At 67.1% G+C, this 55,184-nt stretch carries 53 protein-coding genes, 1 tRNA gene and 1 pseudogene; 40 read left to right on the plus strand and 15 right to left on the minus strand.

Translation table 11 applies throughout. The features are described 5' to 3' along the window. The 8 genes and pseudogenes from K7W42_RS06165 to K7W42_RS06200 form a co-directional block, all read left to right on the plus strand. Positions 1-605 (plus strand): annotated as a pseudogene (locus K7W42_RS06165) (IS5 family transposase); the annotation flags it as partial. 70 nt (positions 606-675) lie between these two features. Further along, positions 676-1,734: a glucose-1-phosphate thymidylyltransferase gene (locus K7W42_RS06170; protein ID WP_224573170.1), complete on the plus strand. Its 1,059-nt coding sequence runs from the start codon at positions 676-678 to the stop codon at positions 1,732-1,734. A 339-nt stretch (positions 1,735-2,073) separates the two neighbouring features. After that, complete coding sequence (locus K7W42_RS06175) at positions 2,074-2,679, plus strand: DUF177 domain-containing protein (RefSeq protein ID WP_224573171.1); 606 nt, start codon at positions 2,074-2,076, stop codon at positions 2,677-2,679. After that, a complete protein-coding gene (gene moaC / locus K7W42_RS06180) occupies positions 2,676-3,152 on the plus strand; it encodes a cyclic pyranopterin monophosphate synthase MoaC (protein ID WP_224573172.1) in 477 nt (158 codons plus the stop codon). Before K7W42_RS06175 ends, moaC begins: the two co-directional genes overlap by 4 nt. Positions 3,153-3,217: 65 nt before the next feature. Continuing rightward, positions 3,218-4,861 carry a polymer-forming cytoskeletal protein gene (locus tag K7W42_RS06185; RefSeq protein ID WP_224573173.1) on the plus strand — a complete coding sequence of 548 codons (1,644 nt, stop codon included), beginning with the start codon at positions 3,218-3,220 and terminating at the stop codon, positions 4,859-4,861. Between the two features lie 171 nt (positions 4,862-5,032). Then, entirely contained in the window at positions 5,033-5,644 is a 612-nt protein-coding gene (locus K7W42_RS06190; protein WP_224573174.1) for a deoxynucleoside kinase, read from the plus strand. Between the two features lie 97 nt (positions 5,645-5,741). Further along, a complete protein-coding gene (locus K7W42_RS06195) occupies positions 5,742-6,365 on the plus strand; it encodes a deoxynucleoside kinase (RefSeq protein WP_157460046.1) in 624 nt (207 codons plus the stop codon). A gap of 59 nt (positions 6,366-6,424) precedes the next feature. Further along, on the plus strand, positions 6,425-7,042 hold the full coding sequence (locus K7W42_RS06200) for a hypothetical protein (RefSeq protein ID WP_224573175.1): 618 nt from the start codon (positions 6,425-6,427) through the stop codon (positions 7,040-7,042). A 686-nt stretch (positions 7,043-7,728) separates the two neighbouring features. On the opposite strand, the gene K7W42_RS06205 is transcribed toward K7W42_RS06200, so the two are convergent. After that, positions 7,729-11,052, minus strand: a complete 3,324-nt coding sequence (locus K7W42_RS06205) for an AAA family ATPase (protein WP_224573176.1) — start codon at positions 11,050-11,052, stop codon at positions 7,729-7,731. Positions 11,053-11,093: 41 nt separating this feature from the next. Here K7W42_RS06205 and K7W42_RS06210 point away from each other — a divergent pair, with 41 nt between their 5' ends. Then, positions 11,094-12,560 carry a UDP-N-acetylmuramoyl-L-alanyl-D-glutamate--2,6-diaminopimelate ligase gene (locus K7W42_RS06210; RefSeq protein ID WP_224573177.1) on the plus strand — a complete coding sequence of 489 codons (1,467 nt, stop codon included), beginning with the start codon at positions 11,094-11,096 and terminating at the stop codon, positions 12,558-12,560. Between the two features lie 11 nt (positions 12,561-12,571). On the opposite strand, the gene K7W42_RS06215 is transcribed toward K7W42_RS06210, so the two are convergent. After that, positions 12,572-13,927: a phosphotransferase gene (locus tag K7W42_RS06215; protein WP_224573178.1), complete on the minus strand. Its 1,356-nt coding sequence runs from the start codon at positions 13,925-13,927 to the stop codon at positions 12,572-12,574. Between the two features lie 266 nt (positions 13,928-14,193). Between K7W42_RS06215 and K7W42_RS06220 the strand changes: the two genes are divergently transcribed. The 8 genes from K7W42_RS06220 (at position 14,194) to K7W42_RS06255 (ending at position 22,582) form a co-directional block, all read left to right on the plus strand. Further along, positions 14,194-16,230, plus strand: a complete 2,037-nt coding sequence (locus K7W42_RS06220) for a DUF3160 domain-containing protein (RefSeq protein WP_224573180.1) — start codon at positions 14,194-14,196, stop codon at positions 16,228-16,230. Between the two features lie 8 nt (positions 16,231-16,238). Continuing rightward, positions 16,239-17,111: a CapA family protein gene (locus tag K7W42_RS06225; RefSeq protein WP_224573183.1), complete on the plus strand. Its 873-nt coding sequence runs from the start codon at positions 16,239-16,241 to the stop codon at positions 17,109-17,111. After that, positions 17,108-17,692, plus strand: coding sequence for a hypothetical protein (locus K7W42_RS06230; RefSeq protein WP_224573184.1), 585 nt, complete (start codon positions 17,108-17,110; stop codon positions 17,690-17,692). The genes K7W42_RS06225 and K7W42_RS06230 overlap by 4 nt, the downstream gene beginning before the upstream one ends. An 11-nt stretch (positions 17,693-17,703) precedes the next feature. After that, complete coding sequence (locus K7W42_RS06235; protein WP_224573186.1) at positions 17,704-18,372, plus strand: hypothetical protein; 669 nt, start codon at positions 17,704-17,706, stop codon at positions 18,370-18,372. 67 nt (positions 18,373-18,439) lie between these two features. Next, positions 18,440-18,706 (plus strand): hypothetical protein, encoded by a 267-nt coding sequence (locus K7W42_RS06240; RefSeq protein ID WP_224573188.1) that lies wholly within the window; start codon positions 18,440-18,442, stop codon positions 18,704-18,706. Positions 18,707-19,282: 576 nt separating this feature from the next. Further along, positions 19,283-20,686 carry an RtcB family protein gene (locus K7W42_RS06245; RefSeq protein ID WP_224573190.1) on the plus strand — a complete coding sequence of 468 codons (1,404 nt, stop codon included), beginning with the start codon at positions 19,283-19,285 and terminating at the stop codon, positions 20,684-20,686. Positions 20,687-21,113: 427 nt separating this feature from the next. Continuing rightward, entirely contained in the window at positions 21,114-22,046 is a 933-nt protein-coding gene (locus K7W42_RS06250; protein WP_224573191.1) for a carbon-nitrogen hydrolase family protein, read from the plus strand. After that, positions 22,043-22,582: a GNAT family N-acetyltransferase gene (locus K7W42_RS06255; RefSeq protein WP_224573193.1), complete on the plus strand. Its 540-nt coding sequence runs from the start codon at positions 22,043-22,045 to the stop codon at positions 22,580-22,582. The genes K7W42_RS06250 and K7W42_RS06255 overlap by 4 nt, the downstream gene beginning before the upstream one ends. On the opposite strand, the gene K7W42_RS06260 is transcribed toward K7W42_RS06255, so the two are convergent. Then, positions 22,551-22,964: a WapI family immunity protein gene (locus tag K7W42_RS06260; protein ID WP_224573195.1), complete on the minus strand. Its 414-nt coding sequence runs from the start codon at positions 22,962-22,964 to the stop codon at positions 22,551-22,553. The two genes, K7W42_RS06255 and K7W42_RS06260, sit on opposite strands and share 32 nt — an antisense overlap. A 176-nt stretch (positions 22,965-23,140) precedes the next feature. Here K7W42_RS06260 and K7W42_RS06265 point away from each other — a divergent pair, with 176 nt between their 5' ends. From K7W42_RS06265 to ubiE, 4 genes are all read left to right on the plus strand, one after another. Continuing rightward, positions 23,141-24,331: a BioF/Kbl family PLP-dependent acyltransferase gene (locus K7W42_RS06265; RefSeq protein ID WP_224573197.1), complete on the plus strand. Its 1,191-nt coding sequence runs from the start codon at positions 23,141-23,143 to the stop codon at positions 24,329-24,331. Then, positions 24,328-24,726, plus strand: coding sequence for a hypothetical protein (locus K7W42_RS06270; protein WP_224573199.1), 399 nt, complete (start codon positions 24,328-24,330; stop codon positions 24,724-24,726). Before K7W42_RS06265 ends, K7W42_RS06270 begins: the two co-directional genes overlap by 4 nt. Next, positions 24,723-25,112, plus strand: coding sequence for a GNAT family N-acetyltransferase (locus tag K7W42_RS06275; RefSeq protein WP_224573201.1), 390 nt, complete (start codon positions 24,723-24,725; stop codon positions 25,110-25,112). Before K7W42_RS06270 ends, K7W42_RS06275 begins: the two co-directional genes overlap by 4 nt. Before the next feature lie 161 nt (positions 25,113-25,273). Then, the gene (gene ubiE, locus K7W42_RS06280) at positions 25,274-25,993 is read left to right on the plus strand and encodes a bifunctional demethylmenaquinone methyltransferase/2-methoxy-6-polyprenyl-1,4-benzoquinol methylase UbiE (RefSeq protein ID WP_224573203.1); all 720 of its coding nucleotides are present in this window, start codon (positions 25,274-25,276) and stop codon (positions 25,991-25,993) included. 424 nt (positions 25,994-26,417) lie between these two features. Here ubiE and K7W42_RS06285 read toward each other — a convergent pair whose 3' ends face one another. Continuing rightward, positions 26,418-26,921, minus strand: a complete 504-nt coding sequence (locus K7W42_RS06285) for a hypothetical protein (RefSeq protein ID WP_224573205.1) — start codon at positions 26,919-26,921, stop codon at positions 26,418-26,420. A 159-nt stretch (positions 26,922-27,080) separates the two neighbouring features. Beyond that, positions 27,081-28,316, minus strand: coding sequence for an aminopeptidase (locus K7W42_RS06290; RefSeq protein WP_224573206.1), 1,236 nt, complete (start codon positions 28,314-28,316; stop codon positions 27,081-27,083). A gap of 96 nt (positions 28,317-28,412) precedes the next feature. Here K7W42_RS06290 and K7W42_RS06295 point away from each other — a divergent pair. Beyond that, positions 28,413-28,489, plus strand: a tRNA-Pro gene (locus K7W42_RS06295). A gap of 380 nt (positions 28,490-28,869) precedes the next feature. On the opposite strand, the gene K7W42_RS06300 is transcribed toward K7W42_RS06295, so the two are convergent. Beyond that, on the minus strand, positions 28,870-29,526 hold the full coding sequence (locus tag K7W42_RS06300; protein ID WP_224573207.1) for an HAD family hydrolase: 657 nt from the start codon (positions 29,524-29,526) through the stop codon (positions 28,870-28,872). A gap of 86 nt (positions 29,527-29,612) precedes the next feature. Between K7W42_RS06300 and K7W42_RS06305 the strand changes: the two genes are divergently transcribed. Then, positions 29,613-30,215 (plus strand): DedA family protein, encoded by a 603-nt coding sequence (locus K7W42_RS06305; RefSeq protein WP_224573208.1) that lies wholly within the window; start codon positions 29,613-29,615, stop codon positions 30,213-30,215. A 95-nt stretch (positions 30,216-30,310) separates the two neighbouring features. Here the strand turns inward: K7W42_RS06305 and K7W42_RS06310 are convergent, their stop codons facing one another. Continuing rightward, the gene (locus K7W42_RS06310; protein ID WP_224573209.1) at positions 30,311-32,533 is read right to left on the minus strand and encodes an MMPL family transporter; all 2,223 of its coding nucleotides are present in this window, start codon (positions 32,531-32,533) and stop codon (positions 30,311-30,313) included. A gap of 144 nt (positions 32,534-32,677) precedes the next feature. Here K7W42_RS06310 and K7W42_RS06315 point away from each other — a divergent pair, with 144 nt between their 5' ends. Then, positions 32,678-33,079 (plus strand): helix-turn-helix domain-containing protein, encoded by a 402-nt coding sequence (locus K7W42_RS06315; RefSeq protein ID WP_224573210.1) that lies wholly within the window; start codon positions 32,678-32,680, stop codon positions 33,077-33,079. A gap of 491 nt (positions 33,080-33,570) precedes the next feature. Here K7W42_RS06315 and K7W42_RS06320 read toward each other — a convergent pair whose 3' ends face one another. Next, entirely contained in the window at positions 33,571-34,359 is a 789-nt protein-coding gene (locus K7W42_RS06320) for an APH(3') family aminoglycoside O-phosphotransferase (RefSeq protein WP_224573211.1), read from the minus strand. Positions 34,360-34,439: 80 nt separating this feature from the next. On the opposite strand from K7W42_RS06320, the gene K7W42_RS06325 reads away from it, so the two are divergent. The 3 genes from K7W42_RS06325 (at position 34,440) to K7W42_RS06335 (ending at position 36,585) form a co-directional block, all read left to right on the plus strand. Then, positions 34,440-35,135, plus strand: coding sequence for a YqhA family protein (locus K7W42_RS06325; protein WP_224573212.1), 696 nt, complete (start codon positions 34,440-34,442; stop codon positions 35,133-35,135). A 200-nt stretch (positions 35,136-35,335) separates the two neighbouring features. Beyond that, entirely contained in the window at positions 35,336-36,217 is an 882-nt protein-coding gene (locus K7W42_RS06330; protein WP_224573213.1) for a hypothetical protein, read from the plus strand. Then, entirely contained in the window at positions 36,214-36,585 is a 372-nt protein-coding gene (locus K7W42_RS06335; RefSeq protein ID WP_224573214.1) for a hypothetical protein, read from the plus strand. Before K7W42_RS06330 ends, K7W42_RS06335 begins: the two co-directional genes overlap by 4 nt. Positions 36,586-36,648: 63 nt before the next feature. On the opposite strand, the gene K7W42_RS06340 is transcribed toward K7W42_RS06335, so the two are convergent. From K7W42_RS06340 to K7W42_RS06360, 5 genes are all read right to left on the minus strand, one after another. Continuing rightward, positions 36,649-37,320, minus strand: a complete 672-nt coding sequence (locus tag K7W42_RS06340; protein ID WP_157460079.1) for a DUF2270 domain-containing protein — start codon at positions 37,318-37,320, stop codon at positions 36,649-36,651. Between the two features lie 151 nt (positions 37,321-37,471). Next, on the minus strand, positions 37,472-38,122 hold the full coding sequence (locus K7W42_RS06345) for an MBL fold metallo-hydrolase (protein ID WP_224573216.1): 651 nt from the start codon (positions 38,120-38,122) through the stop codon (positions 37,472-37,474). A gap of 559 nt (positions 38,123-38,681) precedes the next feature. Then, the gene (locus K7W42_RS06350; protein ID WP_224573218.1) at positions 38,682-39,620 is read right to left on the minus strand and encodes a DNA polymerase III delta subunit-related protein; all 939 of its coding nucleotides are present in this window, start codon (positions 39,618-39,620) and stop codon (positions 38,682-38,684) included. Further along, positions 39,617-40,369 (minus strand): metallophosphoesterase family protein, encoded by a 753-nt coding sequence (locus K7W42_RS06355; protein ID WP_224573220.1) that lies wholly within the window; start codon positions 40,367-40,369, stop codon positions 39,617-39,619. The genes K7W42_RS06350 and K7W42_RS06355 overlap by 4 nt, the downstream gene beginning before the upstream one ends. A gap of 216 nt (positions 40,370-40,585) precedes the next feature. After that, positions 40,586-41,656, minus strand: a complete 1,071-nt coding sequence (locus K7W42_RS06360) for a S66 family peptidase (protein ID WP_224573221.1) — start codon at positions 41,654-41,656, stop codon at positions 40,586-40,588. A gap of 457 nt (positions 41,657-42,113) precedes the next feature. On the opposite strand from K7W42_RS06360, the gene K7W42_RS06365 reads away from it, so the two are divergent. The 8 genes from K7W42_RS06365 to K7W42_RS06400 all read left to right on the plus strand — a co-directional run bounded on the left by K7W42_RS06365 (position 42,114) and on the right by K7W42_RS06400 (position 47,394). Next, positions 42,114-43,016, plus strand: coding sequence for an SDR family oxidoreductase (locus K7W42_RS06365; RefSeq protein WP_224573222.1), 903 nt, complete (start codon positions 42,114-42,116; stop codon positions 43,014-43,016). Between the two features lie 33 nt (positions 43,017-43,049). After that, the gene (locus tag K7W42_RS06370) at positions 43,050-43,544 is read left to right on the plus strand and encodes a YciE/YciF ferroxidase family protein (protein WP_224573223.1); all 495 of its coding nucleotides are present in this window, start codon (positions 43,050-43,052) and stop codon (positions 43,542-43,544) included. 336 nt (positions 43,545-43,880) lie between these two features. After that, complete coding sequence (locus tag K7W42_RS06375; RefSeq protein WP_224573224.1) at positions 43,881-44,084, plus strand: DUF2171 domain-containing protein; 204 nt, start codon at positions 43,881-43,883, stop codon at positions 44,082-44,084. A 122-nt stretch (positions 44,085-44,206) separates the two neighbouring features. Continuing rightward, a complete protein-coding gene (locus K7W42_RS06380; protein WP_224573225.1) occupies positions 44,207-44,779 on the plus strand; it encodes a 5-formyltetrahydrofolate cyclo-ligase in 573 nt (190 codons plus the stop codon). A gap of 17 nt (positions 44,780-44,796) precedes the next feature. Beyond that, the gene (locus K7W42_RS06385; protein ID WP_224573226.1) at positions 44,797-45,399 is read left to right on the plus strand and encodes a DinB family protein; all 603 of its coding nucleotides are present in this window, start codon (positions 44,797-44,799) and stop codon (positions 45,397-45,399) included. A gap of 27 nt (positions 45,400-45,426) precedes the next feature. Beyond that, the gene (locus K7W42_RS06390; protein ID WP_157460473.1) at positions 45,427-46,503 is read left to right on the plus strand and encodes a PilT/PilU family type 4a pilus ATPase; all 1,077 of its coding nucleotides are present in this window, start codon (positions 45,427-45,429) and stop codon (positions 46,501-46,503) included. A 337-nt stretch (positions 46,504-46,840) separates the two neighbouring features. After that, the gene (locus K7W42_RS06395) at positions 46,841-47,032 is read left to right on the plus strand and encodes a hypothetical protein (protein WP_224573227.1); all 192 of its coding nucleotides are present in this window, start codon (positions 46,841-46,843) and stop codon (positions 47,030-47,032) included. A 68-nt stretch (positions 47,033-47,100) separates the two neighbouring features. Further along, positions 47,101-47,394, plus strand: coding sequence for a Rho termination factor N-terminal domain-containing protein (locus K7W42_RS06400; protein WP_224573228.1), 294 nt, complete (start codon positions 47,101-47,103; stop codon positions 47,392-47,394). A 14-nt stretch (positions 47,395-47,408) separates the two neighbouring features. Here the strand turns inward: K7W42_RS06400 and K7W42_RS06405 are convergent, their stop codons facing one another. Then, positions 47,409-48,293 (minus strand): SMP-30/gluconolactonase/LRE family protein, encoded by an 885-nt coding sequence (locus K7W42_RS06405; RefSeq protein ID WP_224573230.1) that lies wholly within the window; start codon positions 48,291-48,293, stop codon positions 47,409-47,411. Positions 48,294-48,433: 140 nt separating this feature from the next. On the opposite strand from K7W42_RS06405, the gene K7W42_RS06410 reads away from it, so the two are divergent. From K7W42_RS06410 to odhB, 3 genes are all read left to right on the plus strand, one after another. Next, complete coding sequence (locus K7W42_RS06410; protein ID WP_224573232.1) at positions 48,434-51,280, plus strand: 2-oxoglutarate dehydrogenase E1 component; 2,847 nt, start codon at positions 48,434-48,436, stop codon at positions 51,278-51,280. 271 nt (positions 51,281-51,551) lie between these two features. After that, complete coding sequence (locus tag K7W42_RS06415) at positions 51,552-52,022, plus strand: hypothetical protein (RefSeq protein WP_224573234.1); 471 nt, start codon at positions 51,552-51,554, stop codon at positions 52,020-52,022. A gap of 178 nt (positions 52,023-52,200) precedes the next feature. Further along, positions 52,201-53,484 (plus strand): 2-oxoglutarate dehydrogenase complex dihydrolipoyllysine-residue succinyltransferase, encoded by a 1,284-nt coding sequence (gene odhB / locus K7W42_RS06420; protein ID WP_224573235.1) that lies wholly within the window; start codon positions 52,201-52,203, stop codon positions 53,482-53,484. Positions 53,485-53,722: 238 nt separating this feature from the next. Here the strand turns inward: odhB and K7W42_RS06425 are convergent, their stop codons facing one another. After that, entirely contained in the window at positions 53,723-54,445 is a 723-nt protein-coding gene (locus K7W42_RS06425) for a carbonic anhydrase (RefSeq protein WP_198170763.1), read from the minus strand. Positions 54,446-54,504: 59 nt separating this feature from the next. On the opposite strand from K7W42_RS06425, the gene K7W42_RS06430 reads away from it, so the two are divergent. Further along, complete coding sequence (locus tag K7W42_RS06430; RefSeq protein WP_224573236.1) at positions 54,505-54,891, plus strand: hypothetical protein; 387 nt, start codon at positions 54,505-54,507, stop codon at positions 54,889-54,891. A gap of 56 nt (positions 54,892-54,947) precedes the next feature. After that, the gene (locus tag K7W42_RS06435; RefSeq protein ID WP_224573237.1) at positions 54,948-55,139 is read left to right on the plus strand and encodes a hypothetical protein; all 192 of its coding nucleotides are present in this window, start codon (positions 54,948-54,950) and stop codon (positions 55,137-55,139) included. The last annotated feature ends 45 nt before the right edge of the window (positions 55,140-55,184 follow it).

Here is a 55,184-nt window from a genome sequence, read left to right on the forward strand (position 1 = left end):
GACCCACCTAAGACCACCTGTCATGACCACTTCCAGGAATGGAACGAACGGCAGATCTTCCCAGCCATCCTGGCCGCGCTCTACGAGCTCGGCGAGGAGCAACGACTCCTCGACCTGCGCGAGGCATTCATTGACGGCACCTTCAGTGCCGCAAAAAAGGGGGCGCTGACGTCGGCCCCACCAAGAAGGGCAAAGGCACCAAGATCATGATCATGGTCGATGCGAGCGGCGTGCCGCTCGCGCTTCACACCTGTCGCGCCAGTCCAGCCGAGGTGACGCTCGTCCACGACACGTTGGACGCCTCCTTCGGTATGGATTTCCCCGAACGCCTCATCGGGGACAAGGCCTATGACAGCGACGGGCTGGATGCGGAGCTCGCGGTGCTCGGGATCGACATGATCGCGCCCAATCGCAGGAATCGAAAGAAAACCCAGGATGGTCGGCCACTGCGCCGTTATCGGCGGCGTTGGAAGGTCGAGTGCACCATCGCATGGCTCCAAAGCTTCCGCCAAGTGAGAACACGCGACGAAGTCAAAGCACAGAACGTTCTGGGGATGGTTCAGCTCGCCTGCATCGTCATCCTGCTCCGCGTGATTTCCGGATGATCTCTACTGTGGACTTCCCCAGCACTTCCAGACTCAACGGATTACCATTGAATACATTAGCCTGTCCTCAATGAAAGCCATCATTCCCGCTGCTGGCCTGGGCACGCGCCTGCGCCCCCTGACCTACACCCGGCCCAAGCCTGTGCTGCGCGTGGCAGGCAAGCCCATCATTCAGCACGCGCTGGAAACGCTGCAAGCAGCGGGAATCTCTGACATCGGGATCGTGGTCTCCGACATTACCCGCGACGAGATTCAGCACGCTATAGAACATGTCTCTAAGGTCAAGGTCACCCTGATTAACCAGCACGAGCAGCTCGGCCTGGGCCACGCCGTACTGACAGCCCGCGATTGGGTGGATCAGGAAGACTTCTGTGTGTATCTGGGCGACAACCTCTTTGAGTTTGGGGCGGCGCCCTTTGTAGAGCGCTTTCAAGCCGAGCGCCCCAGTGCCCTCATTGCCCTTGTGCAGGTGGAAGACCCCACCGCCTTTGGAGTGGCGCAGCTGGACGGCACCCGCATCACGCGGCTGGTCGAGAAGCCCAAGAACCCGCCCAGCAACCTCGCCGTAGCGGGGTTGTACTGCTTTACACCTGAGATTTTCTCTGTACTAGACGGCATGCCGGCCTCGGCCCGTGGTGAATACGAGATTACCGACGGGATCCAGGGATTGATTGAGCGGGGCTGCGCCGTAACAGGGCAAGCCGTGAAAGGCTGGTGGAAGGACACGGGTCGCCCCGCCGACCTGCTGGACGCCAATCGCCTACTGCTAGAACGCACGGAGACTAACATTCAGGGTGAGGTCAGCGCGTCGCAGATTACCGGCCGCGTGGTCATTCCCGCCTCGGCACGGGTCGTTCGCAGCAAGATTGTTGGCCCCGTGATGCTGGGAGACAACGTGGTCATCGAGGACGCCTACATAGGGCCTTTTACGAGTATTGGCGACGGCAGCGTGGTGCGCGGCGCCGAGGTTGAGCACAGTGTGGTGGATGAAGGTGCGCGCATCGAGAATGTGAACCGGCGGCTGCAAGACTGCCTGATTGGCGTGCGTGCCCAGGTGCGCGGTGGGCACACCATTCCGCGAGCCCACAAGCTGACCATCAGCGACGCCAGCGTGGTTGAGCTGGCCTGAACGCGGTTACCAGTGCTGGCGGACAGGTCTGATACGGACGCTAACCCCAGCGTTTGCAACAACGATGAAATCCAAGCGGACTTGCAATGCTGCACAGCAGAGCGGGTGGGAGCAAAGGCGGCTGACGGGCGTGGAGTTGCCACACCGGGTCTGTTCTGGTTTGTCAACAAAACAGACGGCAGTCCGTATTACCAGCCGGTTCATACCCAGCGGCCAGCGAGGGCCGACGAGACTGGCGCTACCGAGCGGCTATCAAGCTCCACTCTGGTTTCACGTTCTGAGGCCAGGCACCGTGCCGCCGCCAGGGTTCTGTGAGCCTGAGCGCTCTATCATGACCCCATGACGGATTCACCTCGAATTCACCTTGGGTCGGTGCTGCGCGCCTCTTCGGACGACGCGCATGCCCAGGGCGCCCTTGATGACCTCCAGTATGAGCAGGGCGGCGAGAAGCTGACCCTGCGTTTTGCCCAGCCTGCACCGTTCGAGGTCAGCGTCAATGCCCTGGGCGGCCATGAGCTCTACTTGCAGGGGTCCTTTGAGCCAGTGGTGGTGATGGAGTGTGCCCGTTGCCTGCGCGACGTGGCGGTGCCCCTGGACCTGACCCTGGGCACCCTGATGCGCCACGACCCCAGTGCCGACGCGCCTTACCTGGAAGAAGCCGAGTCCGGTGAGGAGGTGCTCGTCTTCGGCTCACCGGAGCTGGACCTGAGTGCGTACCTGGCCGAAACGACTCTGCTGGCCGCGCCGCTGAGCGTGCTGCACGACGAGGCCTGTAAGGGCCTGTGTCAGGTGTGCGGCCACGACCTGAATGAAGGGCCGTGCGCCCACATGGCCCAGGTCCCGGTTGAAGAAATTGACGACGCCCTGGGCGCCCCCGAAGGCTCACTGCACGCCAAGCAGAACCCGTTTGCTGCCCTGGCAGACCTGAAGGTGCCCGAGGAGTGACCCAGCTCACGCACTTTCAGGGGGGGCAGCCGCGCATGGTAGACGTGAGCGACAAGGCAGCCACCGCGCGCGAGGCCACCGCCGAGGCGTGGGTGCGCCTGCCGCCCGAGGCCCGGCTGGCCCTGGAAAGCGGCGCGGGCCCCAAGGGCGACCCGCTCGTGGTGGCCCAGCTGGCCGGGCTGGCCGGCAGCAAGCGCACAGCCGACCTGGTGACCCTGTGCCACCCCATCCCGGTCACGGGCGCCGAGGTGCGCGTAACGCTGGAAGAGGGCGGCGTGCGGGTGTGGGCGCAGGTCCGCACCACGGCCCCAACCGGCGTCGAGATGGAAGCCCTGACCGCCGTGACCGTGGCCGCCCTGAACGTGTACGACATGCTGAAAGCGGTCAGCAAGGCCATCGAAATTAGTGGTGTGCGCCTGCTGAGCAAAACCGGGGGCAAGAGTGGACCGTATGCGGCGTCAGACACCTTCTGAACGGGTTGCCGGTCTGGGCCGGCGCGGTGGGAACCTCTGGCGACCTTCCCCCGTAGAGGGGCCGTATGGGCGCGGAGACTGACATGTTCAGGGCAGGGCTGCCGTGGCTCCGCCTCCTTCATCAGGAGGCGGACGGTGACCTGACGCCCGCAGAGGCGGCGCTCCTGGCGGCCGTGCCGGACCAGACCGAGGTGGCGCGGCAACGGGACCGGCTGGCCGCAGCGGCCCACGCCCTCACGGTTCCCCCGCCCCTGCCCCGCAGCGTGGCAGCGGCGGTGGCCCAGGACATCCGGCTGCACGCGGCGCTCCGGACCCCCTCGCCGGTGGCTCCAAGCTCGGTGGCGGCGGCCGTAGCAGCCGAAGTGCAGCTGGACTGCACGCTGGCGCTGACCGCCCCCCCAGCCCTGCCGCGCAGCGTGGCCGCCCAGGTCTCGCAGCTGGTGAGGGTCAGCCACGCCCTTCAGACCGGCCCTGCGCTGCCGCACTCGGTGGCGCCACAGGTGGCCGCCGAGATTGCCACTGCCGCGCGGCTTCAGGCCGCCGCACCGGCTCTGCCGCGCAGTGTGGCCGCGCAGGTCAGCCGGCGCCTGGCCGAGGAGCAGGTCCTGACGCGCACTGGCCCCGCGCCGCTGCCTGTGCCCTCTGCCGCCGCCGCACTCATTGGCACGCAGCGCAACCCTGCGCCCCTGATCCTGGTGGGGTCGCTGCTGACGGCCCTGACGGTGCTGGCGGTCTCCAGCGCCTGGCCCAACTTGACAGCAGGGGCACTGGTGCTGCAGACCTTGCTGGCCCAGGTGTCGCCGCTGGCCGGGGTGGGCCTGGGGCTGGCCCTGCTGACCAGCCTGCTGGTGGCGTGGCGACCGGTCCCGGCAGCGCAGCGGTACGGAGGTCTGGCCTTTGCCCTGAGCGCTGTGCTGACCCTGCCGGCCCTGTACGCGGTCACCCAGAGCGGCACCATCCGCTTTGGGGAGGACGTGGTCGTCAGTGGTCCGGTGAGAGGCAACGTGATTGCGGTGGGCGGCAACGTGGAGTTGCAGCCCGGCGCCCAGGTGTCGGGCGAGGTGGTGACGCTGCTGGGCGACGTGCGCCGCGCGGCTGGGGCCCGGGTGCAGGGGCGCGTGAACGCCCTGCTGGGCCACGCCCCCGGTGACCGGGAAGCCGTGGAAACGCCGGTGCCGCCTGGCCTTGGGGCGGTGACGGCCGCTGCTTTCCGGCCCGTGCTGGGCTGGCTGGGCGGCGCCGCCTGGCCGCAGGTATTTGTGACGCTGACAGGCGGCGCCCTGCTCCTGCTGTTTGTCTCGGGGCTGGCGCCCCTGCTGGCCCGCCGCCAGCGACATGCCCCGGTGCGGACGCTGGCTCTGGGCGTGCTGGCGCTCTCGGCGCTGCTGGGGCCGGCAGCAGGTCTGGCGCTGGTGGGGCTGCTGGGGCCAGCCATGATTGCGCTGGCGCTCTCGGCCCTGCTGACGGCTGTGGGCCTGAGTGTCAGTGCCTACGACGCCGGGCGGGCGCTGGCCGTGCGCGCCCGGCTGCCCCTGCCGGATGTGGTGGGCGCCATGCTGGGCCTGAGCGCCGTGGCCGCCAGCATCAGCCTGCCGCCGCTGGCGTTCGCCGCCGCGCTGGTGGGCGGCTGCTGGGGCGCAGGGACCCTGCTGCTGACCCGCACCGCCTCTGACACGGAAGCGCCGGCCCCACTGCCAACAGCGGCCTGACTAGAGCGCTACAGCAGGTCAGTAGAAAGACAGGCAGGCCAAGGCTGAACCCGACAATTCTGTTCTGAGGTCTCAACAGGGCAGACGGCAACCCGTAGCACCCAGCCCCCGACTGTCAAGCGCCTTCATCCACCCTTGAGGAACGTGGGGGGCGCTATGCTCTGGCCTGTCATGTACGTTGTCGTCGAAGGCCCCATCGGAGTGGGAAAAACAAGCCTGGCCCGGCGGCTGGCCGCGCGCCACAGCGCCGAGCTGAACCTAGAAATCGTGGAGGAAAACCCCTTTCTGGCCCGGTTCTATGCCCAGCCGGAAGCCTACGCCTTTCAGGTGCAGGCTTTCTTTTTGCTGTCGCGCTTCAAGCAGCTCTCGGCGCTGTGGCAGCCCGGCCTCTACCGCGACTCGGTGGTCAGTGACTACCTGTTTGACAAGGATTTCATCTTTGCGGCCATGAACCTGAAAGACGCCGAGTTTGCACTGTATGAAGACCTGTACAGCCACCTCTCGCCGCGTCTGCCCACGCCCGATCTGGTGGTATACCTGCGCGCCGACACCGATGAGCTCCTGCGCCGCATCGCCCTGCGGGGCCGCCCCTTTGAGCAGGACATGAAGGCCGAGTACCTGGCCGACCTGACCGCGCGCTACGACGACTATTTCCGCAGCTACCCACACCCTCACCTGACGGTGGACGCCGCCGGGCTGGACTTCGTGAACAACGCCGACGACGAGACCCAGTTGCTGGCTGCCGTGGACGCGGCGCTGGGCGCGGGTCAGGCGGCCGACTGATGAGCAGGCAGTGGTCAGGAGTAAGTGGGGAGTGGACAGAACCAGTTTGTCTCACTCCCTCTTCCCCACTCCCTAGAACTGCAAGCGGAGCGAGCTGATGTACCTCGCCGTCTCTGGCAACATCGGCAGCGGAAAAAGCACCCTGACGCGCATGCTCGCGGCGCGCTACGGCCTGCGGCCCGTGTACGAGCCGTATGCCGACAACCCCTACCTGGAAGACTTTTACCAGGATATGCGGCGCTACTCGTTTCATTCGCAGGTGTATTTTCTGTCGCGCCGCCTGGAGCAGCATCTGAATCTGGTGACAGGGGCGCGGTACGTCATTCAGGACCGCACCGTCTTTGAAGACGCCAATATCTTTGCGCGCAACCTCTTTGAAAGCGGGCAGATGGAGGCGCGCGACTGGGCCACCTACTGCGGCCTGTACGAGGGCGTGCGGCCGGCGCTGCGGGTGCCGGACCTGCTGATTCACATTGACGCGGCGCTGCCCACCCTGAAGCGGCGCATCGCCCAGCGCGGGCGCACCTATGAGCAGGACATCCCCGAGGCTTACCTGGGCGGCCTGAACCGCCTGTACGACAGCTGGATTGCCGGGTTTGACGCCTGCCCGGTGGTGCGCGTTCCCGGCGATGAACTGGACTTCGTGGCTGACCCAGAGGCCTTCGAGTGGGTGTGCGCGCGGGTGCAGGCGCACGGCTTTGGGCTGCCGCTGCTTCGGTAAAGGGCCGAGGAGCCACACCCGGCCCTGTGCCCTGACCAGAGACGCGCTACCCTGACCCCATGCGCCGCCTCTTGCTGCTGAGTGCCGCCCTGCTGTCTGCACCCCCAGCAGCCGCGCAGGGAGCGGCCGTCAGCACTGGTCCCACCTGCACAGCCCCTTGGGACGGCCTTGACCCGGCCACCCTGCGGCCCGCCCGGGTGACAGCCCGCCGCCCTCTGCTGACCTTAGCCAGCGGCGAATTGCACCCCACAGGCGTTATGACGGGTGACCTGGTGCTACAAGGCGCCAGCATGGGTGGGCGGCGCTGCACCTATGTACCTGGCGACGCCTCACGCACGGGCCTGCTGCGCGACCAGGAGACCCAGCCCCTGACGGTCAGCACCCTGACCCCCGGCACCTGGGAGCGGGACGCCAACGCGGGCCTGACCCTGACCCGCCAGGCCAACCAGTTGAGGCTGACCGGCATGGCCCTGTTCCCCACGGCGGGCGGCAGTGTGAACGCGGGCCACCTGAACGGCCCTCTGCGCCGCGCCGGAACGGCCGCTCCCTGGCTGTATGCCGATGGCGACTGCACCGCCGCCCTGTGGCCGGTGGGCACCTGGCTGCTGGTGCTGGACAGTGGCACCTGTGGCGGCCTGAACGTGAGTTTCAGTGGGCTCTACCGCCGGGTGCGGTAGAGGGCGGCGCTCCTACGAAATCCAGGCCACCCCGCTGGAGCTGACGTGTCACCCGGTTGCCTGGCGCACAAGAGAGAAGCTCAGCCCACAGCTAGCCAGACGGCCAAGCCTGTGCGAGAGCTGTCCCGCCGCCTGTCGCCGGGTCGAAACTGACGCGCGAGACGCCCGCCAGCCCCCTACGCCCAGGGAACCGAGCGAAGAAACGGCGCCAGGCTTCCTGACTGTCTGATACGGATTCCGTTTGTTTCGTTAACAAATCGGGAAAACGCCGATTTGCCAACTCCACGTCCGGAAACCGTTTTTCTCCTTCTCGCTCCGCTCGGATTTCATCGTTTTTGCAAACGATTCAATCGGAGTCCCTATGAAGCGGTCTCGGAGATGCTCACCTGCTTCTGCCACCACGAACAATGTCCAACCCGCCAGTGCTGGGAACGCCGGGTCCAGGCCACAGCGCTTACGGCCCGTTCTTGAGCAGCCAGTCAGCTTCCTCGGCACTGGAGTTGCGTCTCGCCGCCCCACAGCTGGCCAACGTCTAGTTCTCCGAGGAGAGAAGCAGCGCGACCGACCGCTCGGTGACCGAATGCAGGAGAAGCCGCGCCGGGCCTTCAGTGCCAAAACGCGCCCGCAGGACCGTGGCCATCACCGCGTCTTCATGGTCATCTCGCAGCCTTCCATCCAGAGCCCACCTACCCAGCCGCGGCCGTTAATTCGGGCGGAATCTCGCCCAGGGCAGCGTGAAAGAGAGTCTGGGCACGGCGCAGTGCTCCGGCGCGGGTTTCCGGCTCGCCCAGGCGCTCGTGGGCGTCCAGCAGGGCGCGGGTGGCCGCCACATCCAGCGGGTCGTGGGCCAGCAGGCGGCGCAGGTGCGGCAGTCCGCCCTGGGGGTCGTGGTAGGTCAGGCGCAGGGTGACCTCGCGCCAGCGGGCGTGCAGGGCGTCGCGCAGTTCACCTGCCGCTGGCAGGTCGAGGTCGCCCAGAAACGGCCCCGCGTACGCCGCCGCCGCCTGGGCGTCCTGCCCCGCGTGCAGCGCTGCCAGAAAGTCGTCGAGGTCGGCCTGCACCCCGGCCAGCGCGTAGCCGTGCGCGGTGCGGGTCAGGGTGGCGGCGCCGCCCAGCGCCTCGCGCAGCCGGGTCAGGGTCTTGCGGAAACTGGCTTCGGCGCTGGCCTCGTCGGCGTCGGGCCACAGGGCCAGGGTCAGGCGTTCGCGGGTCAGGGCGGCCGGGTGCCCCTCGCCGTAGTGGGCGCACACCAGCAGGCCCAGCAGTTCCTTGACCTTTCTGGCCCGCCAGGGCCGGACGCCGCCGGGCTGCTCCACCACCACCGTGCCCAGCAGCCTCAGGCGGGTCTGGGCCGCCGGCACTGCGGGCGCGGGCCGCGCCCGCAGTGCCGCAGCGACCTGCAGAAAACAGGCGCGCACGAACATCAGGTGGCCCTGCCCGTCCACCGCCTGCACCCCTGCCAGGCCCGTCTGCCACGCGGCGGCGCCGTCCTCGCCCTGCCGCACTTGCCAGACAGCGCGGGTCAGGTGCCACTCGGCCAGCACGCTGCGGTGCTGGGCCGCCTGCGCGTGAGCCAGGGCCACCGTCAGTTCAGTGCCGGCCTGGCCAGGGTCGCCCCGCATCAGCTGGGCCTGCGCGCGAATCAGGGCGGCGCGCGCCTGCAAGCCAGCGCCGTCATCGGGGCGCAGGCGGGCCACCTCGCCCAGCGCCGCCGCCGGGTCCCCCAGCAGCAGGTGAACCCGCGCGCGGGAATTCGGGTGGTCAGGGTAAAAGTCGTGGTCGGGCAGGGCCAGTTGCGCCCGCGCTTCATCCAGGCGGCCGGCCAGGGCCAGGGCCTCGGCAAAGTCGCTGGGGTTGGCGGCCCCCACGCTGGGCCACAGCCCGCAGGAGCGCTGCATCAGGGTCAGGGCCTCGCCAGGGTCGCCGCGCCACAGGCGGCAAATCCCCAGGTTCCACAGCAGGGCGGCCTCCACCCGCGCGTTGCCACTGGCCACCGCGCGGTGGTACTGACGCCAGGTGCCAGCCTCGGCGCTGGGGTAGTCCCCCTGCATCAGCTGCAAGTAAGCCACGTTGCCTTCCACGACCATCAGGCTGGCGACGTGACCCTGGCGCACGATCAGGTCATGGGCGGCGCACAGGTGCGTTTCGGCCTCGGCCCACAGGGACATGTGAATGGCGCTGGACCCAGCCGACATCAGAGCCCGCCAGTGGCGCCCGGCGCTCACCCCGTCCGCCGGAGGCTGCCCGGCAATCAGGGCTGCGGCCTCGCGCGACAGGTGCAGGCACAGGTGGTAATCACCGCGCCGCTGATGCAGCCGCGCCAGGATGTCCAGCAGGTGCATGCGGCGCAGCGGGTCAAGGTTGCCGGCCAGGGCCGATGTCAGTCCGGCCTCGGCCTCGTCCAGGTGGCCCTGATGAAGCAGGGTGCGGTACAGCACGTCTTCCAGCATCAGGTGTGGGGCGGGGGCCAGTTCCCCGGTTCCGGCGCGGGCCAGGCCCAGCCGCGCCGCCGCCAGGGCCTGCGGCAACTGTCCGCGCTCCGCCAGCGCCTGAGCCCGGAAGGCCAGCTGGGTCAGGGGCAGCGTGGCCGGGTCCTGGGCCGTTTCGGTCAGCACCTCGTTCCAGTGGCCCAGGGCGTCCAGGGCAGCGACCAGCGCCGCCTGCGCGGCGGCGTGGGCTGGGGCCATCTCCAGCAGCGCGCGGGCCTCGCGGATAACCTCGTGCGGGGCGGCGCGCTGCTGGGCCAGGGTCAGGGCCTGTTCGGTCAGGGCGCGCGCCTCCGGCAAGGCCGCCAACCGGGCGTGTCGGGCACGGGCCAGCACGTCCAGGTCAGCCTGCGCGACGCGGGCGTGTAAGGTCTCCAGAACGCCCCAGTCCAGTTCCGCGCGGACCAGCGGCGGATACAGCGGATGGGCACAGGTGTATTCGGCCGGCTGACCTGCGCCGTGCAGCCGCACCAGGTCGCGGTGCAGCAGCCAGTCGCGCGCCTGCGCGAAGGCCTCGTGGCCCAGGCCCGCCACGGCGCGCCACGCCGGCTCTGGGGTGGGGGCGTCCAGGACCGCCAGGGCACTCAGGGCAGCCCAGGGCGTGCGGGCCGCCTGGACTGGGTGCAGCCGCTCGCGCAGCACGGCCCCCAGCGAGCCTGGTAGCGACCCGGCGGGCGGCGGGCAGAACTGCCAGTGGTGTTCGTGGCGGCTCAGGGCGCCGCGTTCGCGCAGCACCCGCAGCAGTTCGGCGCTGCGCAGGGGGTGGCCCTCGGCGTGGTCACGCAGCCACTCCAGCAGCCCCGGCGGCGGATCCCCTCCCAGTGCGGCGCGCAGCAGCACCTCCAAGCTCCTGTCTGTCAGGGGCGCAAGGGTCAGCGCCGTGACCTCTGACCCGCTGGCGGCGCGGGCCAGCTGCGCGCTGCGGCCCAGTTCCTCGGCGCTGCGCGCGGCATCTGGATACTCGGCCAGCGGGCGGGTGGTCAGCAGCAGCAGGGCGGGGCGCTCGTCCAGCAGCAGGCGGGTCCAGAGCGTGTTGAGAAAGGCGCGGGCCCCCTGCGGCTGGTCGTGCAGGTCTTCGGCGATCAGCAGCAGCGGACGCACGCGGCCCACGGCCCCAGCCACCGCGCGGGCCAGGGTGGCCGCCGGATCACTGGGACCGGCCGGTGGCGGAACCGTGGCCGGCCAGTCGCGGTTGAGGTGAGGCCGGGCCGCCGCCAGAAACGCCGGGTCGCGCGACGAGAGCAGTTCGGGCAGGGCCAGCAGCAAGCTTCCGATGAGGCCACCCGGCGCCGCCAGGGCGACCGCCGCCTGCGGGTCTCGCGCAGCGTGGTCAGAAAGCGCGCGGGCCAGGTGGCTTTTGCCCAGGCCCGCCGCGCCTTCCAGCAGCACCAGCTCAGGCCGCCCGCCGGCCCGCACAGCGGCCCAGAGGCCCTGCAACTGTGCCTGAATCTCTGGATGAATCGGCTCGGACACGGTGGGGGCGGCCTCCTGGGTCTCAGTGTGCCGCAGGTCAGCAGCCTCCACAAGCCGCCGCCGGGTGGCCCACTTCTGGCATGATGCGCCCCATGCGCCTTGCCGAGCTGGCCGCCGCCCTGCACGCTTCTGCTCCTGCCGATCCCCAGATCAACCCTGAGGTTCTCGGCGTGACCCATCAGGCCGACTGGGTGCGGCCGGGCTCGGCCTTTGTGGCGATTCGCGGCGCGCGCTTTGACGGCCACCAGTTTCTGGCTCAGGCGGCGGCGGCCGGAGCCGTGGCTGTCATTGGCGAAGGCCTGCCGAGCGGCGTGACCTCGCCGCTGCCTTATCTAGTGGTCCCGAATGCCCGCGCCGCTCTGGCCGACGCGGCGGCAGCTCTGGCCGGGCACCCCAGCGGGCAGCTGCGCGTGGTCGGCGTCACCGGCACCGACGGCAAGACCACCACCAGCTGGCTGACCCGCCACCTGCTGCGGGCGGCCGGCCTGAAGACTGGCCTGCTCAGCACGGCGGGTTACGAGTTGCCCGACGGGGTGCTGCGGCATTTCCCAGCCCACTTCACCACCCCAGAAGCGCCGCAGGTGCAGGCCACCCTGACCGAACTGGTAGGCGCCGGCGCCGACGCCGCTGTGCTGGAAGCCAGCAGCCACGCCCTGGCCCTGGAGCGGGTGCGCGGCGTGCAGTGGAGCGCAGCCATCTGGACGCACTTGAGCAGCGAACACCTGGATTTTCACGGCACCCTGGACAACTACTTTGCCGACAAACGCAAGCTGATTGAGCGCGCGCCCTTCGCCGTGCTGAACGTGGACGACCCCTGGACCGCCCAGCTGCGCGGCGTGGCCCCCGCCGAGACCACCTACTCGGCTGAGGGCCAGCACGCCGACTGGCGCGCGGGAGGCCTTGAGGAGCGCTCCACAGGCCTGCACTTTCACGTGGTGTCGCCACTGGGCGAGTTTGACGCGCAGCTGCCCATGATCGGCCGCTTTAACGTGGCCAATGCTCTGGCCGCGATGGCAGCGGCCGCCCATCTGGGGGCTAGCGCTGACCAACTGCAGACTGGGCTGGCCTCCTTCGCTGGGGTGCCCGGCCGCATGGAACTCGTGCCGGACAGCCGGGGGCGCCGGGTCATTGTGGACTTTGCCCACACGCCGCCCAGCCTGGACAAAGCCCTGGGCACCCTGCGCGCGACTACACCGGGGCGGCTGCTGGTGGTCATCGGCTCGGCCGGGGGGCCGCGCGATCCCAGCAAGCGCGCACCGCTGGGCGAGGTGGCCACCCGCCTGGCCGACCACGCGATCTTTACTGAAGAGGACTGCCGCGATACCCCGCTGGACGACATCCTGACCGGAATGGAGCGCGGCGCCCGCGAGGCCGGCCGGCATAATTTTGAGCGCGTGCCGGACCGCCAGGACGCCATTCGACGCGCCGTCGCCCTGGCCCAGCCCGGCGACACGGTCCTGCTGGCGGGTAAAGGCCCGGAAGACACCCTGGAACGGGCCCACGAGACCCTGCCCTGGAACGAAACCGGCGAAGCGCGGGCGGCGCTGGCACAGGAGTAGACCTCCGGCGACTACCCCTTAAGCCCATCCAGCTCGTTCAGCAGATCGTGGAGGGCGAACTGAAGCATGCCCTCCATCTCCCAACGCGCTTCCAGGGCGGGCAGAATCCGTTCGGCATACAGCCGCGCCGCGTGCAGAGCCGCCAGTGGCCGCGACAGCGCGTAGGCCCGCCGCAGGGTGGCTTCATCTGCCAGATCTGACCAAGCCGCCAGGTAGGCGCTAACGATCTGTGCCTGAGCGTGCGGCTCTTGAGGCAGCCACTCGGAGAGGTTGGTCAGAAACAGGCGCAGGCTGAAAAACGGGTGTGTGATTGTGGCGTCCGAGACATCGAAGAACACAGGATTCTCCCCGCGCATAGCCACGTTGGTGGGCCAGAAATCGCCGTGTTCCAGGGTGTCGGGAAGGCCGCACGCGGCGAGTTCCGCGCATAGCGCCTGTAAGCGGGGGCCCGCTGCCCGCAGCCGTTCCAGGTGCGCCGGCTCCAGCGGCACCGCGAGGTCCTGAATGGCGCCCAGCAGGGTGTCGAAAGGTTCAGCCAGCCCCGCCGTCGGGTAAAGCGGCAATTCCGGCAGGTCATGAATCAGCGCGCGTTGAAGTTCACCGTATCGCCGGGCTGCGCGCCTGAACAGCCTCAGATCGGCAGTCTCGCTGAGTGGCTGGGCGCAGAGATCGCGCATCAGAACGCCGCCGCGCGCCGGGTCCTGGGCTACCACCTCGGGCACCTCACCGGGAAAGCGTTCCGCCAGCCAGGCCAGTAACGCCCCCTCACCGGCCAGCGGGGCGGGCGCCGCCTTGTAGTACAGCGTGCCCTGGGTTGTGGGCAGACGCAGCAGCGTCGAGCGTTCCCAGTTACGCAGTTGTTCGGCCTTCTCCAGCGGCTCGGCGCCTGGGCGCCGAGCCTGAGCGGTCATCCAGGCCTCTACCCCGGCAAACCAGCCAGGCCGAGCCCAGGGCCGGCGACCCAGCGGCCGCCCGTCGCGCTCCTCGGCAAACCAGGCGTGCATGGCCTGCTGCTGGGTCGGGGAGCTGAGGAACAACCCAGAAAGGTCCGCCTCCGTTACCCATCGGCCCCCTGGCGGGCAGTCACCAGAAGCACTCAGGTTTTCCAATTCGTAGAGGGAGTTGATGCAGGTAGCTTCCGGCGACCAGTCATCGCCCAAGCAGCGCAAGGTTGCCACCCGCAGGCCAAACAGGCGCTGCGCGGCCGCGTTGATATGGTCCACAACGCCAAAATGCGCCTCTGTAGGCGCAAACTGCGGCCAGGCCCAGGCGTCGCCGGTGGGCAGCATCAGTAGGGCGGGCTGGGTAGGGTGAGGCACCAAGAGGTGGTGGAGGCGTTGAATGGTCGGATGGGTGAATTCGCTCATGCCAGGCTCCCTAAAGGTAAGAAGAACAGCTCAGGGAAGACGCCGGCAGACACGCCGCCTGCCAGCATCGTCCCTCACGAACAGTGCAGCCACTCAGCTGCCGCAGACTGCGGCGCTGTAGGGCGCAGGCGTGAGGGATTAGAAGCGTCTATGCATGGTGGTCTCTGGTTGAGGTGTCTGGCGAGCGTACTCACCCCCAGGGCTGCCGTCAAGCCTGCGACGAGCCTCCCCAACCCACCGCCCAGGCCTGTGGTATGACCTGAGCCATGCGACCTCTCACCCTGACCCTGCTGCTGGGCAGCTTCAGCGCCGCGCTGGCCGCGCCGACCTCTTACAATCTGCCCGTCAACCTGAGCGCCATCAAAAACCAGGAAGTGCTGCGGTCCGACCCCGAAGTGGGCACCAGCGGCCTCAGCCCAGCTCAGCGTGCCGCCCTGAGCAAGAACGGGTTTGTGATCAGCCCCGGCACCTGGACGCACTTTGATGGGGTCTACGAGGCCACCCGCTACCTCAACCAGCCGGTGTTTGCGACCACCGACTCCATGCTGCATGTGTACCACCTCGTCTTTGACAAGCTGCTGCGCGACCTGGAACGGGAATCGCTGTCGCCCGCGCTGCGCCGCCTGACCACGCTGCTGGTGGCCGACGCCCGGCGGCAGCACGCCGCCCTGAAGGGCACGCCCCTGGAGGGCGACGCCCGCCGCGCCCTGGCGTACCTGGCCGTGGCCGCCAAACTGATTGACCCGGCCACTACGCCGCCGGCTGAGGTGGCCAGTCTGGTCACCGCCGAGCTGAAACTCATTGACGCCCACGCCGGCCGCGCCACCTCGCCTATTTTTGCGGCCACCGAACTGGAAGAGGATTACTCGCAGTACGTGCCACGGGGCCACTACACCCGCAGCGACGCCCTGAAGCGTTATTTCCGCACGATGATGTGGCTGGGGCGCGTGAACCTGCGCGTGCAGAGTGCCGGCGAGACCCGCACCGCCGCCCTGCTGACCAACCTGCTGACCAACAATGCCGAGGCCCAGAAGCTGTGGGCGCGCCTGTATGACCCCACCACACTGCTGATCGGCGCCAGTGACGACCTGAATTACCGCCAGTACGCCGCGGCCCTGAAAAGCACTACAGGTGGGCAGGTGCGCCGCCTGGCCGACCCCGCCGTGCTGAAGACCTTCCAGGCTGCCCTGGCCAAGCTGCCACCGCCGCAGGTCAACAGCGTCTTCGTGGAGGCCAAGCCCGGCGAGGGCCGCGAGGTGCGCGAGCGCCAGACGCTGGGCTTCCGGGTGATGGGCCAGCGCTTTACCCTGGACGGCGCGGCTTTTCAGCGCCTGATTTACCGCGAGGTGGGCACCCTTGAAAAGCCCCGCGAATTCCCACGGGGCCTGGACCTGCTGGCCGCCCTGGGCAGCGACGCCGCCCTGAACGAACTGCGCCGCACCGGCGAGGCCGGGTACGCCAACTACCTGCCCCAGATGGCGAAAGTGCGCGCCAGTTTTGCTGCGCTGAAGGAAAAGGACTGGACCGCCAACGTTTACAGCGGCTGGCTGTACGCCCTGCAGCCTCTGGCCAAGCCCGCCGCGCGGGACGCGCGCTACCCGGCCTTTATGCGCACGCCCGCCTGGACGCGCAAGGAACTGCTGACGGCCCTGGGCTCGTGGACCGAGCTGCGCCACGACACCATTCTGTACGCCAAGCAGACGATGGCCGAGATGGGCGCGGGCGAGGAACCCGAGCCGCCGCGCGGCTACGTGGAACCCAACGCGGCCGTCTGGACACGCCTGCTGACCTTAGAGGCCCTGACCAGGAATGTCCTGAAAACCCAGGGCGTCCTGTCCGAGCGCACCGCCAACAACCTGACCGAGCTGCGCTCCATGCTGACCTTCCTGAACACGGCCACCGCCAAGCAACTGGCCGGCACCGCCCTGACCCGCGACGAATATGACCGCCTGAATTACTACGGCGGTTGGCTGGAACAGATGAAATTGGCCAGCGCCGACCCGCAGGACGGCAGCCAGGAAGCCAGCCAGTTTGACGAAAACGACATGGCGGCCGTCGTGGCTGACGTGGCAACCGCCGGCAACAGGGCGCTGGAAGAAGCCACTGGCTACATTGACGAGCTGTACGCCGTGGTCCCCGACGGCCGGGGCGGCCTGCAGGTGGCGCGCGGCGGCGTCTACAGCCAGTACGAGTTCAAGGTGCCCGTCAGCAGCCGCCTGACCGACGAAGCCTGGCGCAAGCAGCTGCGCGCGGGCCAGGCGCCCCCCGCCCATCCGTGGCTGGACGGCATCCGGGTGAAGTGAGGGGGAGGTTGACCCTTCCGGTCCTGGTTGCTTTCCTGCTGACGGCGGGCGGGCGCGAGACGCCGACCCCAGTGCTGGCCCTGGCCGGCGATGTCAGCCTGGCGCGTGGGGTGGCGCAGGCGAACGCGGGAAGCTGGGCCGCCGCCCTGCAAGGGGTGCGCCCCGCCCTGCAAGCTGATGCCAGCGCCGCCAATCTGGAATCACCGCTGACAGACGCTCCGCGCGTGACCACCGGCATTGACCTGCGTGCCCCAGTGGCCGCCGTGGCCGCCCTGCACCCCCTCACCCACCTAAGCGTGGAGAACAATCACGCTGGGGACGGCGGAGTAGCCGGGCAGCGGCGCAGCCAGCAGATGCTGCGGGCCGCACATCTCTCCCCCATCACCCGCACCCTGAGCCTTAGCCGCGTGGGGAACCGGATGGTGGCCTGGGTGGCGTACCTGGACGACGGCCGCACGCCGCCCCCTCTGGGGGCCGTTCGGGAGGGCGCGCGCCGGGCGGAGGTGGTCGTGGTATTGCCGCACTGGGGCGCCGAATATGGGCGGTCTACCCCGCGTCAGCGCGCCCAGGCCCGGCAACTGGCTGCCGCTGGCGCGACCGTGGTGGCCGGCAGCGGGCCCCACGTGTTGCAAGGCCACGAGGTCCTGACGGGGCCGGGTGGACGGGTGTTGGTGCTGTACAGCCTGGGCAACCTGCTGTTCGACCAGACCCTGCCCGCCGCCCGACTGGGGGCCGTGGTGCGGGTGCCGCTGGCAGACGTCACGCGCGCCTGCGCCGTGCCCACCCGCACCCGCGCGGGCCGCGCTCTGCGGGCCGCCGGCGAGGACCGCCGCACCGCCCTGACCCGGCTGGGGCTGCCGGCCTGCCCGGAGGGGACATGAGGCGCGCTGCGCTGGGCCTGCTCCTGCTGGGATCGGCTCTGGCGGGCGGGGACGCTGGGCCAGCTTGGCGCGTCCTCTCGCCGGCGGGCGAGTGGCAGCCCGCCGCTGCTGTCATCTCCCCAACACCTTGCCCGGCCCTGAACCTACCGGCGACCTGGGAAGTCTCGGCCTCAGTCTCCGCCGATGTCACGGGCGATGGCACCCCTGAATGCGTGCTGGCGGTCTGGCGGCCGTGGCGCAACTGGCCCATTCACCGCTGGAGCGCTGGCCCCACCCCCATTACCGCCAACCAAGACGCGGCGGGGCGTAGCGCCCATGTGGCCGTGCTGCGCCCGCTGCCCGGCGGCGCTTACCGCGAGGTCTGGGTGGGCAGTGCCCTGTACCGGCCGGTGCGCGCCCTGAGTGTTCGGCCCGGCGGCACGCTGGTCACGCTGGAAGTCAGCTACGCCGCTCCGTCCGCGCCTGCCCAGACCCTCAGCGAGTGGCACTGGACCAGCTTCGGCTTTGATCTGGTGCGCCGCGTGCCGGTGCGGGCGACGGCGCTGGGGGTGGACACCCGAGGCTGGCCCGCCGTACGGTGACAAGATGGGTCATGCGCCCTCTGCCGCTGGCCTTGACCCTCGCCGCCTCGTTTGCCCTGGCTGGCGGCGCCGAGTTGCCGCTACCAGCTGGCCGCGTCCCCGCTGGCTTTCTGGTGGCGCGCCAGGCCTCGCCCCCTGTCCGGGTGACGGCCCTGGCCCCGGAACGCGAAGGGTTCCTGACCGGCCTGCGCGTACAAGCGGGGAGCGTCAGCCGCACTTTCCCAGCGTGGCAAACCCTCAGCAACCCGACCTTCTGGCCCAGTGTCATGACCACTGATGTCACCGGCGACGGCGTGCACGAGTTGCTGATAACCCTGATGACCGATGAAGGCACCGGCTTCGCGGTCTACGACGCCCGCGTCCTGCGGCTGCCGGACCTGCGCGAATGGTCGGTGACGCCACCCGTGCCGTACCTGCGTGCTCAGGTCCGCTTTGGGCCCACCACGCTGACCGTTGGCGGCCGTGAGGTCCGCCTGCCCCTCCCTGACGACGACTTTGGCCCAGACCCCGCCCGCATCGGCGATCAGGTGCGCTGGGCCGTGCGCAGTGGCCACCTGACCGCACTAGTCGAGGTGCAAAAGGAGTGGGCTTTCGTGGGCCGCCTGGTGCTGACCTACCGCGCTCAGAATGGACAGTTGGTGCCTGCAGCGGTGGCCTACGACCCCAGCGAGTTGCGCTAGTACGACTTCGCGGCCTCACCCACGTCTATGCAGAGATCAGTCTCAAGCTCCCTGTACGCTGCAGGCAATGGGGCTAGACAACCGCTGGATGGCCGCCTTCTTGAACGATGTAGGGAAGGCTCTCCCTGATTTACAGCCAGACCTGAAGCGGGCTTTTGGCGCCTATGGCCCGTACAACCCTGACGTCATCTACAAGATTACGCAGCGAGGCCAGCAACTGATTGGCAGTGGCGACGCTGAATGTCTGTCTAAATTCGTTGCAATTCTAGATCAGTATTACCAGCCCAACGATCACCGTTTACGACAGTTCAACGCCACTGTAGAGCAGTCCTAGTTCGATTCCTGGACCTTCAAGGATGCCCGTCATGGCCGAGGAGCGTGGATGATCTTCGCCCCGAAACTACGCCGGAAATACAAGTGGTGGGTCGTGCAGCGTCTGGGGCTTTTGTGGGCAAAGTTTGCCCCTCAAGACTGGAAAGATCTACCCGACGCCTGAGCATTGGTCGTAAGTGATCTTTTGACAACGTGTTTAAGCCGTGCCAGAGCCCATACAGACTCCGCCCATTTCTGGAGCAGCCGGGAGAGTCCTGAGCAGCTTTCTGACCTCAGCGATTCGCAAGTTTAATTCCCGGTAATCGGTCTTTTTTCTTCTCTTGCCCCACAGCACCGCGAGACCTTTCAGCCAAGTGAAATCCAAAGCATGTTTTGAAAGTTCATCCCACTTCATCTCCATGCTTAGGCCAGCGCGCGGATGTCCAGCCTCACCCCAAGGCGGCAAAGTGGGCGCACAGGAGGGCCACCATGCCAGACCTCAGATCAGATGCCAGCGACCCCGACGACCGGACACCCCTCAACGAACCGGGAGCCCTGTGCTTCCCTCTTCCCCACTGAAAAAGGACATCCTCTGCCCATGAACGGCAAACATCTTGTGAAACTTGGCCTGGAGAAAAAGGCCATCGCCTTGGCCCAGACCGCCGCCGCTGCCCGCGAAACCGCTGGCCTGGCCCGCGACGAGATTTTGGCGGAACTGCGCGCTGTGCAGGCCAACCCGGCGGCGTACCTGGCCGGCGGCGTCTATGCCGACCTAGCCACTGAACTGAGTGCCCAGCAAGCGACGCGTGACGCCCTGAAAGGGGCCGAGCTGCGCGCCGCGCCGCTGCCCTACCCGGTGTGGGGCCAGGACCTGATCGAGCCCGGCGCCCGCAGCCAGATGGACGTGGCGATGCGCCTGCCGGTCAGCCGCGCCGGTGCCCTGATGCCCGACGCCCATGTGGGCTACGGCCTGCCTATTGGCGGGGTACTGGCCACCGAAAACGCGGTCATTCCCTACGGCGTGGGCGTGGACATCGGCTGCTCCATGATGCTCTCGGTGCTGCCCGTGGCGCCCGGCGCCCTGCACGCTGAAGATGGCAAGGCGCTGCTGCTCAAGCACACCCGCTTTGGGGCCGGCGTGGCCTTCGACAAGCGCGACCGTCAGGACCACGAAGTGCTGCACGAGGGCGCCTGGCAGGACCAGCCTCTGCTGCGCCACCTGTTTGAGAAGGCTGCCACCCAGATTGGCACCAGCGGCAGCGGCAATCACTTCGTGGAATTCGGCACCTTCACGCTGGCAGACGCCGACCTGGGGCTGGAGGCCGGCGAGTACCTGGCCGTGCTGTCCCACAGCGGCAGCCGCGGCTTTGGGGCGCAGGTGGCGGGGCACTTCACCAATCTGGCCGAGCGCCGCCACCCTGGCCTGGACCCCGCTGCCAAGAAGCTGGCGTGGCTGCCCCTGGACAGCGAGGACGGGCAGGCTTACTGGCAGGCCATGAATCTGGCGGGCCGCTACGCGCTGGCCAACCATGACCTGATTCATGCCCGCCTGGCACGCGCCCTAAACGTGCAGCCGCTGGCACAGGTGCGCAACAGTCACAACCTGGCCTGGGAACAGGAGGTCGGTGGCCAGAACCTGATCGTGCACCGCAAGGGCGCCACCCCCGCCGAGGCCGGGCAACTGGGCCTGATTCCCGGCAGCATGGCTGACCCTGGGTACGTGGTTCGCGGTCTGGGCAACCGGGACGCCCTGGGCAGCGCCAGCCACGGCGCGGGGCGCGTGCTGGGCCGCAAGGCTGCTGAGCGCACACTGGCCAAAAAGGACGTGCAGGCGTACCTGGCCGCGCGCGGCGTGACCCTGATTGGCGGCGGGATTGACGAGGCCCCGCAGGCGTACAAGCGCATTGAAGAGGTGCTGGCGCGGCAGAGTGATCTGGTGGATGTGGTCGGCCGCTTCACTCCCCAAATCGTTCGGATGGACACCGGCAGCGAGGATGTGTAGAGGCGTCACCTGAATTGACCAGCCCGGCCCCCGCCCTTATTAGAGCGGGGGCTAATAGTGGCACCCTTGCCAGACCGTTAGAAATGGGAGTAACAGACCTTAAACGGCACCAAGCGGGGGTGGAGGCCAGCCAACGCCTCTCAAAACCGACTTGAAGCCCAGCGGCAACCTCTACCCTGCGCAGCCTGAGTGGTTGAAGGGGGGCGTCCCCGGTGACGACAGAGCAGGCTAGATGGAGCCTGGGCTGGAAGAGGGACGCCCAGTCAGTCCTCCGGGAGATGACCCAGGGGTTCGAATCCCCTGCGCATGCAGAGCAGCGCCGGCCCTCTCCGGCGCTTGTTCTTGGCTGAGTGTTTGTTGCCTGGGTGACTGGCATAGGTCATCTGGCGGCGGCGCCGCGCGGGTGGCGCACCCTACACTCGGGAACATGACAGCGCAGCGTGACGCGGTGGTGCGGGTGGCGGCGGCGGCCTACCCGATTGAGTTTCTGGACGGCTGGGCGGCTTTTGAAACCAAAGTCACGCGCTGGGTGGCCGACGCGGCGGGTCAGGGGGCGCAGCTCCTCGTGTTTCCCGAGTACGCGCCGCTGGAGCTGATCAGCCTGCTGCCAAACACCCTGCACCACGACGTGCGGGGCATGCGGCCGGCGCTGCAAGCCTTCTTGCCAAACTTCCTGAGTCTGCACGCGCGCCTGGCCCGCGAATACCGTGTTGGGCTGGTGGCCGGCAGCTTTCCAGTCGCTTACGGCGACGTGTTTGTCAACCGGGCGTATGTGTTCGGCCCGGACGGCACGCACAGTCATCAGGACAAGCTGCTGATGACCCGCTTTGAGGCCGAGGAATGGGACATCGCCCCCGGTGAGGGCACGCGCGTCTTTGAGCTACCGCTGCCCGGCTGGACGCTGCGCTTTGGCATCGCCATCTGCTACGACAGCGAATTTCCGGCCCTGGCCCGGCACCTGGCCGAAGGCGGCGCAGAACTGCTGGTCGTGCCCTCCTTTACTGGCAGCCGCGCGGGGTACACGCGCGTGCGGGTGGGGAGCATGGCCCGCGCCCTGGAAAACCAGTGTTACGCCCTGCACGCCCCCCTGATTGCCGACGCGCCCTGGACCTACGCCGTGGAAGACGCCCACGGCGCGGCCGGCATCTACACCCCTGCCGACAATGGCCTGCCCGCCGACGGGGTGCTGGGGCAGCTGGGCTGGAATGAACCGGGCTGGCTGGTGACGGACCTTGACCTGGCCCTGACCCGCCATGTGCGCGCCGACGGCCACGTGCTGAACTGGCGCGACCGCGTGGTGGGCGAAGCGCGCCCTGGGCCGGCCCAGCTGGTCACGTTGGGCGCCCCAGAGCGGGGATGACCTTCACACGTCGCCTGACCGTGGCCGACGCCCAGGTCTACCGGGCCGTGCGGCTGGCGGCCCTGCACGCCGACCCAGCCGCTTTCCTGACCACAGCCGCCGAATTTGCTGCGCAACCCCTGAATCAGCTTGAGGCCCGCCTGGCTCCAGACGCGCCAGGGGTGACGCTGGGGGCTTTTCTCAGTGGCAACTTGGTAGGGCTGCTGACCCTGGTGCGCGAGTCAGCCCCTGCACTGGCCCACCGGGTCAACATCTACGGCGTGTCGGTGGCGCCGGCGGCGCGGGGGCAGGGCACAGGAGAAAGGCTGGTCCGCGCCGGCATTGAGACCACCCGCACCTGGCCGGGCGTCACGTCCCTGCATCTGGCGGTGATGGAGACCCAGACAGCCGCTCGCCGCCTGTACGAACGCTGCGGCTTTCGCGTGTGGGGCCGGCAGCCGGATGCGGTGCGGCGGGACGGTCAGGTCTTTGCCGAGGACTGGATGGTGCTGGAACTGGGAAGGACTACGCCTCACCACGAACAGGAAAGCGGCTGACCTGGGCTTTCCACTGGGCCGTCAGTGCTCGCAACTCGGCCTGAGTGACAGGGAAGTCCACCCAGGCGTCCGAGACTTCGCCCGTGTCCATCCAGTCGGGTGAATGGTCCAGTTCCCTGGCAAACGGCGGCAGATATTCCGCCTGCATCACGATGCGCAGGTGAAGTTGGTTGTCAAGGTCCGGGTCACGAAACCAGGCAGAACGCGCCGAGAGCACTAGGCACGGCTCGGTAAAGCTCTCGGTGCTGCTGAGGCCCGCCTGCTGCCAGCCGATGAAAACGGGTGCCTTCTCGCTAACTTCTTCCAGCCAGGCAAGCAACCGGTGGGCCTCCCGAGCGGTCAGGCAGGGGTCAACCACCTCCCAGACCCGGCCATCAGGCAAAGAGAGCTTCAGCCGGACATTCAGCCAGTTGGCATCCCAGCCACGGCAGCATCTGGAAACTGATAGCCCAGAAGCTCAAGGGACAGCTCAAGCGCTCCGGTTCGCACCTGCATTCACCTCACTCTATCGTCCTCGCCTCACGGACAAACCTGCCTCTCCCCGCCTACACTGCCTGCATGCCTGTCACCCTGTCCGACCGCCTGAGCGCTGACCTCTCCGGCCTGCGTGAAAGTGGCCTCCTGATTCACCCGCGGGTGCTGGACGCCCCGCAGCATGCCCGCACCACCGTGGACGGCCGCAACGTCATCAACCTGGCCAGCAACAACTACCTGGGGTTCGCCGACCACCCAGCCCTCAAGGCCCGCGCCGCCGAGTATCTGGACAAGTGGGGCGTGGGGGCCGGGGCCGTGCGGACCATTGCCGGCACCCTGCGGATTCACGAGGAATTTGAGGCGCAGATTGCGGACTTCAAGCACACCGGCAGCGCGCTGGTGCTGCACAGCGGCTTTTCGACCAATCAGGGGGTGCTGGGCGGCCTGCTGAAAGAAGGCGACCTCGTGGTCAGCGACGAACTGAACCACGCCAGCATCATTGATGGGCTGCGGCTGACCAAGGCCACGCGCAAGGTGTTCAAGCACGCCGACCCCGAAGACCTCGACCGGGTGCTGAAAGACAACCCCACAGACGGCCTCATCATGGTCGTCACCGACGGCGTCTTCAGCATGGACGGCGACTTGGCCCCGCTGGACCAGCTGGTGGCGGTGGCCCGCAAGTACAGCGCCGTCACCTACGTGGACGACGCCCACGGGTCGGGCGTCATGGGCGCCCAGGGGCGCGGCACCGTGCATCATTTCGGCTTCGAGTACGCCGACGACGTGATTCAGGTGGGCACCCTGTCTAAAGCCTGGGGTGGGGTGGGCGGCTACGCGGCCGGCCACGAGAACCTGCGCCAGCTGCTGATTAACCGCGCCCGGCCCTATCTGTTTTCCACCGCGCAGGCCCCGGCCACGGTGGGCGCCCTGGCCGCCGCCCTGGACGAGGTGCAGCGCGACCCCACCCTGATGGAGCGCCTGTGGGACAACACCCGTTACTTCAAGGCCGAGTTGCAGAGGCTGGGCTTCGACACCTTTGGCAGCGTCACGCCCATTACGCCGGTCATCTTCGGGGAGGCGCCCGCCGCCTTTGAGGCCAGCCGCCGCCTCTTTGACGAGGGCATCTTCGCTGTGGGCCTGGGCTTTCCCACCGTGCCCCGCAACCTGGCCCGCATCCGCAACATCGTGACCGCCGAACACACCAAAGACGATCTGGATCAGGCCCTCAGCGCCTACGAGAAGGTGGGCCGCGCCCTGGGCACGATTGGCGGGTGAGCGCGCTGCGGTTTGAGGGGTACACAGCTGACGAACTGTTGGCCTTTCCAGACGAACACTTTCGCGCCCTTGTGCTGACCGGTGAGCCCCTTGTGATCCGCATCGGCTCGGCGGAGGTGTTGGGTCAGTTCGCTGTATCAGACGACACGCTGATTCTGGAACTGGCCCAGATCGATGAGGGCGGCGAGGGCGTGTTACCTGCGCTGGCGGCTCTGGCAGAGCGGTATGCCCGCATGTGGAACCTGCGGTTCATCGAATGGCGTGTCCATGCTCTGCACTGTGCCCAGCCCAATCTGCGCCTCCGGCGGATGCTGGAGCAGAAGGGCTTTGCGGTGCAGACACTGCCCGTTGTAGGCGAATGCCTGTGGCGGCGGGTGCCGGTGGACGCTGCGTGACCGAGTACCGCGTGCAGGCTGCTGTGGACTCCACCAAGCTGAGCCAGTTGCGGGAAGCGGCCTGGGGCGCCCCAGACGACGGTCACGCCTGGCCAGCCATCCTGGCCCGCTCGCTGACCTGGGTGACGGCGCATAACGGCGGGCAGCTGATCGGCTTCGTCAACGTGGCCTGGGACGGCGGCGCGCACGCCTTTTTGCTGGACACCACCGTTCACCCCGACTGGCAGCGGCGCGGGGTGGGGGCCGAACTCGTGCGCCGGGCAGCCGCTTCAGCGCGCGAACTGGGGGCCGAGTGGTTGCACGTGGATTACGAACCCCACCTGTCAGGCTTCTACGAGAGCTGCGGTTTTCGGCCTACCGCAGCGGGGCTGCTGCGGCTGCGCTGAGGTTTCTCAGCATCCCAGGGGAAGTAGGCCCTTCGGTAGGCTGTAACGTTCACTCGCGCGGCAAGCCCACTTGTTGCTGAGGCTCCAGCGGGGGTCTCAACGCCTCTGAAGACCGCAGTGGGTGGGCGCCTGTCCCGCCCCCGGCCCCCTATCATGACCCTATGACCAAGCGGCCCGCCGTGGGCGACAAACAGGAGCGGGGCCAGGACGTGCAGGCCATGTTCGCCTCGATTGCGCCCCGCTACGACCTCCTGAACCGTGTGCTGAGCCTAGGGGTGGACCGGGGCTGGCGCCGCGCCGCTGCCCAGGAAGCGCTGGCCCTGAGCCCTGCGCGGGTGCTGGACGTGGCCACCGGCACCGCCGACTTTGCCCTGGAGCTAAAGACGCGCGCCCCGCAGGCCGAGGTCGTGGGCAGCGACTTCGTGCCGGAAATGCTGGCGATTGGCCGCCAGAAGGCCACCGCCCGCCACCTGCAGGTCAGCCTGGAAGAAGGCGACGCTCTGAACCTGCCCTACCCCGACGGCAGTTTTGACGCCGTGACCTGCGCGTTCGGCTTTCGCAACTTTGCCGACTACGAGCGTGGCCTGTCAGAGTTCTGGCGGGTGCTGGCGCCGGGCGGGCGAGCCGTCATTCTGGAGTTCCCGCCGCCAGGACCGGGGCTGTTTGGGGCCGCCTTCCGCTTTTACTTTCAGCACCTGCTGCCGCGCATTGGCGGCCTGGTGAGCGGCAACGCAGCGGCCTACACCTACCTGCCCGCCAGCGTGCTGGCCTTTCCCGACCCGCAGCATCTGGAACGACTGATGCAGGCCACGGGCTTTCGCACCCGCCACCGCCTGCTTACGTTCGGCATTGCCGCCATTCATGTCGGAGACAAGCTGTAAGCCAGACGCAGCCTGGATGGTGTGTACCAGCGGTTTGACACTAGCAGCCGTACAGCGGCGGCCAGAAGTGCCTCTCCAGGCCGCCCACACAGTTGTCTTTTACAGTCACTTCCTTTGTTGTCCTAAGAAGTGGTTGAGTGGCATCCACATTGGCCGGGCCAGATTCCGCTGGAGCGAGCCGTGCAATCAAATGGGCAGACGTGCAATATGGACAGGCATCATGGAGGCGCAGGCTTCAGGAGCGGCTGATGCGGCCTCCGATTGAGTCAAGCAGAATGCCGGGTGGCATCTGGATGCACTTGGACAGCTCTGCCTGGCAGCTCTTCAAGCTCACAGGAGAGCGAGAAAGACAGGGCACAGATTCCTCGGTATGGCGGCGCAGACGGAGCCCTTCCAGCAATGCCGTAACGAAGCGGAATCTATATCAGCGGCTGGCGGTTAGAGCGCGCCCTTGCTCCAGCCACAGCCGCAGGGCACAGGTGAGCAGCAGGGCGCCCAGAGGAAACGGCACAGCGCCTAAGTCCAGCCGGGTGTCCACGCCGCGCGTGAAGCCGCCAAAACGGCCCCGCACCTCGCCGGCGTAATGGCGCAGGCTGAGGTCCAGGCCGTCCGTAAATGAGCCGTAGCGGCCCGTCACGGTGTCAGGCGTGAAATTCAGGGTCGCGTCGGTGCCTTCAGTGAAGCTCCCCAGGCGCATGGTCATGACGCCCGCAGCAATGCTGGCGCGCACATCGAACCCGTGGGTGACGCCGCCCACCCGGCCGACCAGGGCGTGCCCGTCCAGCCAGACCGCCACATCGGTGCCGTCCACGTAGCCGCCGACGCGGCCTGTCAAGCGCGCGCCGTCCCAAGTGGCGCTCAGGGCCACACCGTCCGATACGCCACCAAAGCGGCCTTCCAGGGCTTCCTGCGCCTGATACCCGGTCATGGCTTCAGGGTAAAGGACCGCTCTGGCAGAACCCTGACGGCGCCGGCGGCAGACCCCGCGAGCCTGTGCCCAAGAGGTCTACCGCCGGTTGTTCTGGGCCTCGCCTCTGGCCCTCAGGCAGATGCTCCCGGCCTTCTTCTGGGGGTCCCTCCAGTCAGGTCAAATCACGAACTCGCCGTTCCGCATGACCGGCTCGCGTTCGCCGTCCTTGGTCAGGCCGTCCACGTTCATCTCACCGCTGCCAATCATCCAGTCCACATGGGTCAGGCTGTCGTTGCCGCCCCTGGCCTGAAACTCTTCCAGGCTCAGGTCCACCCCGCCCCTGACGTTAAAGCGGTAGGCACTGCCAATGGCGATGTGGCTGGCGGCGTTCTCGTCATACAGGGTGTTGTAAAAGAACAGGCCCGACCGGCTGATGGGGCTGGAGTGCGGCACCAACGCCACCTCGCCCAGGCGGTGGCTGCCCTCATCGGTCTCAATCATCTTGAGGAGCGCCGCCTCGCCTTGCCTGGCGCTGGCCCCGGTGATGCGGCCGCCTTCAAACTGGATACGGATGCCGTCAATCAGGGTGCCGTTGTACGACAGCGGCTTGGTGCTGACCACGGTGCCGTCCACGCGCTCCCGGTGCGGGGCAGTCCAGACTTCCTCGGTCGGGATGTTGGCCGTAAAGGTAATACCGCCGGGCGTGTCGGCCGCGCCGCCGCCCCAGACGTGCCCGTCGGCCAGGCCCACCGTCAAGTCGGTCTCACCGCCCTGAAAGTGCAGGGCGTGGTAGCCCTTCTCGGTCAGGAGGTCGCGGCGGCGTTTCAGGTCGGCCAGGTGGGTGTCCCAGAGGGCCACCGGGTCTGGCTGGTCGGCGCGGGTGGCCGCAAAGATGGCGTCCCACTGCTGGGCCACCGCCTCCTCGCCGCTGGCGTCGGGGAACATCAGCTCTGCCCAGCCTGACACCGGCGCGCTGATGAGGTTCCAGTTCAGGCGGTTGGTCATCACCTGCGCGGTGTAGGGGCGGCGGTAGGCGGCCAGCGTGCGCTGGTGCGTGGCCACGCGCTCGGCGTCCACGCCGCCCAGCAGGTTGGGGTTGGTGGCGCGAATGGCGATGACGGCCCCACCCGCCTCGGCGGTTTCAATCTCGGCGTCCACACGCCACTTGCTGATCTGCTCAAAGCTGCCGTCCGGAGCCAACTCAAAGCGGGCCAGTTGCACGTCGTCATCGTCCCAGCGCACGTCCACGAAACTGGCGCCGGCCGCGTAGGCTTCGCGGACCACCAGGCGGGCGAGCTGCGCTGTTTCCACCGGGGCCTGCACCAGGACGCGCTGGCCTTCTTTGATCCCTAAGCCCACCTGTACCGCCAGCCGCGCGTAATTCCGCAACTTCTCGTCAAAGGTCAGTGTCATGTCCAGCGCAGAATAGCCACCTGGGTCGGCCGGTGCATAAGCGAGAGTGCTCTTGACTGGAACGGGCCGGTTGCCTATAGTTCTGTGGCTGGCCGTCGAGGCGTAGCGCAGCCTGGTAGCGCACTACCTTGGGGTGGTAGGGGTCGTGAGTTCAAATCTCGCCGCCTCGACCAGCACGAAAGCTCCTCTTAGAGGGGCTTTTTTCGTTTTGTCTCTTGGCAAGTACAGAGAAACTTGGCGAGGCGACGCGGGACTATGTGCTGTAGAACTCCCGCAAGTGGCTGCACTCTGCTCAAGCCACTCTACGGAAGCGAGAAGCGTTGACTTGCAGGGAGAGCTGCACGCTACTGCGCGGCCTTCAAAGTCACTCCAGAGTCGTCCTGGGTGCTGCTCTCCAATGCAGATGAAGCTGACTCTCAGCCGCTGGTCACTGGGCACCAGTCAGGTTGAGCCAGCGTCGCCGCCAGTGACTGGTCTGGGTATCCGATGCCCCTGTGAACGGTTCGCCTGATACTTCAGCCTACGCTGCCCTCCAGTCAGGAAAACTGAGGTCCTACAGTTCGCCTAGCCCTGCCGCCAGTAGACCCGCCACGCCCCCCTCATAGCCCTCTATGCGCGCCCAGTCGGGCGGAAACGGCTGTGACCGCGTAACGTCATTCGGCACGACCACCACCCGCATCCCAGCCGCCACCGCCGCCGTGGCGCCGTTCAGGCTGTCCTCGACGGCCAGGCAGTCAGCCGGCCTGAGCCCCAGCCCCCGCGCCGCCAGCAGGTACAGTTCCGGGTCAGGCTTGACGCGCGCTACATCGTCGCGGGTCGCTAGCACCTCGAAATGCTCCAGCAGCCCGTGGTGGCTCAGCCAGCGCGTCACCCAGGCCCGGTCACTGCTGGTCGCCAGGGCCAGCCGCAGCCCACGGGCGCGCAGGTCGTCCAGCACGGCGCGCACACCAGGCCGGATATCGCCCGCCTCAATGGCCGCGTGGACCGCCGTTTTCAATTGCCCGTGAACCGTCTCGCGGTCAGCCTGCACATGCGCTGGCAAGCCCGCCCAGGGGTCAAAGGCGTCCCAGGTGCCGATGCCGCGCTGCCAGTCGTGCAGGTGCAGCTCGCGGTCGTGCTGGCGGTACAGCGCCTGCCAGTGCTGAAACTCGGGAGTCTCGGTATCCAGTATGGTGCCGTCGAAGTCGAAAATTACGGCGTGCAGGGTCATGCGGCCAGTGTAGAGGGCGCGTGCGTGAAGTGGACTTCACTTTAGATGGAGGCCGGGCTGCCCCAGAATTCGCTACCCTCGGGGGCATGGCCGAATGGGTGCAGAACTTGATGGACAGCATGGGATACGTGGGCATCCTGCTGCTGATGATTCTGGAAAACGTCTTTCCGCCCATTCCCAGCGAACTGATTATGCCCTCGGCCGGGTTTGCCGCGTCGCGCGGCGACCTGAACATTGTCATGGTGATCGTGGTGGGCACGGCGGGCAGCGTCCTGGGCACCCTGCCGCTGTACTACCTGGGCCGGGTCTTTGGCGAGGACAAGCTGGTGAAGTGGGCCGACAAATACGGCAAGTGGCTGACCCTCAGCGGCAAGGACATTAAAAAAGCAGACGACTGGTTCGACCAACACGGCACCAAGGCGGTGCTGTTTGGCCGCCTGGTGCCGGGCATTCGCAGCCTCCTGAGCCTGCCCGCCGGCATGAGCGAAATGCCCCTGCCCAAGTTCCTGATTTACAGCGCCATCGGGTCGGCCATCTGGGCGTCCATTCTGGCGGGCGCCGGCTACCTGCTGGGCGAAAACTACGACCGCGTGGAGCAGTACGTGGGGCCAGCCGGTTACGTGGTGCTGGGCGTGCTGGCGGTGGTGGCGGTGGTCTGGTTCGTGCGCCGCAAGAAAGCGCAAAGCTAGGGTGTGAGATGCAGGCCGTGGGGTGTGGGGGAAATCTCCGCAGCCCACGCTTCTTTTGCACTGCGCCCCATTTTTCGACCTACGCCCCACACCCCTCAATGCTCCAGGCGAATGTGCGGCAGCCGCCGGTCCAGCCACGCGGGCAGCCACCAGTTCCAGCGCCCGGCCAGCTTGAGAAAGGCGGGCACCAGCACCAGGCGCACCAGGGTCGCGTCCAGGGCCACCGCCACGGCCAGGCCCAGGCCGATGCTCTTGCTGGCCACCACGCGGCCAAAGATGAAGGCGGTAAAAACAATCAACATGATGATGGCCGCGCTGGTAATGATCCGGGCGGTGTGCCCCACCGCCAGCACCACCGCTTCATCGTTACTGGCGCCGCGCAGGTGTTCTTCCTGCACCCGCGAGAGCAAAAAGATTTCGTAATCCATACTCAGGCCGAACATCACGGCGAACAGCAGCACTGGCAGGCTGGCGTCCAGCACCCCCACATCGGCTGGAATGCCCAGCGGCGCGGCCAGCACGCCGTTTTGCACCACCAATGTCACCACCCCGGCGGCGGCCCCTACTGTCAGGGCGTTCATCAGGATGCTTTTGAGGGGAATCAGGAGGCTGCGAAAAGCCACCATCAGCAGCAGGAACGTGCCGGCAAACACAGCCAGGATGACGGTGGGCAGTGACCCGGTGATGGCGCGGCTGAATTCCTCGCCGCCGATGGGCGCGCCGCCCAGCAGGTAGGCGTAGCCGCTGGCCTCAAGCTTCCGGCGCAGCTGCGTCTCAAGCTGCGGAATCTCGCGGGCGCGCAGGGTGCGGTCAGGCACCACCGTTACCCGCAGCAGGGTCCGGTCCTGGCTAAAGGAGCGCGTGGTCAAGACGCTCAGGGCGGCCAGGGCGTCGGCATTGCTGCCCGCCGTATCCGTTAAATCGGCTGGAGTCACAAAGGGGCTGAGCACGCCCTTCACCCCGTCCAGGCCGCGCAGATCCTCCACGAGTGCTTGAAACTTCGCGCGGTCAGCCGGCCCGTAGCGCTGGCCCTGCAAGTCCAGCACCACCTCGAACTGGCTCAGCAGCCCGCCCGCGCCCAGCGCCTCCACATCTTTCAGGGCGTCGCGGCTCTCGACACCAGGGGTCAGCCCCCAGGCTCCCGCGTAGCCGGTCCTCATCTGAAAGGCAGGCGCCGCCAGCACCAGCAGCAGGGCGGCTGACGCCAGCACCGCCGCCCAGGGCCGGGCAGTAACCCGCCGCGCAAAGGTGGTCCAGGCCGCGGACGCCTCGCCACTTTGCGCCCAGGTGAGCTTTAGGAGGCGGGGGCTGTTCACCCGCTCGCCCAGCAGGGCCAGCATGGCCGGCAAGGCTGTCAGCGAGGCCAGCACCGTCAGCAGCACCGCCAGCACGCCGCCAATCCCAATCGAGCGTACGAACGAAATCGGCGGCAGAATCAGCCCACCCATCGCAATGGCCACCGTCAAGCCGCTAAAGGCCACGCTGCGGCCGGCCGTCTGGACCGTGCGCTCGGCGGCTTGGCGAGGGGACGGGACCCGCTTCAATTCCTCCCGGAAGCGGTTGACCATCAGCAGGGCGTAGTCAATGCCCGCTCCCAGGCCCAGCATGGTAATTACGCTCTGGGCAAAGGTGCTGACCTCCATCACGCGGGTCAGGCCGTACAGCCCGGCCATCGCCACGCTGATGCTCAGCATGCCCACCGCCAGCGGGAGCCCGGTCGCCACCAACGCGCCAAAGACCAGCAGCAGCAGCACGCCGATCAGGGGCAGGGCGGTCAGTTCGCTGCGTTTGGTGTCCGACTCGGCAAACTCGGTGAAGTCGTCGGCAATGGCCTGCCCGCCAGTCACGCGGATATCCAGCGCGGCACTCTCGGCCCTTTCGGCGTAGGCGCGCACCCGGCGCAGGGTCTCGGTGGCACCGTCTTCCAGCGGGATCTGCGCCAAGGTCAGGGCCAGCACGCCGTCCCCGGCCTGTGTGGGCAGAGGGCCGCCCGCCTGCGCGCCCGTCACGCGGGTAACCCCCACGACCTCCTCCAGCCCATCCAGAAATCTCTGGTAGGTGGCCTGCCCGGCCTCCGTGGTCAGCGGCGGCTGACTGCGGGTGACCAGCACCACCGTATTCGTGTCACGCTCGTTGAAGCGCTCCCGCAGCAGTGCCGTCACGCGGGTGGCCTCGGCATCGGTCAGGCCGCCCGCCGGGTCGGCATTCAGGGCGGCGGGTGCACGGGCGGCAAACGGAATGCTGAGCAGTGCGGCCAGCAACCAGACCAGCAGGATGGCCCAGGGGTGGTGGGAGACCAGTCGGCCCAGTGTCTTCACGCCCTGGAGTAGACCACGCAGGCCAGAGAGAAACCGGGTGACCCGCAACAACCACCAACTGATACCAATTTGCGCTATCAGTTGACAATAAATGTTAGATAGCGCAAGATAGCGGTACCTGAGAGGAGGTGGCAGAATCTACCCATGAGTGACGCCCATGAGGTACTGACCCTAGAAGAACTCGCCGCCTTCCTGAAGGTGAGCGAGACGACCGCCTACGCCCTGGTGCGCGGCGGCGAGGTGCCGGGCCGCAAGGTTGGGCGGGAATGGCGCTTTTTGAAAGCGCGAGTGGTGGACTGGCTGATGAGGGCCGGCGCCGAGGCCGCCCATTCAGAGACAGGAGGAAACGACATGGACAAGACCGGCTTTGTGCAGCGCGACGAACTGGGCGGCGAGTCTAAGCAGGAGGGCGGGCAGGAGTACGTGGCGCTATGGCTGCCCATCACGCGCGAGGAAAAGGCGGCCCAACTGGAGAAGGCTGCCCGCGACGGCGTGAACGTCAGCGAACTGGTGGCCGACTATTTGCGGGACTGGGTAAAGGCGTAACGGCGGGAAGTGGAAAGTGGGAAAAGCACCGCTCACTCACCACTGAATAGGAGCGCGCAACAGTCATCAGAGATTGTGAAAGATTTGCAGCTCAGAACTATCTGCCTGAGGCGAAGAGGTCGGTAGTTGGAAACGAAATGATGGTGTCTCTGCCTACGGACCTTGCATCAAAAGAGGGGCGCGCTCACCAGCGCAGGTCTGGCAGCCTGGAGAAAATGGAGCAGCTGGAAGACGTCATCACCTGGCAGTGGTGAGAACTGTCTGGGGTCGCTCTGCTGGTAGGCGGCGTCCTCTGGTTCGCTGTCCTGAGTTGGCCGCCACGCGCGCGTTTCTGGTTGGTTGCTATGGGCTGTCCTGTGCTGGCGTTCTGGCCACTGGCACTCGCTTTTCTGGAGAACACACGGTAAACCTGGCGCCCAACCCCCGACCAAATGAGAGTTGACGGAGAATCAGGGCTTGTCCACTTCCCACTTACCCCTGGCCATTTCCCCTCAAAACAATTCGTCGAGCAGCGTGTAATACGCCAGCTTGCCCTCATTCACCAGCGCGCGGCTGTACAGATCAAGGAACATCCCGGCGTACACGTCGCCCAGTTCACTACGGACTTCGCGCCAGGCCAGGGCCAGGTCGGTGTGGCGGTCCGCGATCCCGGCGCGGCCCAGATCAATGAGGCCCTCCACGTACTCGCCGCTGACGAGGAGGTTGTCCAGGGTGGCGTCGCCGTGGGTCACCACCAGATCCTCCTGGGCGGGGCAGGTGCGAACCAGTTCGTTAAAGACGCTGACCGCGCTGCGGCCCTGGCGCTCCTCGTCAAAGTCGCTTTCATCCACCACCCCAGCCTGCACCCGTTCGCGGGCCAGCGGCAGGGCCACGGCCAGGGTGCGGGTAAACGGACAGTCACGGATGGGCAGGGCGTGCAGTTCGCGCAGGGCGCGGGCCAGCAGGGTCACCACCCGCTCCGGGTGCAGCAGGGCGTCGGGGTGACTCATGGAAATGCCAGGCACGCGCGTCATGACCAGGTACTCGGCGTCCGGGGTAACTTCAAAGCCCACCAGTTCCGGCACCGGCACCCGCCCGGCAAACCAGCGCAGCCGCTCGCGCTCCTGCTGCAAGGTGCTGCCCGCGTGCGCCTGCCGGGGCTGAACCTTGACCACAAAGCGGGTGCTGCGCCACACCGACGCGCCACTTGCTCCGCCGGTCACCCGTTCCCAGCGGGCGGCGGGCAGCGCGCGGCGCAGCGGCTCGGGCAGGGTCAGGCGCGGGGCGTCAGCGGGACTCACACGGCCCAGCATAGCGACCCTCAGGCAACCGTAAAGCTGGGCGTACCCGCCTGGCGAGGCCCTGTGGGCATCATGTCAGCGTGACCCGCCCCTCTGCCCCGCCGTCCATCCAGCCCCCAGAGGAACCCTCCAAGCGCGAGTGGTTCAGTGAGGTGATTGGCCGCACGCGCTTCGTGGTGCTGATTGCCGTCATTGCCGTGCTGCTGGTGTCGTTCAGCCTGTTTTTGCAGGGTACGCTGCTGGCCCTGGTGACCATCTGGGACTCGTGGCGCGACACCTTCGTGGAGGGCGTCGCCAGCCAGAAGGGCGACCTGGCCGTGGAGTTCCTGGAAATCGTCAGCACCATGCTCAAGGCGGTCGTGTTTTACCTGATTGGCGTGGGGCTATATTCGCTGTTCATCACGCCGCTGAACCTGACCTCGGCGCTGGGCGTGGAAAGTCTGGCCGACCTGGAACAGAAAGTCGTATCGGTCATCATCGTGATTTTAGGGGTGACCTTTCTAGAGCACTTTGTGCGCTGGCAGGAGCCGCAAGAGACGCTGTATTTTGCCGGCGCGCTGGCCCTGGCCGGCGGGGCCCTGGTGTTCTTCCAGCGGGTGCATCAGGGCACAGGCGGCGGCCTGGAGCAGCCTCAGGCCAAACTGCGCGCCCGCCAGGAACTCTTTGAACACCACACCGAGCAGCGTCACATAGATGACAAGGACGTGGAACTGGCCGAGGCCGCCACCCAGGCCAAACTGGAAGGCAAGGCCGACGCCGAGGAAGGTAGTGGGTAAAAAAGGGGGTGGGACGTGGGTTGTAGGGTGTAGGAGCAATTCAACTTTCATGGCTGGATGCCTGAGCCCTCTTGGGGTGGGCTAATAAGAGGCCTGCTAACGCCCGTCCCAAGTTTCATGGCAGGACATCCCGCTCCGCTTTGCCCCACATCTCCTGACCGGGACAAGCGGCAGCCCCTCAGAGGCGTACACTGTCCAGAATGAGGGTTGGTCTGCTTGAATCACGCGCCGCGCGGCTTCCGGGCTACTGGGCGGCGTATCTGAAAGAACTGGGGGCCACGCCTGTGACCCCCGCCGTCAGCGACGCGCAGGCACTGGAGCTGGGCCGCGAAAGCCTGCCCGGCGAGCCGGCCACCGTGCAGCTGACCCTGGGGCGCATTCTGGGCTTGACGCGGGTGGACACCGTACTCGTACCGCAGTGGGCCGCCGTCAGCGGCGACGCCTGGAGCGAGGCGCTGCCTGAACTGCTCTCGCGGCGCATCAGCGGGCTGCCCACGCTGCTGGGGGTGCCTGACCAGCCGGACGCGCTGGAAAACACAGCGGCCGAGGTGGGGCTGCGCGTGACCCAGAACGCCGGCATGGTGCGCCGCGCCCTGGAAAAGGTGCGCCCGCTGGGCCAGGACGCCCGCGCTGCGCCGCCCGTCCTCAGCCGGGGCAGCCGCGTGACGGTGGCCGTTATTGGCCCGCGCGCCCTGCTGGGCGAACACCTGCTGACCCACCCTCTGCGCGCAGCCCTGGACGAGCTGGGCCTGTACGGGGTGTTCAGCACGGACCTGAGTGTCCCCGAGGTCCTGCGCCGCGCCGAGCGGATGCCCGGCGACGCGGCGCCCGGCGACCGGGAACTGTTCGGGGCCGCCTCGTTGCTGGGCGGCAAGAGCGCCGTGCGCGGGTTCGTGCTGGCGGTGCCGGCCCGTGACGGCGCAGCGCAGGCAGCCGCCGCACGACTCGCCGCTGCCCAGCACAAACCCACCCTGACCCTGCACCTGGACGGCCAGAGCGAGTTCCCTGACCTGGCGGCTTTTCGTGACCGCGTGACTCTGGGCCGCTTTGCCCCCGACCCCATAGAGGAAGGCGGCGCATGAACCTCTGGCGCTGGCTGACCACCCCCGACCCAGAACCGGGCTTTACAACCGGCAAACTGCTGAAACTGGCGGCGCGCGTGGCGCTGTTTGCCCTGGTGGCGACCCTGGTGAGTAGCCTACTGAGCCTCACGCCGCTGGGGCCGTATCTGAATACCTGGTGGGGCAGCCTGCTCTTTGTGCTGGCGCTGTATCTTCCCCTGGCACGCTTTCTCAACGTGGACACCTTTGTGCCGCGCCGCCTGCAAGCCCGCGTGGACGCCCGCACGTCGGGGCAGACCGGCAAAGCGACCCGCACCCAGCGCCGCAAGGAACGCAACCGCTACGCGGGCGTGCGCAAAAGCGCGCCGCGCTCTGGCGGACGGCGCTGACTACCTGCCTCCTCCTATTGCCAGCCTCTGTGACGCCTGTTCACAGAGGCTGTTTGCTCTTCCCTACCCTTCTTCCAGCGGATAGGTCTGGGCCGCGCGCGCCGCCAGAAACACCAGATGCAGGTAAAAGAGGCCCACCCCCAGGAACACCAGCCAGCCGGGAAAATTGCCGATATCGGCTAAGGCAAAGGCTTCTGGGAAGGTCAGCATCCACCCCTTGGGCTGGCTGAGATCCAGTTTGGCCAGCCAGGCCAGCAGCACCGCCGCGTAAATCCACAGGTAATTGCGGCTCAGGCGCCAGCCCAGGGCGTCGGCGCGGGACATGGGGCTGCGCGGCTTACTCAGTTCGGCCAGCAGCAGCTGGTGCCAGTCGGGGTCCACGCGGTCACCCAGCATGGCCGGGTAAAAAAAGCGTTCCATGATCCGGACCCGGTGGTGCGCGATTTCAAAGGTGCGAAAGCGCCGCGCCTCCAACCGCAGAAAAAAGTAATTCATGAACATGGAAAACAGAAAGGTGGCGTGGCTGTTGTTCACGTCTCCCAGGGCAAAAGACGCCAGGCCAGCGGTGGTGACCACCGACCAGTTGGTCGTCATGTCCAGCCGCTGCCGGTAGGCGGTCATCTTGCCGACTTCGGCGCGGTAAAGATGAATCAGAGCGTTGGCCGCGTTCGTGGTGTAACTCACGTCCGTCAGTCCGCCCAGCCCCGCGCCGGGGCCACCGCCCACGCCGGGCATCAGGGACGCCACCTGTGCATGGGTTCAGGGTAGCGCACCGGCAGTCAACAGCGATCTGCCGCAGCAGAGCGGGTGGACACGCGCCGGCACCCCGCCCACGGCAGGCCAGAGAGGTGCGCCGCCCGCTTGGGGAAAGCGCGGCGCCCGGCCCTCAGCGCAGGAAGGGGTTGCTCCTGCGCTCGGCGCCCACAGTCGTGCGGGGGCCGTGGCCGGGGTAGACAGCCGTGTCTTCCGGCAGGGTCAGCAGTTCGGCCGCGATGCTGCGCAGCAGGGTTGGGTGGTCACCGCCGGGCAGGTCGGTGCGGCCAATTCCACCCTGAAACAGCGTATCGCCAGCAATCACCAGGCCCGGCGCTGTAAACACCACATGCCCCGGCGAGTGGCCCGGCACTTCGCGGGCCGTCAGTGTCAGGTCGCCTGCGGTGAAGGTCTGCCCCTGGACAATCTCCTGGTCGGGGGCTTCAGGCTGCGTAAAGGGCAGGTTCCAGCGGCCCGCACTCGCCGCCCCCAGCCGGTAAAGAGGCTGGTCAGCGGCATGCAAAAACACCGGCAACCCCAGCGCTTCCCGGAGGGGCTGCACCGCGCCGATATGGTCAAAGTGCGCGTGGGTCAGCAGAATGGCGCGCACCGTGACGCCGCTGCCGCGCACCAGGGCCAGCAGCCGCTCGGCCTCGTCGCCAGGGTCAATCAGAAACCCTTCGTTCTGCTCGCCGGCGATCAGCAGCGCATTTTCCTGAAGGGGGCCGGTGGGCGTGGACCACAGGCGCACGGGGCCGTGGGTCTGGGGGCGGGGCGCAGTCATGCCCGGCAGTGTAGCGGCGGCAGAGACCAGTCCTGAGCCATTGCCAGCTTTCCTCAATCGGTTTGGCCGACTGCACCTGCAATAAACTCAGGCCGTCAAGGAGCGGGTGGGCGGGGTCAAGAATGCCCTGCACTGTGAAACTTAGCAGCCAGCGACTTGAGACGCGCCTCATTGGCTCCAGGGGAAACAGCGGCGTGAGTCATCTGAAGAGACAGGGAAGCAGCATGATGATTCTCACCTCATCAGCTTGAGGACCGAGTTTGGCGCTGGCGTGCCGCTAAGCAAATTTGCCCCAGCGCCGTTCAGACACTATGAGCGGCGCTGAGTTTTGCTCTGAGATAGAACAGCGTCGTCATTCGGCGTTGAGCCCATCAGGCAGCACACACCTGGGCGCCCCCCTATGGAACAGGCGGATTCAGGCCAACTCTGGCTAAGTCGCTTTGTCCACGGTTCAATCTGAGAAGATCGGGCAAGAGAATCTCAGCCTCTGGGCGCAGCGGTGTAGGCATTGCTGACGAAAACTGCATCAGAGAGGCTGGAACCCCGCAAGACCCGGCAGCTAGGCGTAGCCAAAAGCGTCGCGCAAGCTCAGGGCGAACACCTGGAAGCTGAGACTGGGGCTGGCATACGCTTCCAGCGCGTCTTGCAAGGCGCTCAGGGCCGCGTCGGCGCGGGCGCGGGCGTGGGGCGGGGCCACGCGCCAGGCAAAGCGCAGCGCTTCGGGGTGCCAGGTGGGATTCCAGCGCTTTTCCAGACCCTCGGCTTCCTGAAGGGCAGGCAGCAGCCCCGTGTCCAGCGCCAGCGTGAAGGTGCGGGCGTCTTCCAGAGCAGCGCGCACAGCCTCGGCCACCTCCAGCACGCCGGGACGGCCTGCGGCAAAAGCCACCAGTTCGGCATCTGGTTCCTGACCGGCCAGGGTCAGGGCGCGTTCCAGCAGGCGGTCAGCCACTGGCGTGACACTCAGGCGGGCGCTGCGGCTGACGATGGTGGGCAGCACCGCGCGCAGGTCCTCGGCCAGAAAGACGAACAGCGCCCGGTGCGGCGGTTCCTCGACCAGCTTCAGCAGGGCGTTGGCGGCCTCCTGGCCCAGATGCTCGGCCCCGTCCACAATCACCACGCGGCGGGCAAAGGTGGGGCGCACCTCTAAAAATTCAAAGACATGGGTGTCATATTCGCGCGCCTTGTCGCGGCCCGAGAGCACTGCACCAATCGGAATCAGTTTGCGCCGCGCCGCCTTGCCGGCAGCAGTGGTGGCGCGCGGCTCGACCAGCAGCGTGTCGGGGTGGCCCCCAGCGGCCAGGGCGCGGCACGACGCGCAGGCGCCGCAGGCCTCGCCCGCCATGCCTTTCGTGCCGCTGCAGTTGTGCTGGGCGGCGATGGCCCAGGCCAGGGCGCGTTTGCCCACGCGCGCTGGGCCAGTCAGCAGCAGGGCGTTGCCGCCAAAGGGGAGGGTCTGTTCCAGCAGGGCGCTGTGCAGCCCAGCGGCCGGAGCGCTCACTTCCCGATGGCCAGACGCGCTGCCAGCACCTGCGGCAGGCCCGCTTCCAGGGCGGCTTCCTGCGCGCGCTCAATGTCGTAGTTCACGCGAAAGACCTCAAAGTGCGCCCGTGAGGAATCGTAGACGGCGTAACTGGCCTGTGGGTTGCCGTCGCGCGGCTGGCCTACGCTGCCGGGGTTGAGGATGACGCGCGTGCTGGGCGGCACCATGTAGCTGCCGCCGTCCTGAAAGTGCTGCACCTTGATCCAGTCGCCCACCGGAGAATTCAGGGTGGCGTAGACGGCCGGGTTGTGGGTGTGGCCCACAAAGCCCAGCCGGCCCTGCCACTGGGTAAAGGCCTCGCGGGCCGCCGGCACCGAGTCGGTGTAGTCATCCAGGCTGCTGGGGGTGCCGTGGCGGTAGCGCGCGCCGACATCGGGGTCGTCAATGCCGTCGCGCCACAGCCGCACCCACTCGATATCCCGCTCGGACAGGCGCGCCAGCTGCCAGCGCAGGGCCATGGAGACCACGCTGTCCTTGGCTTCCTTGCGGCCCCCGGCGTACTGGAGCAACATATCGTCGTGGTTGCCCAGGATGCACACGGCGTCGAGGTCGCGCAGGGCGTCCAGCACCTCGCGCGGGTGAGGCCCGTACCCCAGCGCGTCGCCCAGGCTGATGACCTGATCGTAGCGGCGCCCGGCCGCATCGGCCATCACCGCCTGCAGCGCGGTGTGGTTGGCATGAATATCAGACAGCAACAGCAGCCGCACCGCCCCATAGTACCGCGCCAGACGCCGATTCGGTGAGCTGGATTTCTGAACCGGGTCGCTCTAGAGCCTTCTGCAGGACCCTTCCACTTTATGAGGCGGCGTCGGGCTGTTCGCTTGCCTGGTGACGGCCTGGAACACAGAACCCGTGACCCGAGGTGGCCCCTGAGTTCTGGGCCCGCATGGCCTGGCAAGATTGGACCTTCAATGCGTGGGCCTTCAGGGCCAGATGGTGACGCGCCTGGCCTGCGGGTCTAACCGCGCCTGGGCGCCCAGGGGCAGGGTCAGCTGCGGACTGGTGTGCCCGAACTCCAGGCCAGCGACCACTGGCAGTTCCGGGCGGTCAGCTTCGGCCAGCACGCGCCTCACCCAGCCGTGCAGTTCAGCCGTCATCTCGGGGGTGTAGCCGCGTGGGCGGGCCAGCAGCAGCCCGGCAGCCCCGGCCAGAATGCCCTGGGCGGCGTAGTTGCGCAGCCAGTAGCCCACCTGATGCGGCGGGGGCACATCCTCGCTGGTTTCCAGAGCCAGCACAGCGCCGCGCCACAGCGCTGGCGACGGCCAGCCCGGCGTGCCGTTGAGCATGTCCAGCACCTCCAGGCAGCCGCCCATCAGGTGACCCTGGGCGGGGACGTCCCCCTGAAGCCAGGTCCAGCCCTCTGTGGGAGAAGCCGGCGTGAACGTGCGCGGCACCTCCTGGGCCACCTCGTCGCGCCAGTCGGGCCCGCCGGCGGTCCATTCCGGGGCCGGCTCCAGGTCAAAGGGGGCCGGCTCGTCTATCAGCGCCCGGCGCAGGCCCCGGACGGTAAAGGGGTGCAGGCCGCCGTTCTCGGCCAGGTCGGTCAGCAGGGCCGGGCCGTGGTAGGCCATGACACCCGCGCGCAGAAACTGGGTCAGGGTGACGGTGCTGTCGCTGAAGCCCAAGAAGGCCTTGGGGTGCGCCCGCAGAAGGTCAGGGTCCAGGTGGGGCAGCAGCCGCACGCTGTCATCGCCGCCGATCACGCTGACCATGCCGTGAATGTCCCCCTGCGTCAGCGCCCAGTGCAGGTCGTCGGCGCGGGCCTGAGGGTGGGCCGCCAGGTAGTCGGGGCCGCGCAGAGCGTTTGGCGCGGGCACCACCTCCCAGCCAAAGGCGCCCGCCACCTGACGCACGCCCGCGCGGTAGCGGTGCATGACCTCGGTCACAAAGCCGCTGGACAGGCTTAGGGCCGCCACCCGCGAGCCGGGCCCCAGGCGCGGTGGCCGCACGAAGCTGGGCGGAGTCGTGGAGCCGGCTGAAGCGTCCGTCGTCATGTCCGGCAGGCTAGCCCGGCGGAACTGCGCCGGCATGGCGCACATGGCCCAGCGTCTCTGGGTCATCTGGCCTGCCCCTGCCGCCTTGAGTCAGGACCGCCTTTTGAGTGCGACAGGTTGGTGCTGGGGACAGGACCCACTGAAAGGGGACGAGTGTGCTTCTTCCACCGTCACCGCCCGTTGCTGCTCTCCGCTTTTCTTAGCCCCGCCAGCCACTCAGGGACTGCGGTGAGTCTGGGGCCAAAGCACGCAGACAGACCCGCCTGGCCATGCAAGGAACGCGAGCAGAGCACCGCTGCACGACCCCACATGAAGGCGCCCGGAGCCTCCGCCCCAGTCAGCACAAAACGCGGTGAACCCTTCTTCAGCGAACTCTTGCCCGGCGTACCCATCAATTTTCAAGACTGGCGCGGTCACAGTGACGCATGTTCGTTCGTCCCCAACCCCAGGAGGTTCCATGACCAAAGACGACCCCAGCCAGACCCCCGAAACGGCTCCCGCCACCGCCATGCCCGAGCAGCTGCCGGCCGAGACGCAGGCGCAGCAGCCCGGCCGGGAAGCCGACATGAGCCTGGCCCCGGTGGTCATCCGCGAGGGGTATCAGGGCAGTGGCCGCCTGAAGGGCAAGGTGGCCCTAATTACTGGCGGCGACAGCGGCATTGGCCGCGCAGTGGCCGTTCACTTCGCCCGTGAGGGCGCCGATGTGGCCATCGTGTACCTGGACGAAACAGAAGACGCCCGCGCCACCCTGGCCATGATTGAGGCCGAGGGCCGTCAGGGGCTGCTGCTGGCCGGCGATGTGGGCGACCCTGACTTTTGCCAGGACGCGGTGAACCGCACGGTGGGCACGCTGGGCGGCCTGCATGTGCTGGTCAACAATGCCGCCGAACAGCATCCGCAAGACAGCATCGCGGACATCACACCCGAGCAGCTGCTGGGCACCTTCCGCACCAACATCTTTTCGATGTTCTATCTGGTGCAGGCAGCGCTGCCGCACCTGAAAGAAGGCAGCAGCATTGTCAACACGACCAGCGTAACGGCCTACCGGGGCAGCCCCAAACTGCTGGACTACGCCAGTACCAAGGGCGCCATCGTGGCCTTTACCCGCAGCCTCAGCGGCAGCCTGGCCGAGCAAAAGATTCGCGTGAACGCCGTGGCGCCGGGTCCCATCTGGACGCCGCTGATTCCCAGCACTTTCGACGCCAAGAAGGTGGGTGAGTTTGGTCAGGACGTGCCGCTGGGCCGCGCTGGGCAGCCCGCCGAGGTGGCCCCGGCATTTGTGTTTCTGGCCAGCGACGACAGCAGCTACATCACAGGCCAGGTGATTCATCCCAACGGCGGAGAAATCATCAACGGCTGAACTCCTCTCATCTCCCATCTCCAAGGAGTCATCATGACCACCCTGAAAAATCTGCAGGACCTGTACGTTGAGCAGCTCCGTGACCTCTACTCCGCCGAGACGCAGCTGGTTGAGGCGCTGCCCAAGATGGCGGCCGCCGCCAACGACGCCCTACTTCGGCAGGGGTTTCTCAAGCACCTGGCCCAGACCCAGCAGCAGGTGCAGCGCCTGGACACCATCTTTGCCGACCTGGGCCAGACCCCCGGCGGCCACACCTGCAAGGCCATGCAGGGTCTGATTGCCGAAGGCGCCGAAATGATCGCCCAGGACGCTGCGCCTGCCGTCAAGGACGCTGGCCTGATTGCCTGCGCCCAGCGCGTCGAACACTACGAAATCGCCGGATACGGCACCGTGGCCCGCTATGCCCAGGTGCTGGGCCATCAGCAGCATCTGGAAGTGCTGCGCGTGACCGAGACCGAAGAAAAGGCCACCGACAGCGACCTAACCGCGCTGGCCGGAACGATTAATCAGGCGGCCGCGCAGGCCTGACAGCGGCACCCAGAGCGGCCAATGGGCTTCTCCTTTGGCCGCTTCTCAGGCAAAGGGAGTGAGACTCCATCACAGACAGCGTCAGATGTGGGCATGAGGGGCGCCTCTTGCCCCAAGGTGGAGGGAGCCGCCCTGAAAGGTTTGTCAGGGCGGCTGTTTTCGGAGTGATGCAGAAGGCCTGCCCTACTGGAGATGGTGCCCCCAGGCCAAGGAGCAGGGCGGCCGCATCAACGGGAAGCCGCTCTGAAGCCTCAGCTCATCTGCCTTCAGGGGCAGCGGTTCAGAGTAGAGAACACCTTGACCCGCCCACACGTGGCGGCCGTGAGGAGGCCACCTATGAACGAGATTACCCAGGGCATGCCTATTTTCTGCGCCGACGGCATTCAGCACGGCACGGTGGTCGAGATTGACCGCGACTACATTCGGATGCGGCTGCCCAACGACACCCGCGACCACTTTGTTCCGCTCGACACGGTGGCCCGCGTGGAAGACGCTGTTCACCTGAAGCTCAACCACCACGATCTGCTCGCCACCCTGTAAACCAGAGGGCGCGTCCCGAGGCGCTGCTATGAGCATACCTACCCTGACGGGGCCCCTCTTCTAGCGGTCCCGCTTTTTTCTGCCACTGACAGCGTGCGCGCAGATGCCCTAGCCTGCTGTCTATGCTGACCGCTGGCGCCTACCGCGAACAGGTCTGGGATGAACTGGCCCGCAGACGTGCCTGCGCCTATCCCCTCCCGCCGCATGGGCACTGTCCCAACTTTACCCACGCCCGCAAGGCCGCCGTGCAGCTCCTGGCGCACCCCCAGGTCGCGGCCCTGCACACCCTGATCGTGGGGCCAGAACGCGCACTGTATCCGCTGCGGAGCCTGGCCCTCAAGGCCGGCAAGACCCTGTATGTCCCCCACCAGAAAAAAGAAGGCTGGTACTGGACACTCTCGGACCCGGCGGGGGCGCGCCTGAGCGCCATGCCCACCCAAGGTGAACCCACACTGAAACCTGGGGGGGCCCAGGCCGCCGTCCTAGCCTGTGTGGCGGCAGACCCGTCTGGCGCGCGGCTGGGGAAAGGGTTTGGCTGGGGAGCACGGGGACTGCGCCTGAACCTGCCTGAATACACCCTGGCCCACCCGCTGATGCTGCCGGACCAGTTGCCCTGCCCGCCCGACTCGCGGGTGACGCTGATTGGCACGGCGGGCGGGGTGCTCGTCTGCCCGGCCGAAACTTCAGGGCTCTGAGGCGCGTACCATGCGGTATGAGCCGACGCCCCAGCGCCTACGTGCCCGCCCTTGTTACGGTTGCCACGGTGGGGGTGGCCGCTGGCGCCGCCTACCTGGCCCGCACCCGCAAGAAAGAGGTCACAGGCCTAGTGGTGAGCCGGGTGCTGGAACGTCCCGTGTCCCGCAGTTCATACAGCGACCTGGGCCAGAGTCTGGAACGTGCCGGCACCTTCCTGACCGGCCGGGCCGAGCGGGCCGCCGACACCCCGGCCAACCGCGAGGTGCTGGGCCACATCCTTGGCATTGAGCGCTGGGGCCAGGGGCGCCTGCGGGCCGCACTGGGGGCAAAGGCCGACCTGGACGGCAGTTACCACAGCCACCGCCCGCCGCAGGACACGCCGCTGCGCGAGCTGCAGCAGCTGGTCACCACCACCCGCGCCGCCACCGTGGACCTGACCCGGCGCCTGCACCGCACCCCGCCCGACGACGCCCTGACCATTCCCCACAACCAGTTTGGCCCCATGACGCCCAAAGCCTGGCTGCGCTACCTGATCCAGCACGCTGACTTAGAGAGCCGGCGGCTGCGCGGCGGCGTGGCGACACCAGAGGCCGCCCCCACCAGTGCAGCAAAACTGTAAGACCTCACCCTCTACCCTGAGGGAGCCATGAGTGTCCTCAACAGCGTCCTAACCGCCATTGTGAAAGACGGAGCCAGCGACATCCACCTGCGGACCGGCAGCGCCCCGGCTGGGCGCGTAAATGGCCTGATTAAGCGCTACGGCGACACCCGCCTGGGACCAGACCACGTGGAGGCCTTTGCCCGCGAGATGATGTCGCCCCCCATGTGGGACGACTTTACCCAGCGGCGCGAAGCCGACTTTGCGTACGGGATTCCGGGGCTGGCGCGCTTTCGCGTGAATGCCTACTGGCAACGCGGCACCATCGGCCTGATTATGCGGGTCATTGAGGACAAGGCCATTCCCAACTTTCAGCAGCTGGGGCTACCCATCGAGACCTTTGAGCAGCTCGCCCAGCACGAGCGCGGCCTGATTCTGGTCACTGGCCCCACCGGCAGCGGCAAGACGACCACCCTGGCCAGCCTGCTCGACCACATCAACGACACGCAGCCCGTCAATATCGTGACCCTGGAAGACCCCATTGAGGTGCTGCACAAGGACAAGACGGCCATGATCAGCCAGCGCGAACTGGGCATGGACACCCTAACCTTTGCCAACGGCCTGCGCGCCTCTATGCGTCAGGACCCCGACGTGATCCTGATTGGCGAGATGCGCGACAAGGAAACGGTGGAAGCGGCTTTGAGCGCGGCGCAAACCGGCCACCTGGTGTTTTCCACGCTGCACACGCAGGACGCGGTGCGGACCGTTAACCGCATCATCGATTTTTTCGCCCCGCACGAGCGCGACCAGATTCGTCAGGGGCTGTCCGAGAGCATCGTGGGCATCATCAGCCAGCGCCTGCTGCCCAAAGCCGGGGGCGGGCGCGTGCTGGGCCTGGAAATCCTGCTGGGCACGCCCACCGTGCGCGAGTGCATCAAAGACCCCGAACGCACCGAGGAAATCAAGCAGGCGCTGCAGGAAGGCGGGTCGCGCGGCATGCACACCTTTGACCAGCACCTCGCCAGTCTGGTGCAAAGCGGCCAGATGACCGAGGAAGACGCTCTGGCCAGCGCCACCAGCGCCCACGAACTGAAGATCATGATGATGCGCGCCCAGTACGCCTGAGCCGGCGTTCGGGCGGACGAGCAAAGCGGCGCGGCTGAACGAGCAGGTGGAAGACAGGGCCAGGACGCAGGTACCCCTCCTGTGCATGCAGCCAAGGGACAAAGATGGGAGAGCGGCCAAGACGCGGGCCGCTCTTTTTCATGGCCGTTGTAGACCTGCGCCACAAAACGCTGAGGCTCTGTTGGGACGGGCTTCATAGGGTAGGCGGGGGTACGTTCTGGGCCGGGGGGGTGCGCTTTGCTGGGGACAGTTGTTCACCGCTGCGGCCTGCTGGGCGCACGCCGGGGCCGTCTGCTCCGTTGTCCCTGACCCTTGCGTCCTGACTGGGAGGTTCCCCATGAAACTGCACAATATCCTGTATCTGCTAGGCTTTGGTTCAATCGCGCTGAGTGCGTCGCAGTATTTCCAGAGCGACGCTTCGAGCAAGGAGCGCGACGGCCTGTTCGTGGGACACTGGGCGCCCACGTTCTTCATCCTGGGCAAGATTATTGAGGACAAGAGCCGCCTCAACCGCTCTTTGACCGAGTAACCGTCTGGAAAATAAGCGCGCCGGGGCTGCAAGGCTGCCGGCGCGTTTGCCTTTCAAGGAGGTGGGCCATGCCCGACGCCTGGAGCAAGAAAGATGAGCGGCAATACGAGCACATTAAAGACAGCGCCCTGGAACGCGGCGAGAGCGAGGACCGCGCCGAGGAGTTCGCCGCCCGCACCGTCAACAAGCACCGGCGGGAGGAGGGACGCACCCCCAACACCCGCACCCAGGGCACCGGCAACCCCCACACAGCCCTGGCGGACCTGAGCCGCGACGAACTGTACAACCGCGCCAAGGAAAAAGACGTGCCGGGCCGCAGCCGCATGAGCAAAGCCGAGCTGGTCGCCGCACTGGGCGGCTGAATTGGGCGGCTGACCTACAGCCTCAGGCTCTGCACCACCGTCGGCACCCGCCAGAATTCGGTGCTGGTGGTGATAAAGAGGGTGGTCCCCTCCGGGCCGCCAAAGCAGAGGTTGGTGGCCTTCTGGCCCACCAGAATGCGGCCCAGTTCCTGACCGCCTGGGCTCAGGACATGCACGCCGTCTCCGGCACTGCTCCAGATGCGACCCGCCTCGTCCAACCGCAGACCATCGGTTTTGCCGGGGTCCACCCGGAAGTGTTCGCCGTCCAGCGTGGCCTGCCCATCCGGAGTGACCCGGTAACGGTAGGTCGCGCTGTCGCCGGTATCGGCCAGCAGGAGCAGGTCGGGACGGGCAAAAATCAGGCCGTTGGGTTTGAAGCGGTCCCGGATAGGCGCCGTCAGGGTGCCGTCTGGGGCGAGGCGAAAGACCCAGCGGCCCGGCAGTTCCATCGGCGCGCCGGTGCCGCCTTCTTCCGGCTTGTCCAGACCGTAGCTGGGGTCACTGAACCAGAGGCTGCCGTCAGGGTGCAGCGCCACGTCGTTGGGCGAATTGAGACGCTGGCCCTCGAAACGGTCGGCCAGGACGGTCCAGCGGCCATCGGCTTCCTGGCGCAGCAGGGCGCGCTGCCCATGTGAGCAGGCAATCAGGCGGCCATCGGCATCGATGCAGTGTCCGTTCTGGTAGCTGCTGGGGTGCATCTCCTCTTTCAACTCGCCCGCGTCCGTATAAGCCCAGGTGCGGTTGCCCGCCACATCGCTAAAAATCACGGCGCCGCGCGCCGGCACATAGGTTGGGCCTTCACCGGCCTGATAGCCCCGGCCCAGGCATTCAGGCGCCGCGCCGGTGGGAAACAGTCGCAGGAAGTCGGGATGGGCGGCCTGAAAGGCGGGGTGGGTCATGGCCCTATGCTGCGGCCTGAGCGGCCAGCAGTGCCAGCGCCGGGCTGTCCGGCTGACCCGGATGGTTACGCGCACAGGAACAAAGAAGGAGTGAAGGGGGCGGGCGTCAGGCGCCGCAGCCAGCGGTATGCTGAGGCGTTATGACGCAGTCGCAGACCATCATGTCCGGCGGGAACGCGGCCTTTATCGAAGGGCTGTACGAGGCCTACCTGGCTGACCCCCAGAGTGTGGACGCCGAGTGGCGGGCCTACTTCGACGAGGTGCGCGCCGGGGCGCAGGATACGGCCCATTCGGCTATTCAGCAGGCTTTTTACCAGCTGGGCACCCAGCGCCGGGGCCAGACCCTGGTGCCCGCGCCGCAGGGCGTAGGCGGCGCGCAGCAGGCCGCCGGCGCCCTGGTGACGGCCTACCGCGTCTACGGGCACATCAGCGCCCGGACCAACCCGCTAAAGATGCGCGGCCTGCCGGTTGTGCCCGAGTTGACGCCGGAATACTACGGCCTGTCGGCGGCCGACCTGAACCAGCCTGTGCAGGACGGTCCCTTTGCCGGCGCCCTGCGCGACGTGATGGCCCAGTTGCACGACACCTACTGCGGCGCCATTGGCTTTGAGTTCTCCTATCTGCCGGCGCCCGAACGCGCGTGGTTTCAGGAGCGCATTGAGGCCGGACGTGGCCGGGGCCAGTACACCCGCGAGGAACGCCGCCGCCTGATGGTCAAACTGAACGCCGCCGAGGGGCTGGAGCTGTACCTCAAAAACAAGTACCCCGGCGTCAAGCGCTTTGGTCTGGAAGGCGGCGAGAGCTTTATTCCGCTGCTGGACCGCATCATTCAGCAGGCTGGGAAAGCGGGCGTCAAGGAAGTCGTGATCGGTATGGCCCACCGCGGCCGCCTGAACACCCTGGTCAACATCTTCGGCAAGCCCAGCTCTGTCCTGTTCGACGAATTCGACGGCAAGAAAAAACTGAGCGACAACCCCGACGTGGCCGGCGACGTGAAGTACCACATGGGCTATTCGAGCGACGTGCGCACGCCCGGCGGCCCCATGCACCTCGCGCTGGCCTTTAACCCCAGCCACCTGGAAATCGTGTCGCCGGTGGTCCACGGCAGCGTGCGTGCCCGGCAGGACCGCCGGGGCGACCTGGAGCGCCGCAGCGTGCTGCCCGTCACCATCCACGGCGACGCCGCCGTCAGCGGGCAGGGCGTGGTCATGGAAACCCTGAACCTCTCGCGCCTGCGCGGTTTTTCCACGGGCGGCGCGGTGCGGATCGTCATCAACAACCAGGTGGGCTTCACCATCTCCGACCCACGCGACACCAGAAGCAGCCGCTACTGCACCGACGTGGCCAAGATTGCTAACGCCCCCGTGCTGCACGTCAACGGCGACGACCCCGAAGCCGTGGCCTTTTGCGGCGACCTGGCGCTGGCCTACCGCCAGGAATTCGGCAAGGACGTCTTTATCGACCTGATCTGCTTCCGGCGCAACGGCCACAACGAGGGCGACGAGCCGCGTATGACCCAGCCCATCATGTACCGCGAGATTGACGCCCACCCCGGCACCCGCGCGCTGTACGCCAAGGAGCTGGAAGCGGCGGGCGTGCTGGAATCCGGCGAGGGCGACCGCCTGGTGGGCCGCCTGCGCGACCAGCTGGACGCCGGCGAGGCCGTGGTTGAGGAAGTGGAGAACCTCGCGCAGAGCAAACTGGCCGTGGACTGGAAGGAGTACACCGGCACCCACTGGCGCGACGAGGTGCCCACGGCGGTGCCGCAGGACAAACTGACGGAACTGGGCCTGCAACTCACGGAGGTGCCCGAAGGCTTCAAGGTGCACCGGACCATTGAGCGCACGGTCATCAAGCCGCGCGCGGCGATGGCCAGAGGCGAACAGCCGCTGGACTGGGGCATGGGCGAGATGCTGGCCTACGCCACGCTGCTGGAGGAGGGCCACGGCGTCCGCCTGGTGGGCCAGGACTCGGGGCGCGGCACCTTTGTTCACCGTCACGCGGTCCTGCACGACCAGAATGCGGCTGACCCCATGAACGAGGAATACATGGCCCTGGCGCACCTGCGAGACGGGCAGGGCCGCGTGGAAGTCATCGACTCCACCCTCTCCGAAGAAGCCGTGATGGCCTTCGAATACGGCTACTCCACCAGCGAGCCCAAGGCGCTGGTGGCCTGGGAAGCGCAGTTCGGGGACTTTGCCAACGGCGCCCAGGCCGTCATTGACCAGTTCCTGAGCGCCGGGGAAAGCAAGTGGCAGCGCCTGTCGGGCCTGACCCTGCTGCTGCCCCACGGCTACGAAGGGGCCGGTCCGGAACATTCCAGCGCCCGTCTGGAGCGCTACTTGCAGCTGTGCGCCCAGAAGAACATGCAGGTTGTGGTGCCCAGCAGCGCCGCGCAAATTTTCCACCTGCTGCGCCGCCAGGTGCTGCGGCCCTACCGCAAGCCCCTGATTGTGATGACCCCCAAGAGCCTGCTGCGCAACAAGCAGGCCATGAGCCCCCTGTCTGACCTGGCCACCGGCCGTTTCTGCGAGGTCATTGGCGACGAGACGGTGCAGAGCGCCCGGCGCGTGGTGATCAGCTCGGGCAAGCTGCACTGGGAACTGGCCGAGGCGCGCGACGCGGACCGGGACGGCTACGCAGGCACGGCCCTGATTCGCCTGGAACAGCTGTATCCCTTCCCGGCCCAGGCTCTGGCCGGGGAACTGGCGAAGCACCCCGGCGCGCAGGTGGTCTGGGCGCAGGAAGAACCCGAGAACCAGGGCGCCTGGCTGATGATCTGGGAAGACCTGGAAAAGATTCTGGCCCCCGGACAGACCCTGAAGGCGTCTACCCGCCCGCGCGCCGCCAGCACCGCCGCCGGGTACGCCAGCGTGCACGCCAAGGAGCAGGCCAAGGTTATTGCCGACGCCCTGGGTGAAAAGGTCAGCGGCGAGGTCGTAGAGGAACAGAAGGAACTGGCCGAAACCGCCAAGCAACAGGGCTAACCCTGCGTCTTCCTGGCCGCCGCATGTAACTTGCGGCGGCCTTTGTTCTGCTTTCCTCTGCGGCAAGAACAGCAAATGAAGAGAGTCACAGGTGGAGCTACCTCTCAGCTCTCTCTCAGCTTTCTAGCCTCTTTCTGACGCTCTGGTGGAGGAACCAGCAGACCTTCACCCCTCCTTCAGTTTGCCCCTGGCTGTCTCCTCAAGAGGGGCACACGGGGGCACCCTAGCCTCATGAGGACATACCACGACTCATATCCTCTGGAGGTGCCCTATGCGAATGCTGTCAATAGGTGTTAGTGGAATGCTGCTCGGCCTGACCACGGCCGCCGGTGCCCAATGTGTGCAGAAGCCCAGCCACGCTTTTAACGGCCTGGTGCCGATTGTGTATCCCAGCAGTAACGGGAGCGCGCTGCTCCAGCGAGCCTGTGATGCCGGCGCCCAGCGCCTGGCCAGTGACGTGATGGCCAGCGCCAAAGCCCAGGGGATTGCCGTGAAATGGGTCGAGATTTACGGCGCGCGGCGCTGGGGGTCTACCTTTCACGACCTGATCTACAAGACCCGCGCTTACGGGTACAACCAGGCCAGCTTTGCCAAGTACAACGTGGTGCCCAAAAGCAAGATGAGCGGCGGCGAGTTCCTGGTGTACGCCAACAAGACCGGCAAATACATTGCTATGGCCTCGTATCAGGAAGGCAGCAGCACCGCCAATACAGCCGACGTGTTTGTGGTGTACGGCAATTAGAGAAGATTAAGCGCCCTCTCTAGCCATCAGGAAAAGGCAAGCGCCCTGGGTTCAGAGCCCTGAGGCGCTGCGCTTTTTTTGGCCTTCTGAAGTTTAGCCATAGGGACGTTCTCCTGCCGCCGGCCGTCCCGCGTCCCCGGCCCAGGCACAGGGCCAGAGGGGTATAACAGAAGGCGCTATGGCGGATATCAAAGTTCCTGTTTTTTCCGAGTCGGTCAGCGAGGGCTCGCTGCTGGCGTGGCACAAGAAGCCCGGCGACGCAGTCAAGCGCGGCGAGGTGCTGGCCGAGATTGAAACCGACAAGGTGGTCTTGGAAGTCACGGCCCTGCAAGACGGCGTGCTGGTCAGCGTTGCCAAGAACGAGGGCGACACTGTGCTGAGCGAGGAAACCCTGGGCGTGGTGGGCGAGGCGGGCAGTGCTCCGGCCCCCAGCGCCAGCGCCGCCGCTGACCCCGCCGCCGGCCCGGTGGCCAATGAAACGAGCGCTGGCGGAACCGCTGCCCAGCCGGACAGCGCCCCGGCCGGCAGCCTGCTAGGCAATGAGGCCACCCGCCGCGACGACCTGTCACCGGCAGTCCGCAAGATTGTGGCTGAGCAGGGCCTGAACCCCGCCCAGATTCCGGCCACAGGCCCGCGCGGCAACATCACCAAGGCCGACGCTGTGGCGGCTGCGCAGGGCGGCGGCACGCAGCAGGGTCCGCAGACCGCTGCGGCGCCTGCGCAGGCTAGTGTGACGCCCGCCGCCAGCATTCCGGCTGGCGCCCGCCCCGAACAGCGCGTGCCCATGACCCGCATCCGTCAGCGCATCAGCGAACGCCTGAAGGACGTGCAGAACACGGCGGCGCTGCTGACCACCTTCAACGAAGTGAACATGAAGCCGGCGATGGACCTGCGCAAGAAGTACCAGGACCAGTTTGTCGCCAAGCACGGCACCAAGCTGGGCTTCATGAGCCTCTTCGTGCGCGCCGCCACCGAGGCCCTCAAGGCCTTCCCCGTGGTCAATGCCAGCGTCGAAGGCAAGGACATCATCTACCACGGGTACTACGACATAGGCATTGCCGTGGCCAGCGAGCGCGGCCTGGTGGTGCCCATCCTGCGCGACACCGACACCATGAGCCTCGCGGGCATTGAAAAGCAGATCGCCGAGTTTGCGACCAAGGCCAAGGGCGGAAAACTGACGCTGGACGATATGTCGGGCGGCACCTTCTCCATCACCAACGGCGGTACCTTCGGTTCCATGATGAGCACGCCCATCATTAACGCACCCCAGAGCGCCATTCTGGGCATGCACAACATCATCGAGCGGCCAATTGCCCAGAACGGGCAGGTTGTGATTGCCCCCATGATGTACCTCGCGCTGTCCTACGACCACCGCATCATTGACGGCAAAGAAGCGGTGCAGTTTCTGGTCATGATCAAAAACCTGCTGGAAGACCCGGCCCGGATGCTGCTGGAACTGTAAGGGCAGAGAATGGACGATTGGCCGTGAACGGTCAACCGCACCAGCAAGAAGGGCAGGCCAAGGGGAAATCCCGGCCTGCCCTTCTTCCGTTGCCTTTGCTCTAGGGTTGCTCTGACTTTCAGAGGACACCAGGAAGGCCCTGCTTTTCTCGCCGCTGTCGCCACTTTGCTCTGCCGCACCACGGTGCAAGACCACTCGGGTGCTTTGGCCCTGGACTGCTAAAGCCTGCCCTTCCCTCTTACACCTGCAGGTCTTCTTCCTCGGTCAAGAAATCCACGGCGCCGCTGCCTATCTCGTAGTAGGCACCAATCACGCGAATCTGGCCGCTGGCCTCGGCGGCCTGAATGACGGGTTCCTGGCGCAGCAGGTGAACCTGATACCGCACGTTGTTCAGCACCGCCTCGCGCATGCGGGCCTTCTTGTCGCGGATGGTCGGCATCCCCACCAGCGCCGGCTGAATGCAGCGAATCAGGTTTTGCAGGTGGGCTGGTTCCTGGGCCACGCGCGTCTCGGGCAGCAGGGCCGCCGCCACAGCGCCGCAGGCTTCGTGGCCCATCACCACAATCAGGTGTACGTCCAGGTGGCGCACCGCATATTCCAGGGTGCCCAGCCCCGCCTCGCCCACCACATGCCCGGCCACGCGCACCACGAACAGCTGCCCCAGGCCCTGGTCAAACACCAGTTCCACGGGAACGCGGCTGTCGCTGCACGCCAGTACGGCGGCGTAAGGGGTCTGGCCCATAATCTGTGCGCGGCGCTCGTTGGCGCTCATCTCGGGGCGGGTGGCCTGGCCACTGAAAAAACGGGCGTTGCCGTCTTTGAGGGCCTGAATGGCCGCGTCGGGGGTGGCCACATCCGACTCTTTGAGGTCGGCAATATCGGCCATGCTGGCGCCGCGCCGGATGGCGTCAAGGATCCGGCGTTCCAGGTCGGCGGCTATCTGCGCAGCACTTTCGCTCATGGGCGGCATGGTAGCGCCCCGCCTGCGCGCCGGGCTGCACCGGGTCTATCCTCGGCACCATGAGCCATGACCTGCCCCTGGACCCCACCGCCGAGCCGACCATCAGCGAACTGCTGGAGCGGTACGCCACCCTGCGCGACACCCTGCTGGGTCTGGAAGCCGAACGGGACGCCCTGGGCACGCAGCTGAAAGCCGCCCTGAATGCTGGCGCGCACGCCGAGACCGACCTGTACCGCGCCGCCCTGAAGGTCACGCGGCGCGTGGAATATCCGCTGGACCGCTTCCGCGAGGTGTTTGGGGACGTCGCCGCGCTGGAAGTGGCCACCATTGACCGCAAGAAGGCCGACGCGCTGGCCGGCGCCGGCGACCTGGATGCCGATCAGCTGCGCGACCTGGCGGTGGTCAAGGAAACGCAGGCGCTGGTGCTTCAGCCCAAAACGCGCTGACCTGCCCCTGACGCCGCGCGGACCCTGACGTGACAGGCGGCCGGCACTCTGGGGCCATGAGCCAGAACCCCAACTTCCTGCGGTCTTTTTTGCTCCCGGTTCTGCGTCCCGTCCTGGGAACACACGACCTGGAAGCCCACGCGCCCACCGAACACTTCACCGCTCAGGCCCACGTCTACACCGAGCGCGAGGCCCGGCAGGCCCGGCGCCGCCTGGCCCAGAGCGACCTGGAACGGCTGACACAGTAAGGGGGCGTACGGTCGAGGCGTTTGTGTCAGCGCCTCAATCCGACC

Source organism: Deinococcus betulae, from assembly GCF_020166395.1.
GTDB lineage: Bacteria > Deinococcota > Deinococci > Deinococcales > Deinococcaceae > Deinococcus > Deinococcus betulae.

Bases quoted from the DNA above. Each gene is read 5' to 3' on its own strand.
- K7W42_RS06415 (WP_224573234.1), top strand. From the start codon at position 51,552: ATGCGAATGCTGTCAATAGGTGTTAGTGGAATGCTGCTCGGCCTGACC.
- K7W42_RS06435 (WP_224573237.1), top strand. From the start codon at position 54,948: ATGAGCCAGAACCCCAACTTCCTGCGGTCTTTTTTGCTCCCGGTTCTG.
- K7W42_RS06230 (WP_224573184.1), top strand. From the start codon at position 17,108: ATGAGGCGCGCTGCGCTGGGCCTGCTCCTGCTGGGATCGGCTCTGGCG.
- K7W42_RS06340 (WP_157460079.1), bottom strand. From the start codon at position 37,320: ATGCCCGGCGTGGGCGGTGGCCCCGGCGCGGGGCTGGGCGGACTGACG.
- K7W42_RS06185 (WP_224573173.1), top strand. From the start codon at position 3,218: ATGGGCGCGGAGACTGACATGTTCAGGGCAGGGCTGCCGTGGCTCCGC.
- K7W42_RS06175 (WP_224573171.1), top strand. From the start codon at position 2,074: ATGACGGATTCACCTCGAATTCACCTTGGGTCGGTGCTGCGCGCCTCT.
- K7W42_RS06375 (WP_224573224.1), top strand. From the start codon at position 43,881: ATGAACGAGATTACCCAGGGCATGCCTATTTTCTGCGCCGACGGCATT.
- K7W42_RS06395 (WP_224573227.1), top strand. From the start codon at position 46,841: ATGAAACTGCACAATATCCTGTATCTGCTAGGCTTTGGTTCAATCGCG.
- K7W42_RS06405 (WP_224573230.1), bottom strand. From the start codon at position 48,293: ATGACCCACCCCGCCTTTCAGGCCGCCCATCCCGACTTCCTGCGACTG.
- K7W42_RS06330 (WP_224573213.1), top strand. From the start codon at position 35,336: ATGAGGGTTGGTCTGCTTGAATCACGCGCCGCGCGGCTTCCGGGCTAC.
- K7W42_RS06170 (WP_224573170.1), top strand. From the start codon at position 676: ATGAAAGCCATCATTCCCGCTGCTGGCCTGGGCACGCGCCTGCGCCCC.
- K7W42_RS06265 (WP_224573197.1), top strand. From the start codon at position 23,141: ATGCCTGTCACCCTGTCCGACCGCCTGAGCGCTGACCTCTCCGGCCTG.
- K7W42_RS06215 (WP_224573178.1), bottom strand. From the start codon at position 13,927: ATGAGCGAATTCACCCATCCGACCATTCAACGCCTCCACCACCTCTTG.
- K7W42_RS06210 (WP_224573177.1), top strand. From the start codon at position 11,094: ATGCGCCTTGCCGAGCTGGCCGCCGCCCTGCACGCTTCTGCTCCTGCC.
- K7W42_RS06300 (WP_224573207.1), bottom strand. From the start codon at position 29,526: ATGACCCTGCACGCCGTAATTTTCGACTTCGACGGCACCATACTGGAT.
- K7W42_RS06410 (WP_224573232.1), top strand. From the start codon at position 48,434: ATGACGCAGTCGCAGACCATCATGTCCGGCGGGAACGCGGCCTTTATC.
- odhB (WP_224573235.1), top strand. From the start codon at position 52,201: ATGGCGGATATCAAAGTTCCTGTTTTTTCCGAGTCGGTCAGCGAGGGC.
- K7W42_RS06220 (WP_224573180.1), top strand. From the start codon at position 14,194: ATGCGACCTCTCACCCTGACCCTGCTGCTGGGCAGCTTCAGCGCCGCG.
- K7W42_RS06235 (WP_224573186.1), top strand. From the start codon at position 17,704: ATGCGCCCTCTGCCGCTGGCCTTGACCCTCGCCGCCTCGTTTGCCCTG.
- K7W42_RS06250 (WP_224573191.1), top strand. From the start codon at position 21,114: ATGACAGCGCAGCGTGACGCGGTGGTGCGGGTGGCGGCGGCGGCCTAC.
- K7W42_RS06380 (WP_224573225.1), top strand. From the start codon at position 44,207: ATGCTGACCGCTGGCGCCTACCGCGAACAGGTCTGGGATGAACTGGCC.
- K7W42_RS06200 (WP_224573175.1), top strand. From the start codon at position 6,425: ATGCGCCGCCTCTTGCTGCTGAGTGCCGCCCTGCTGTCTGCACCCCCA.
- K7W42_RS06360 (WP_224573221.1), bottom strand. From the start codon at position 41,656: ATGACGACGGACGCTTCAGCCGGCTCCACGACTCCGCCCAGCTTCGTG.
- K7W42_RS06255 (WP_224573193.1), top strand. From the start codon at position 22,043: ATGACCTTCACACGTCGCCTGACCGTGGCCGACGCCCAGGTCTACCGG.
- K7W42_RS06430 (WP_224573236.1), top strand. From the start codon at position 54,505: ATGAGCCATGACCTGCCCCTGGACCCCACCGCCGAGCCGACCATCAGC.
- K7W42_RS06290 (WP_224573206.1), bottom strand. From the start codon at position 28,316: ATGACACTGACCTTTGACGAGAAGTTGCGGAATTACGCGCGGCTGGCG.
- K7W42_RS06370 (WP_224573223.1), top strand. From the start codon at position 43,050: ATGACCACCCTGAAAAATCTGCAGGACCTGTACGTTGAGCAGCTCCGT.
- K7W42_RS06425 (WP_198170763.1), bottom strand. From the start codon at position 54,445: ATGAGCGAAAGTGCTGCGCAGATAGCCGCCGACCTGGAACGCCGGATC.
- K7W42_RS06305 (WP_224573208.1), top strand. From the start codon at position 29,613: ATGGCCGAATGGGTGCAGAACTTGATGGACAGCATGGGATACGTGGGC.
- K7W42_RS06190 (WP_224573174.1), top strand. From the start codon at position 5,033: ATGTACGTTGTCGTCGAAGGCCCCATCGGAGTGGGAAAAACAAGCCTG.
- K7W42_RS06365 (WP_224573222.1), top strand. From the start codon at position 42,114: ATGACCAAAGACGACCCCAGCCAGACCCCCGAAACGGCTCCCGCCACC.
- K7W42_RS06245 (WP_224573190.1), top strand. From the start codon at position 19,283: ATGAACGGCAAACATCTTGTGAAACTTGGCCTGGAGAAAAAGGCCATC.
- K7W42_RS06240 (WP_224573188.1), top strand. From the start codon at position 18,440: ATGGGGCTAGACAACCGCTGGATGGCCGCCTTCTTGAACGATGTAGGG.
- K7W42_RS06285 (WP_224573205.1), bottom strand. From the start codon at position 26,921: ATGACCGGGTATCAGGCGCAGGAAGCCCTGGAAGGCCGCTTTGGTGGC.
- K7W42_RS06315 (WP_224573210.1), top strand. From the start codon at position 32,678: ATGAGTGACGCCCATGAGGTACTGACCCTAGAAGAACTCGCCGCCTTC.
- K7W42_RS06400 (WP_224573228.1), top strand. From the start codon at position 47,101: ATGCCCGACGCCTGGAGCAAGAAAGATGAGCGGCAATACGAGCACATT.
- K7W42_RS06195 (WP_157460046.1), top strand. From the start codon at position 5,742: ATGTACCTCGCCGTCTCTGGCAACATCGGCAGCGGAAAAAGCACCCTG.
- K7W42_RS06390 (WP_157460473.1), top strand. From the start codon at position 45,427: ATGAGTGTCCTCAACAGCGTCCTAACCGCCATTGTGAAAGACGGAGCC.
- ubiE (WP_224573203.1), top strand. From the start codon at position 25,274: ATGACCAAGCGGCCCGCCGTGGGCGACAAACAGGAGCGGGGCCAGGAC.
- K7W42_RS06385 (WP_224573226.1), top strand. From the start codon at position 44,797: ATGAGCCGACGCCCCAGCGCCTACGTGCCCGCCCTTGTTACGGTTGCC.
- K7W42_RS06345 (WP_224573216.1), bottom strand. From the start codon at position 38,122: ATGACTGCGCCCCGCCCCCAGACCCACGGCCCCGTGCGCCTGTGGTCC.
- K7W42_RS06335 (WP_224573214.1), top strand. From the start codon at position 36,214: ATGAACCTCTGGCGCTGGCTGACCACCCCCGACCCAGAACCGGGCTTT.